Below are 56965 nucleotides of genomic sequence, written 5' to 3'. Positions count from 1 at the left end.
GATCTGGGGGCACGAGACCAACTATGGGCGGGTGATGGGCGGGTTCGATCTGCCACGGGCCTTGGCCAGTCTGGCCTATGAAGGGCGTCGCCGCGCCCTGTTCACCGAAGAGTTCATCGCCACGCTGAAGATGATGGACCGCGGTATACCGCGCGCCAAGCTGGTGGGCAGCTGGGCGGGTGCCTTTGGCGGCCCGCAATTCCTGCCCAGCGTGTATCTTCGTCTCGCTCGCGATGGCGATGGCGACGGCGTTGCCGATATCTGGTCCAGCGATGCCGATACGCTTGCCTCGATCGGCAACTACTTCGTCAATGCCGGCTGGCGAGCGGGCGTGCCGTGGGGATTCGCCGTCTCGGTACCGCCGGGGCTCGATCGCCGCATGCTTGCCAATCGCACGACCAGCCCAAGGTGCCCGCGCGTGCACGCGCGGCAAAGCGGCTGGAAAACGATCGCCGAATGGCGCGCCCTGGGGCTTGCGCCACAAACGCGCACCTGGCCCGCGGACAACGTATTGGCGACGCTGCTCGAGCCGGACGGCCCGGGTGCAACCGCCTATCTGCTCACCGGCAACTACCGGGTGATCCTCGATTACAACTGCTCCAATTTCTATGCCCTCTCCGTCGGCCTGCTCGCCGATGCCGTGGAACGTTGAGGTACCAAGTTCACTTTCTCCGCCATTCTGCGAGGAGATGCTTGCCCAGACGGTATCGGGATCCGTAAAGGCGGAGCATGGCTTGCTTTGCTTTCGATGCGTCGACCGGCGTGACGGAGCAGCAAAGGGGTCATTCGGGCTCTAGCGGGAGATGCGCGCCCGTTTCCGCCCGACTTGGGGTAATTTTTTGCGTTCTGGACCGACATCATGAAGAAGCTCGCTGCCATCTCGTTCCTGGCGCTCGCCATCGCCGCTCCTGTGCAGGCCGCCGGGCCGGATTTCCCGACGCCGGCACCGATCGCCTATATGGAGGACATGTCCTCTGGCGCGGTCCTGTTCGCCAAGGATGCCGACCGCCGCATGCCGCCCGCCTCGATGGCGAAAATGATGACGGTCTATGTCGCTTTCGACCTGATCAAGAAGGGCGAACTGAAGCTCGACCAGCCGATCGAAGTCCGCCCTGAGACCTGGAAGAAGTGGCATTCGCAGGGTTCGACGATGTTCCTTGCCGTCGGTGAGCGTCCGACCGTCGCCGATCTGCTGAAGGGCATCGTCACTTTGTCCGGTAACGATGCCTGCGTCGTATTGGCCGAAGGTGTGGCAGGCACCGAGGAAGGCTTCGTCAACCTGATGAACGATCGGGCTAAGAAGATCGGCCTCGCCAACAGCCATTTCGGCACCTCGAACGGCTGGCCGGATGAAGGCCGCACCTATGTGACCGCGCGAGATTTGGCGCATCTTGCCGCGGCGACGATCCGCGACTTCCCCGATCTGTACAAATCCTTCTATTCGCTGCCGACCTTCAGCTGGGGCAAGACGTTGGGTGCGGGTGCCGATATCACCCAGGCAAACCGCGATCCTCTGCTCGGCAAGGTGGCGGGCGCCGATGGCTTGAAGACCGGTCATACCGAAGAAGCGGGTTATGGCTTTACCGGCTCGGCCGAGCAGAATGGCCGACGGCTGGTGATGGTGATTGCCGGGCTCGACAGCTATAGCGGTCGCGCTGCCGAGGCCGTTCGCTTCATGAACTGGGGCTTTGCCGCCTGGAAGACCAAACCCGTGGTCAAGAAGGACCGCGCGGTCGGCGACGTATCCGTGCAGGGCGGCACGGCAAATCATGTCGCCGTGATCGCGCCGCGCGACCTCAACATCACGCTGCCCGCGGGCCTGAGCCCAAAGCTGACTGGTAAGATCGTCTATCAGGGGCCGGTCAAGGCCGGCTTCCACAAGGGCGACCATATCGCTGACCTGATCATCGAGGGCGAAGGCATGCCGCAGCAGGTGCTGCCGCTGGTCGCCGCCGAGGATGTCGGCCAGGCCGGGTTCTTCGGCCGCGCCTGGGCCGGGTTGATGTCGCTGCTCCACCTGGCCTGATCGACTTGGTCGACGCCCTGATCGGCAACCAGGATGCGCGCAACGCGCTCGCCGCCGCCATGGCGAGCGGCGCGCTGCACCATGCCTGGCTGATCGCCGGGCCGGAGGGCGTGGGGAAGGGGGCCTTTGCCCGGACCGCCGCCGCGCGGATGCTGGCGGAGGCGTTCGAGCCCGATCGGCTGTTGCCCGGCTGGGACGTGCCGGAGACCAGCCGCACCGCCGCGATGATCGCCGCGGGCAGCCATCCGGACCTCAAGATCCTCGCCCGGCTGCCCAAGGATGCGGACAAGCCGGACGAGGCGCTCGCCCGCTCGATCACGATCGCGCAGGTGCGCAGCCTGCAGCCGCTGTTCGCAACCAAGCCGTCGCTGGGGCCGCGTCGGGTGGTGATCATCGACGCGATCGACGATCTCGAGCGGGCCGGGGCCAATGCGCTGCTCAAGAACCTCGAGGAACCGCCGGCGGGGACGATCTTCCTGCTGGTGAGCCATGCGCCGGGCCGGCTGCTGCCGACGATCCGCTCGCGCTGCCGGCTGCTCCGCTTCGAGCCCTTGTCTGACGCTGAGACGACCACGGTGCTCCGCCGCCAGATCCCGGAGGCGAGCGAGATCGAGATTGCCGCGCTGGTCGAGGCGGCCGAGGGCTCGCCGGGCCGTGCGCTGCGTTTCGCGGGTCTGGACCTGTCGGCGCTGGAGGCGGACATGGTCCAGCTCGCCGACTATGGTGATCCGGACAATGCCGTGCGCACCCGGCTCGGCCGCCAGCTCGGTCTGAAGGCCGCGCAGCCGCGCTACGAGGCGTTCCTGGAGCGTTCCCCGAGCTTCATCGCCGCGCGGGCGAAGCGGCTGGAGGGGGAGGCGCTGCGGACCGCGCTGGATGCCTATGCCGCCGCGCGGGAGCTGGCCGGGGCGGCGCTGGGCCTGTCGCTCGATGCCACCGCGACCGTGTTCGAAATGAGCGGCATTCTCGCCCGGCTCGCGCGGCGCTGAGCGTACAGGTTGCCCGTTGCTGCGCCGCATCCTAAAGCGGCGGCATGGCTGACCCCTTCTACATCACCACCGCGATCCACTATCCCAACGGCAAGCCGCATATCGGCCATGCCTATGAGATGATCGCCGCCGACGCGATCGCGCGCTTCCAGCGCCAGCAGGGTCGCGACGTGTTCTTCCAGACCGGCACCGACGAGCATGGCCTCAAGATGGTGCAGACCGCCCGCGCCCGCGACCTGACCGCGCGCGAGCTTGCCGATGAAATGTCGGGCTATTTCCGCGTGATGGCGGAGAAACTCGATATTTCGTGCGATCGCTTCATCCGCACCTCCGAAGCCGATCACTACCGCGCCAGCCAGGCGATCTGGGAGAAGATGGCGGCCAAAGGCGACCTGTATCTCGACCGCTACGAGGGCTGGTACTCGGTCCGCGACGAGGCCTTCTACGAAGAGAAGGAACTGCAGGAAGGGGAAGGGGGGCAGAAGCTCTCGCCCCAGGGCACGCCGGTCGAGTGGACCAAGGAGGAGACGTGGTTCTTCCGCCTCTCGAAGTACCAGCAGCCGCTGCTCGACTTCTACGCCGCCAACCCGGATTTCATCCGTCCGGAATCGCGCCGCAACGAGGTGCTGCGCTTTGTTGAGGGCGGGCTGGTCGATCTCTCGGTCAGCCGCACCAGCTTCGACTGGGGCGTGCCGGTGCCGGGTTCGCCGGGGCACGTCATGTATGTCTGGGTCGACGCGCTGACCAACTATCTGACCGGTGCCGGCTTCCCCGACGACGCCGAGCGGCTCGCGCGCTACTGGCCGGCCGACCTGCACCTGATCGGCAAGGACATCGTCCGCTTCCACACCGTCTATTGGCCGGCCTTCCTGATGTCGGCCGACATCGCGCTGCCCAAACAGGTGTTCGGCCACGGCTTCCTGCTCAACCGCGGCGAGAAAATGTCCAAGTCGGTCGGCAATGTCGTCGACCCGATGGAACTGGCCGAGACCTATGGCGTCGACGCGCTGCGCTATTTCCTGCTGCGCGACGTCAGCTTCGGCCAGGACGGCACGTTCAGCGACGAGGCGATCGTCACCCGCGCCAATGCCGATCTCTCGAACAGCTTTGGCAATCTGGCGCAGCGTGTACTCTCGATGATCGCAAAGAACCTCGATGGCGCGCTGCCGTTCGGTGGAAAGGAGACGGAAGCCGACCTCGATTTGGCAGCGAAAGTTTCCTACGCAACAAGCGTGGAGGTTCCGCGAGCCTTTTTTGATCTAGCACTTAACCAAGGTATCGAAGACTGGATACGAGCAGTTTTCGCGTGCAACCAGTATGTGGATGCTCAAGAGCCTTGGAAACTCCGCAAGACCGACCCCGAGCGGATGAAGGTCGTGCTTGCGCGGCTGTTCATTTGCATTCGGGACCTTGCGATTGCGATCCTTCCAGTTGTACCTGCGTCTGCGACACGCCTCCTCGACGCGATGGGCATTCTCGCCGACGAACGCGATCAGCATGCGTACGCGGACTCTGGTTGGTATGAGAGACTGGCGACGTCCGACTTTAGAGTCGCCGCCCCAATCCCGATCTTCCCGCGACTTGAACTGAAAACCTCCGAGGACGCATGAAGCTCGCCGACAGTCATTGCCACCTGATCTATAAGGGTCTCGGCGAGCAGCAGCCCGAAGTGCTGGCGCGCGCGCGCGACGCGGGTGTGGTGGCGATGCTCAACATCTCGACGCGGGAGAACGAGTGGAACCAGGTGATCGCGGTTGCCGAGCGCGAGGCCGATGTGTGGGCGAGCGTCGGCATCCACCCGCACGAGGCGGATACGCACCCCCATGTCGATACCGCCAAGCTGGTCGAACGCGCCCGGCACCCGCGCGTGGTGGGTATCGGCGAAAGCGGTCTCGATTACTATTACGACCATAGCGACCGCGACCGCCAGCGGGCGAGCTTCCGCGCCCATCTCGCGGCCGCGCGCGAGACCCAACTGCCGATCATCGTCCACACCCGCGACGCCGAGGAGGACACGGCGGAAATCCTGCGCGAGGAAATGGGAAAGGGGGCCTTCCCCGGCGTCATCCATTGCTTCACCGCGAGCCGCGCCTTCGGCGAGATCGCGCTGGAACTCGGCTTCTACATATCGATTTCCGGTATCGTGACGTTCAAGAACGCCAGGGACCTGCAGGAAACCGCCGCCGCGCTGCCGCTCGATCGGCTGCTGATCGAAACCGATGCGCCCTTCCTCGCGCCCGTGCCGCACCGGGGTAAGACGGGCGAACCGGCCTTTGTGGCGGATACCTGCCGGTTCCTCGCGCAACTCCGTGGCGAGGATCCGGAAGCGCTGGCCGAGGCGACCCGGGTCAACTTCCACACGCTGTTCTCAAAGACGACAGCGTGACTCGGGCAGGAGGCTGCCTGTGCTGAGCGTCCGAATCCTCGGATCCGGCACGTCGTCCGGTGTTCCCCGGATCGGTCAGGATTGGGGCGCGTGCAATCCGGCCGATCCGCGCAACCGCAGAACGCGCGCATCGATCCTCGTTCGTAGTCAAACGACCACGATCCTGGTGGATACCAGCCCGGATCTGCGCGAGCAGCTGCTTGCTGCGGAGGTTTCGACCGTGGACGCCGTCCTGTGGACGCACGACCATGCCGATCATTGCCACGGCATCGACGATCTGCGCCAGATCATGCACGCTCGGGGGGGGCAGCCGGTGCCTGGATGGGCGCGCCCCTTCACCTTCGAACAAATTTGCAAACGATTTCCTTATATATTTGAGGGAAGGGGGAAATATTACCCTCCAGTGGTTGACATGGGCGCGATGGCGGATGTCTTTACGGTCGGTGATATCGTCGTTCGCGTGGTCGACCAGCCGCATGGCGGGATCACCTCCGCAGGGCTGCGGTTCGAACTGGCGAACTACTCGGTCGGCTATGCTACCGACTTTCACGCGATGACCGCGGAAATGCGCGAGCACTATCGCGGGTTGGATTTGTGGGTTGTGGATGCGCTGCGTCGTGCACCGCACCCGACGCATCCGCATCTGGAGTCCGTGCTGGGGTGGATCAAGGAACTTGAGCCACAGCGGGCGGTGCTCGTCCATATGGACCAGTCTATGGACTATGCGACGCTCGCTACGGAATTGCCCGCTGGAATCGAGCCTGGGTATGACGGATTGGAACTGCGCGCATGAATGGCAGCGACGGCGTGAATCTGGTTTGGCTGATCGGCTGCCTCGTGCTGGTGGTCAGTGCACTTTCGGTCCGCCGTATGAGCTTGAACATGCTGGTTCGGGCGACGCTTGGGTGGGCTGCCATCATCCTTGTGGTGCTGTTTGCCGTTGCGCATCGCTACGAACTGGCGGCGGCCTGGTCATCGCTGAGCAACAGGCTCGGCCTGGAAGAGCAGCAGGCGGAAGGCTCCACCGTCCGGATTCGGATGAGCGCGGACGGGCATTATTGGGCCCGCGTGAAGCTCAACGGGGTCGAACGTAACATGTTGGTCGACAGCGGCGCCACGGTGACCGCGGTTTCGCAGGATACCGCCAAGAGCGCCGGGATTCAGCCCGCCGACGGGCTTCCGGCCATCATCGCGACCGCAAACGGGAACGTCGCGGCGCAGCGCGGGCGGATCGCCGATCTGACGCTTGGACCGCTAAAGATGCACGATGTCGGCGTCGTGATGTCAGCGAGCTTTGGCGACACCGATGTGCTGGGCATGAACTTTCTCTCACGGCTTCATAGCTGGCGGGTGGAAGGCAATGTTCTGGTGCTGGAACCCGTCCGCCCGACGGCAGGCACCGAAACAAGCCAACGAAACTGATTGCGACGGCAAGAGCAGCTAGGAACGCTCGGTCTAGGCATGAAGTTTACATAATGTAGATTATCGGCTCAGGGTTGCGGGGTGGGCGGATTCCAAATCGAAGTGCGAACCTAGGCAATCTGCGGTGCTCAGCCGCTTGAGGGTTCTACAGACCGACTGTCTGTAACCTTGGTGGATTCGCTTCCGGCCGCCATTGGGCGGGCATTCCCAGCCATAGGGTGCTGGCCAATGCGCCAGCCGCCGGGCCGGGCTTACGTAGTTTTGCGACGTCTGCCGTTATTATATGCGAAACCGGATATATGCAGATGTCTGCAATACCTCCTTTGGGTGAACGGTCGCGTGGACATCTCGCTGCAGAACGACATCTTGGAACTCGTAGCCAAGGGTGCCGATCTCACGGCGGTTACCGACCGTCTTTGCCGTGAGGTTGAAATACGGATCCCCGACGTAATCTGCTCGCTGATGCGCGTCGATGTCGCTGGCAGGTTGCATCCCATTGCCGCTCCCAGGCTTCCGGAACATTATCTGCAGGCGATCGATGGCCTCATGATCGGCCCTAAGGTCGGTTCGTGCGGAACCGCTGCGTTCCAAGGAGAGCCCTTCGCCAGTATCGACATCGAACATGATCCAAACTGGGCGAAGTATCTCGACCTGGTTCTGCCACTCGGACTGCGGGCGTGCTGGTCCAGCCCCATCAAGAACGGCCGCGGCGAGGTGGTTGGGGTCTTCGCCTTCTACTACCGTACCCCGCGAGGCCCTACTCCGCTCGAGCGCCGCATGGTGCAGGTCTGCCTCCACCTGTGCGCGATCGCGATCGAACAGGATATCTGGCGCGCCAAGCAGGTTCGGCGGGCGTTGCAGGATGGCTTGACCGGGCTGCCCAATCGTTCGGCGTTCAACGCCTCTCTCAGCGACCTCGACTGCGATCCCGGCAGCTGGGGGTTGATCCTCGTGGACCTGGACAATCTGAAGATCGTCAACGATACCTTCGGCCATGTCGCCGGCGATGCGCTGATCGTCCACGCCGCGAAAAGCTTGGCTGAAGCCGCCGCTCCGGATCGTGCCTATCGCCTGGGTGGCGATGAGTTTGCAGTGCTGCTGCAAAGCCCCGCCGCCCTCGCCGATCCCGCGGAAACCGCACGCAGGCTGCTGGGCGCCCTTTCCCGCCCCACCGAGGAATGTGAACGCAACGTTGTTCCCCGCGGTACGGCAGGTGGCGCGGTCATCGGCGAAGGTGAGACGCCGGAGCAGGTGCGGATCAATGCCGATCTGGCGCTGTATCACGCAAAGGAAACCGCGCGGGGCAGCTTCGTCCGCTATTGGCCCGGAATCGCCACGCGGATGGCGCAGCGGTTGGAAGCGATCAATCTCGTCGAACGCGCTCTTGCGGAGGATCGTCTCGTCCCCTTCTATCAGCCGCTCTTCGATCTGGGCACCGGCGACGTTCTCGGCTTCGAAGCGCTCTGCCGGATCCGCGACGGCGATGAGATCGTTCCCGCCGCGGCCTTTTTCGAAGCAACCACCGATGGCAAGGTCGCCGGCGCGATTACCGAGCGGATGCTGGATCGTATCGCGCAGGATCTCCGGCAATGGTGCGATCATGGCATCGCACCATTGCATGTCGGAATGAATTTCTCCTCCGGGGACTTCCACGGCGGCCGACTGCGGGAGCTCATCCCCGCGACCTTCGGACACTATGGCGTACCCTTGCGTCACCTAACGCTGGAGATCACCGAAACCGTGTATCTCGGCCGCGGCGATACCGTGGTAGCCGATTGCCTGCGCTGGTTCCGAGCGCAGGGCCTGGCGGTGGCGATGGATGATTTCGGGACCGGCTATGCTTCTCTCACCCATCTGCTCACCATGCCCGTCGACTTCCTTAAGATCGACAAGACCTTCACGGATCAGCTCGTGCAGAGTAGCGCCAGCCGGGCGATCGTGGAGGGTGTGCTGCACATCGCCAACGAACTCGACATCAAGGTGATCGCCGAAGGGGTGGAGACCGAGCTGCAGGCCGAACGACTGCGCAGTATCGGTTGCGCCTTCGGTCAGGGGCATCTGTTCTCCCCAGCGGTGAATTTCGATCGGGCGACCAAGATGCTGCGGCATTCGCACGCGCTTGCCGTGCAACGGACCGGGTTGATGCCGGCAACCGAGCCGCAGATCCTCCACTGATCCGCTATGTCAGAGGTGTTTCTTGTCCAGCTTCCGGGCAAGCGTGCGGCGGTGCAGGCCTAGTCGTCGCGCCGCTTCGGAGACATTGTAATTTGTATCTGCCAGCGTCTGGTGGATGTGTTCCCATTCGAGCGTCTTGATCGAGGTCGGTCGGGCTTTCAGTTCGGTTTCGACATCCCCCTCCACCCGCTCGAACGCTGCTTCGATATCGTCGGTATTGGCGGGTTTCATCAGATAGTTGGTCGCACCTAGCTTGATCGCTTCCACTGCCGTTCCGATGCTGGCGAACCCGGTCAGGACGACGATGCGCATCTCTGGCGCCAACGCATGGAGTTGCTTGACGCAGGCAAGCCCGGAACTTCCGCCCAGACGCAGATCCACCACCGCGCGATCCGGCTGGAGGCGCAGGGCGACGGACTCCACGTCGTCCGGTCCGTTCAGCACCTCCACCATGTAGCCGCGCCGTTCGAACGATCGTGCCAGCGTTCGTGCGAAAACCGCGTCATCCTCGACAATCAACAGCCTGTGGTCGCTCATTCGCCTGTATCTGTATCCTCGAGTGCAAGCGCGCGAAGCGGTACGCGCAAGACAACCTCCGCGCCAGCGCCATCGAGATTGCACGCCTCGACCGCGCCCCCAAGCGTGCGGAGCACATTATGCGCCAGGAACAGCCCCAACCCTGCCCCCTGCCGTAGCTTGCTGCTGTTATAGGGCTGGCCGATCCGTTGTAGGATGGCATCGGGGAAACCGTTCCCATTGTCTCGTACCGAGAGTGCCAGCACATCTTCCGTCGTGCTTATTGCGAGGCGGATTCGCGAGGCGCCCGCCTCGATCGCGTTGTCCAGGAGATTGACGATCGCCTGACCGAGCGCGCGATCCGCGACGATCGGCAGATCGCTCGGCACGCGATAGTCCAACGTGACGCTGTCGTTCCGCGGCCAATGCTCGATCAGCCCGGTCACGAAGCGGCGCAAGGTGGTGCGTTCGGGTGCCTCTCCCGTCACTTCGCCCGCGGCAAAGAGGATACCGGCAACGATCGCCTTGCACCGTGCGACTTCCGTCTGCATATCCGTCACTTCGGCGCTCAGCTGCGGATCGCGGCGGATCTTCGCATCCGCGCGCCAGTCGCCAAGCGCGACGGAAAGCGATGCCAGCGGCGTGCCCAGTTCGTGCGCAGCCCCACTGGCAAGAAGGCCCATCCGCACGATGTGCTCCTCTTCCGCGGCGCGCTGCCGCAGTTCCGCCAGACGGGCGTCCCGATCGCGCAGGTTCCGCGCGATACGGGTTACGAACTGGACGACCAGCGTCGCGGTCAACGTGTAGTTGAACCACAGCGCGAACAGGAAGGGGCCGGAAAGAGTGCTCGCGAGCGGCACCGGCAGCGTGAGAGGACGGTGCACCAGCGCCAGCAAGGCGAAGGCAGCACTGGTCAGCAGCACGAGCGCCCAACTCGACCCGGTTTCGAGCAACACCGCGCCGAGAACGACTTGCAGCAGATATAGGGAAATGAACGGGTTGGTCGCCCCCCCGCTAAGGTACAACAGGACGGTGAGACACAGGACGTCGACCAGCAAACCGGCCAGAACCTGGGCGTTGCTGGCCGGGCGCAGCGCGCGCGCCGGGAACATTGCGAGATTGAGCACGACCAGCACGCCGATCGTCGCAAGCATCGGCACTAGCGGCAACCGCACACCGAAGGCGAGATGCACCCCCAGGATTGTCGTCAATTGGCCCAGTACGGCCAGCCAGCGAAGCTGAACCAGAAGCAGAAGATTGCGGCGTGCCGCGTCTTCCGGCGCCGATGGATTCATGCGGTATCCCGGCCATGCCAGGCTCGCCACGCGAACCAAGCGGTAAGAACCGCGAGGCCGAACCAGGTGAGCGCATAGACCAGATGGCTGTTGCTGAAGCGAAGGACGGTCATGCCGCCGCGCGGCCAGCCGTCTCCGCTACGATCGGCGTCGATGAAATAGGGAGCGAGCCTGGTAAGCCCCTGCCCCATCGCCTGAACATCGCGCGCGTACCAGCGATCCGCGGCGGGATCGTTGGCACGTAGGAAACCTCCCTTGGGTTCGCTCAGGCGCAGCAGACCGGTAACGACCACCGTTCTGTTGGCGACCGTCTTGCACGGCGGCAAGGTCTGCCCATCGGGCAGGAACCCGCGATTGATGAAAACGGTGAAACCGCGATCGGACAGCAGCGGGGTCATCACCCATTTGCCGGCGCCGAGATCGGTGACGGCCTGAGCCAGTTTGGTGCGGCAGGGAATATAGCGGCCGGTAACGCGTAGCTTGCGATAGGCTGCGTTCGCATCGATGGCGGCCCATTCGGTAGGGCCGGGTGCGGGAGCCGGCGCCTTGGCCAGCCCCTGCTCCACCCGGTCGATCAATGCCAGCTTCCAGCTGCGTCGCTCGACCTGCCAGATCCCGAGGCCGAGCAGGATGGCGATCAGCGGCAGGAGCGCGATCGCCATCCAGTTGCGGGAAGCTGGCCGGCTCACATGCCGGCGCCGGAAGCCATCCCGGGCATCATGTTGAGGTTCATGTTGTACATGACCCACAGCGAGCCGGTGAGCGCGATCACGACGATGATCGCCGTGAAGATCAGCGCCATCAGCGTCCAGCCCTGCTCGGACTTGCTGTTCATGTGGAGGAAGTAGATCATGTGGACGACGATCTGCACCATCGCCAGGCCTGCGCAGATCGCGACCGCGACGCGGGTGTCGGCGATCCAGCCGCCCATCACGATCCCGAACGGGATAGCAGTGAGGACGACCGAGAGCAGGAAGCCGGTGATGTAGCCGCCGCGGGTTGAATGCGGCGCGTCATGGCCGTGATCATGGCCGTGGTGATGGCCGTGGGTGTCCGCGCTCATCGCATGGCTCCAAACAGATAGACGAAGGTGAAGACGCCGATCCAGACTACGTCGAGAAAGTGCCAGAACAGCGACAGGCACTGGAGGCGACGGACATTGGCCGGGATCAGGCCCTTGCGCGCCACCTGCACCATCAGCGTGAACAGCCAGATCAGGCCGAAGGTGACGTGCAGGCCGTGCGTGCCCACCAGGGTGAAGAAGGACGAGAGGAACGCCGAGCGCCACGGCCCCGCACCTTCATGGATCAGCTCCGAGAACTCGTAGAGCTCGATGCAGAGGAAGGCCGCGCCGAACACCGCGGTCAGCGCCAGCCAGGCCTGCACGGCACCCTGGCGCTTCTCCTGCATCGCGATCATCGCGAAACCGTAGGTAATGGAGGAGAACAGCAGCATCGCCGTGTTCACCGCGACCAGCGGCAGCTTGAACAGTTCGTGGGAGGTCGGACCTCCCGCGAAGCTGGTGCCATAGACGCCCCAGGCCGCGAACAGCATCGCGAAGATGAGGCAGTCGCTCATCAGGTACATCCAGAAGCCGAGCAGCGTGCTGCCGCCGGGTTCGTGATGCTCCTCCTCGAGCTGGTAGAAGACGGGCGTGTCACCCGTTTGTACAGTCGTGGCGCTCATCGCCTCAAGCTCCCAGCCGCGCCAGCACCTGGGTGCGCGCATTCTCGGTTTCGGTCACTTCTTCCACGGGGATGTAGAAGTCGCGATCATAGTTGAAGGTATGGGCGATCGCGGTGACGACCAGACCCAGGAACGATGCGGCGGCAAGCCACCAGACATACCAGATCATCGCGAAGCCGAAGACCAGCGAGAACCCGGCGAGAATGATGCCGGCGCCGGTGTTCTTCGGCATGTGGATCGGCAGGAAGCCAGCCACCGGCCGCTTCGCGTTGTTCGCCTTCATGTCATACCAGGCATCCAGGTCGCGGATGATCGGCGTGAACGCGAAGTTGTACGCCGGCGGCGGCGACGACGTCGCCCATTCCAGCGTGCGTGCGTTCCACGGATCGCCGCTCTCGTCCTTCAGCGCCTCGCGGTTGCGGATGCTGACGAAGATCTGGAGCAGGAAGGCGGCGATGCCGACCGCAATGATCGCGGCACCGATCGCGGCGACGACGAACCAGATCTGCAGGCTCGGATCCTCGAAGTGGCGCAGACGGCGGGTCACGCCCATCAGGCCGAGGACGTAGAGCGGCGTGAACGCCACCCAGAAGCCCACCACCCAGCACCAGAAGGAGACCAGGCCCCACTTCTTGTCCAGCTTGAAGCCGAACGCCTTGGGCCACCAGTAGTTGATGCCGGCGAACAGGCCGAACAGCACGCCGCCGATGATCACGTTGTGGAAGTGCGCGACCAGGAACAGCGAGTTGTGCAGCACGAAGTCCGCGGGCGGAACCGCCAGCAGCACGCCGGTCATGCCGCCGATCACGAAGGTCAGCATGAAGGCGATCGTCCACATCATCGGCAGTTCGAAGCGGATGCGGCCCTTGTACATGGTGAACAGCCAGTTGAAGATCTTCGCACCCGTCGGGATCGAGATGATCATCGTGGTGATGCCGAAGAAGCTGTTCACGCTCGCGCCCGAGCCCATCGTGAAGAAGTGATGGAGCCAGACGAGGTAGGACAGGATGGTGATGACCAGCACGGCGTAGACCATCGAGGTATAGCCGAACAGGCGCTTGCCCGAGAAGGTGGAGGTGACTTCGGAGAAGATGCCGAACGCGGGCAGGATCAGGATGTACACTTCCGGGTGACCCCAGATCCAGATCATGTTCACGTACATCATCGGGTTGCCGCCGCCGGTGTTCGTGAAGAACTGGGTGCCGACATAGCGATCGAGGCTGAGCATCGCGAGCACGGCGGTGAGCACCGGGAAGGCCGCGACGATCAGGATGTTGGTGGCGAGCGCGGTCCAGGTGAAGACCGGCATCTTCATCAGGCCCATGCCCGGCGCGCGCATCTTGACGATGGTGGCGACCAGGTTGACGCCCGACAGCAAGGTACCCACGCCCGCGATCTGCAAGGCCCAGATATAATAGTCCACGCCGACATCCGGCGAATAGTCGAGGCCCGAGAGCGGCGCCATCGCCAGCCAGCCGGTCCGCGCGAACTCACCGATGAACAGGCTGGCCATCACCAGCGCCGCACCCGCCGCCGTCATCCAGAAGCTGAAATTGTTCAGGAACGGGAAGCTGACGTCGCGCGCGCCGATCTGCAGCGGCACCACGAAGTTCATGAGGCCGGTGACGAAGGGCATGGCGACGAAGAAGATCATGATCACGCCGTGCGCGGTGAAGATCTGATCGTAATGGTGCGCGTTCAGATAGCCTTCGTTGGCGCCGAACGCCATCGCCTGCTGGGCACGCATCATGATCGCATCGGCAAAGCCGCGCAGCAGCATCACCAAGCCCAGCACCATGTACATGATGCCGATGCGCTTGTGATCGACGGTGGTGAACCACTCTTTCCAGAGATAGCCCCACAGGCGGAAATAGGTCAGCGCGCCGAGAAGCGCGATGCCGCCGATCGCAACGCCGCAAAAGGTCGCGACGACGATCGGCTCGTGCAACGGCAGACTCTCGAGCGAGAGCCGACCGAAGATCATCTTGGTCAAAGTCTCAGACATGGCAGTGCTCAAGCCTCGCCCGCCGCCGCGCGGCCGGGATAGGCCGGCGCGTCCATGCGGGTCATGTTACGGTTCGATTCCGCGCCGGGTTCGCTCTTGCCGGCGGGAGCGCCGTGCGGGTGCATCAGGTGCGGACTGGTCTTCATCTCATCCGGGGACTTCATCAGGGCGCCATCCGCGCCCTCGCCCGGCTTGTCGTTTACCGGAGGTGCGACCTGCTGGGCACCCGAACCATGGTGCATCATGTGCGACGTGCAGGTGCTGCCCGGCTTCACGCACATCTGAACGATGCGATCGAACAGCCCGGCCTCGATCGTGCCGAAATGCATCGCCGGCACCTTCTCGCTCGGCTTTTCGAGCGTGAGATATTCGCTGGCATCGAGAGCGGTATCGCTCGCCTTGGTCTTCGCAACCCACTGCTCGAAACCGGCAGGATCGACCGAAAGCGTCGGGAAGCGCATGTCGGAGAAGCCGGCGCCGCTATAGTTGGCGCTCACGCCTTCGAAGCTGCCGACCTTGTTCATCACCGCATGGAGTTTCGTCTCCATGCCCGGCATGGTGTAGATCATGCCTGCCAGCGCCGGAACGTAGAAGGTGTTCATCACGCTCGACGAGGTCAGGCGGAATCGGACCTGCCGGTCCGCCGGCAGCACCAGCTCGTTCACCGTGGCGATGCCCTGCTCGGGATAGATGAACAGCCACTTCCAATCCAGCGACACCACCTGGATTTCCAATGGCTTGTCATTCGCCGTGATCGGCTTGCCCGGCGCAATACGGTCGAGCGGCCGGTATGGATCCAACTTGTGCGTTGCAAGCCAGGTGAGCGCGCCAAGCGCGATGATGATCAGCAGCGGCGCCGACCAGATCACCAGCTCGATACGAGTCGAGTGATCCCAGTCGGGCTGATACTCGGCATCGCGGTTGCTGGCGCGATATTTGAACGCGAACAGCACCGTGAGCGCCATCACCGGAACAATGATGAGCAGCATCAGGAAGGTCGACCAGAGAATCAGGTCAGCCTGCTGACGCGCAACGTCGCCGGAGGGGTTCATCACCACAAGGTCGCACCCGCCTAGAACCAGCGGGGCGGCGAGCGTAGCGATCAAGGCCGTCGGCCGAAGGGCGCGACGGAAGGGGGGCATGGATCGAAACATAGCGGCCGCGAGTTAGGGATTGTTGTGCAGGTGCGAAATAGGACAATTTGTCCTATGGCTGCAACCCGCGACATTCCCTAGGTGCTTTCCCAAAGGCTTTGCGGTACACATAACCTATGGCCAATGCTCAGCTTGGTTCGACTCGGATCGAACATGACGCCCGCCTGATCAACACCTCGCACGGTGACGATCACCTCCGCCCCGGCGATATCGCGATCGGCGTGATCATAGGACGAACGTCCGAATTTTTCGACTTCTTCGTCTATGCGATCGCGTCGGTTCTGGTGTTTCCCGCGCTGGTCTTTCCCTATCTGGACCGGGTGTCGGGTACGCTCTGGTCGTTTGCGCTCTTCCCCCTCGCCTTTATCGCCCGGCCGATCGGGACGCAGATTTTCATGCGCGTCGACCGCAGACATGGCCGCGGCGCCAAGCTGACGCTCGCGTTGTTCCTGCTGGGTACCGCCACGGTGTCCATGGCCTTTCTGCCCGGCTATGCCGCGATCGGAACATGGTCGGCGGTGATGCTCGCGGCGCTGCGTATTGCGCAGGGCATCGCTTTGGGGGGGGCCTGGGATGGGCTTGCCTCGCTGCTGGCGCTCAACGCGCCTGCCGATCGCCGCGGCTGGTATGCGATGGTGCCGCAGCTCGGTGCCCCGCTCGGGCTGATCGTGGCGAGCGGCCTGTTCGCCTATTTCCTGGGCGCGCTTGATTCCGCCGATTTCATGAGCTGGGGCTGGCGCTATCCGTTCTTCGTCGCCTTTGCACTGAACGTCGTCGCATTGTTCGCGCGTCTTCGCATGGTGGTCGCGCCCGAATATGTGAAACTGTTCGAAAGCCGCGAACTTACGCCTTCGCGTGTTACCGCGACGATCAAGGCGCAGTGGCGCAACATCATCATCGGCGCCTTCGCGCCGCTGGCCAGCTTCGCGCTGTTCCACATGGTGACCGTGTTCCCGCTTTCGTGGATCGCCCTCTACACCACCGAAGATCTGACCCGTTTTCTGTGGATTGAAGTCGGTGCGGCGGCGTGCGGCGTGGTCGCGATCGTGATCTCGGGCCTGCTGGCCGATCGCATCGGTCGCCGGTCGCTGCTCGCCTATACCGCCGCCGCGATCGCCGCCTATTCCGGCTTTGCACCGCAGCTGCTGGAACTGGGCAATGCCGGCGAAGTCGTGTTCATGGTCCTCGGCTTCATCCTGCTCGGCCTGGCGTTCGGCCAGTCCTCAGGCGCAGTCGCCAGCAACTTCCCGAAGCGGGCACGCTATACCGGTGCGGCACTCACCTCCGATCTTGCCTGGCTGTTCGGTGCCGGCTTCGCACCGCTGGCGGCACTGCTGCTGGCGGCCAATTGGGGGGTGATCGCTTCGGGCCTGTACCTGCTCTCGGGCGCTGCCGGCACGCTGATCGCGCTCTATTTCAACAAGGAACTGGGGCGCCGCCTCGATTGATAGCCTCGCGCGGCTTGCCTAAGCCGCGCGCGACCTTCATGGGCCTCCTGTCCGCGTACACCGCGCGCAGGAGGCCTTTTTCATGACGTCCCCCACCGGCATCGATCGTCTTGTGGCGATAATGGCGCGTCTGCGCGATCCAGAGCATGGTTGCGAATGGGACGTTGCGCAGACGTTCGAAACCATTGCCCCCTACACGATCGAGGAAGCCTATGAGGTGGCGGACGCGATCGAGCGCGCCGACATCGCCGACCTTAAGGACGAATTGGGCGACCTGCTGCTCCAAGTCGTTTTCCACAGCCGAATCGCCGAGGAGGCCAAAGAATTCGCGTTGGCGGATGTGGTAACGTCGATCAGCGACAAGATGGAACGCCGCCACCCGCATATCTTCGGCGACGTCGCCGAGGGCGGGCACCACCTTTGGGAAACGATCAAGGCCGAAGAGCGCGGCGCCAAGGGAGCAAGCAGCGCGCTCGATGGGGTTGCGATCGGCCTGCCGGCGCTGCTGCGTGCCGAAAAGCTCCAGAAGCGCGCGGCGCGCACCGGTTTCGACTGGCCGGATGCTTCGGGTGCGCTGGAGAAAATCTTCGAGGAACTGGCGGAGATCGATGCCGCCGAGAACGACGAAGATCGCGCCGAGGAAGTGGGCGACCTGCTGTTTGCGGTGGTCAACTATGCCCGCAAGCTGGGCGTCGATCCCGAAGCGGCGCTACGGGCGGCGAACGGCAAGTTCGAACGAGGGTTCAAGGCGATGGAGATGCGCGCAGGGGAGGCTTTTGTCGGCCTGGATCTCGACGGCAAGGAAGCGCTCTGGCAGGCGGTGAAGCGCGGCTGAGACGAGATGGCCGGCGATGGGCGTCGCGATCGGCACGACACCCGCCCCTACCCTCGCGTGACGAACCGCTCGTAATCACGCGGCGCCATCCGTACCTCATACACCGCCTGCTCATCCTCGATGTGCTGGTCGATCACTTCGCCGTGCTGGTGCAGCCATGCCGCTGCCGCACCGTCCGCAGGATCGAGCCGCAGCGTGTAGCGTCGATGCCCCTCGGTTAGCCGGGCCGCGACGCCTTCCACCAGCGCGTCCACGCCCTCCCCGGTCAGCGCCGACAACACGCGCACATCCTCGCGCCGCGCCGCATCGGCCAGCGCATCCTCCCGCCGCTCGTCATCGAGCAGGTCGAGCTTGTTCCACGCTTCGAAACGCGGCGTCTGCTCGGAAACACCGATCTCCTGGAGCACCTTCTCGACATCGACGCGCTGCGCCTCACTGTCGGGATGGGCGATGTCGCGGACGTGGATCAGCAGGTCGGCCGACACCACCTCTTCCAGCGTTGCCTTGAACGCAGCGACCAATTGGGTCGGCAGCTCGGAAACGAAGCCCACCGTGTCCGACAGGATCGCCTTGTCGATCCCGGGTAGCGAGACCTGCCGCAGCGTCGGGTCGAGCGTGGCGAAGAGCAGGTTCTCCGCCATAACTTCGGCCCCGGTCAGCCGGTTGAACAGCGTCGACTTGCCGGCATTGGTATAGCCGACCAGCGCTACTACCGGCCAGGGCGCCCGCTGGCGCCGATCGCGATGGAGCGTGCGGGTGCGGCTGACCTGATCGAGCTCGCGCCGCAGCCGCGCCATGCGGTCGCGGATCAGCCGGCGGTCGGCTTCGATCTGGGTCTCGCCCGGGCCGCCAAGGAAGCCGAAGCCGCCGCGCTGGCGCTCAAGATGGGTCCAGCTGCGCACCAGCCGGCCCGCCTGATAGTCGAGATGGGCGAGCTCGACCTGCAACCGGCCTTCCGCCGTGCGGGCGCGCTCGCCGAAAATCTCCAGGATCAGGCCGGTGCGGTCGATCACCTTGCAGCCGAGCGCGGTCTCGAGGTTGCGCTGCTGCACCGGCGTCAGCGCCGCGTCGAACACCGCGAGTTGCAGCTCGCCGTCGCGCACCGTCTCGGCCAGGGCTTCCACCTGACCCGAGCCGATCAGCGTGCCCGGCTTGGGCTGGCGCAGCCGAACGGCAGCCCGTTCGACCACGTCGATGCCGATCGCGGCGGCGAGGCCGGCGGTTTCCTCCAGCCGCGCCTCGGAGTCGCGCGAGCTCCCCCCCATATCCGGATAGACGACGAGCGCCCTTGCGCCCCGCGCGAATTCGTCGGGGTCGCGCTCGAAACCAGTGCTCATGCGGGGATCAATCGCCGTCGCCGCCGGCGGTTTCCTCGGCGAGGTTCAGCGGGTGCGCGGGCTGGATGGTGGAGACGGCGTGCTTGTACACCAGCTGGGCCATGCCTTCGCGCTGGAGCAGCATGCAGAACAGGTCGAACGCCGCAATCTGCCCCTGAAGCATCACGCCGTTCACGAGGAACATGGTAACATTTTCCTGCGCCTTGCGCACGGCGTTGAGGAAGATTTCCTGCAACACAGGGTTCTTGTGCTGATATTCGCCGGCCGCGTCGAGCAGCGCGGCCAGATCCATCGGGCCCGATGGCATGATCGTCGAAATGGCATGCTTGTAGATCAGCTGCGACTGGCCGTCGCGGCGGAGCAGCACCGAAAAATTATCGAACCAAGTGACGATGCCCTGGAGCTTGACGCCCTTCACAAGGAACATCGTGACCGGCGTCTTCGACCGGCGCAACGAGTTTAGGAACAGGTCCTGAAGCGAAGTCTGCTTCTCTGCCATATGGTTGGCTCCTTTTATTCTTGGCGGGATTTGTCCCGCGATGCGCCGTTCCCGGCGTCAGGGTCGGCGCCACCCCGGCGCCGGGACACAATCTAGGACGTTTACCGCGCTGCGTCCATAGCGGCGCTTCATGTCTCGCCCTACCAATCCGACTACGGACATCATGCCGTCCTGCAGGTGCCGATATTTGGACAATATTCGATGTTGCACTCACCGGACAGTCCAGGAGAGATTGGAATGTTCGAAATACTATCGCTAGTACTCGCGCCCGTTCTTCCGATCGAAGCGGGCAACCAGCAAAACGATAGGAACGCCGAAAACGACATCGTCGTTACCGCTTCAAGCCGTGACTATCCGCTCAACGGCAAGCAATTTGAGGCAGCACTCAAGGCCTTCCGCAAGCATAGGCCTTTTTTTGCGCCCCAAAGTCGCCTGTGGTTCGAAGTGTCCGCGCGTCAGGGCGATCCTTCCCTGGCGGGCGTGTCGCTCGCACTTTCCGATGGTCACACCCGCATCCCGCTAACGATAGGGGAGGATCACCGGATCGCCATCCCGGAGGTCGCCGGCAATAGCTGGCACCTGGTCCATGTCGGTCGCCCAAAGGCGCTGCGTATCCGCCCTTGGGTGCTATCGCCAAACACAAGCGGTAGTGACCTGCGGCTCGGCGACCTGCAGGTCCAGTGCCGTGTCGGCTGGGCGATCGCCCGGCAATCGGAATCGATCTTCGTTACCGGCATGTTCGATGTGATCGGCGGGTGCGCGAGTTCGAAAATCGGCCTCTATCAGGAGTTGGGGCGCCCGATCGCATCCGCCATCCTGATCGAAGGCAGCAAGCAGGCCGCCATCCCCGTGTGGCACGATACCGCGATGCGCATGCCGACCTATATCAAGGGCTACACCGTCGAAGCGCGCGTGCGCATCGTCTATCGGTAAGGTCAATCGTCGCGGGCATCGGTGATGCCAAGCAGCTTGAGTTTCCGGTGCAGCGCCGATCGCTCCATGCCGATGAAGCTCGCGGTGCGTGAAATGTTGCCGGAGAAGCGCCGGATCTGCACGCGCAGATACTCGCGCTCGAAGCTCTCGCGGGCCTCCTTGAGCGGCGCCCCCATGATTGCGTTGGATGCCATGCTGTTCGTGCCCTCGCCCTGGCGGCCCAACACCTCCGGCGGCAGCAGATCCACGTCGATGCGGCCGATCCTGTCCCCGGGAGCAAGGATTACGGTTCGTTCCACGACGTTGCGAAGCTGCCGCACATTGCCCGGCCAGTCATAGCTTTGCAGCGCCACCATCGCATCCGCGGCGATCTCCGGCGTCGGCACGCGCCGCTCGGCGGCGTAATGTGCGACATAATGCTCGACGAGCGCGGGAATGTCTTCCCGACGATCGCTCAGCGGCGGGATCGGTACCGGTACGACGTTCAACCGATAATACAGGTCTTCACGGAACCGCCCGGCGCCAATTTCCGCCATCAGGTCGCGTGCCGTGGCGGAAACCACGCGGACATCCACCTTCACGATCCGGGTGCCGCCCACGCGGCTGAAGCTCTGCTCGGTCAGCACGCGCAGGATACGCGCCTGCGTGGCGACCGGCATGTCGGCGATCTCGTCAAGGAACAATGTGCCGCCATGGGCTTGTTCGAGCAGGCCGGGACGAACGAGGTCACCGCCTTCTTCCACCCCGAACAGTTCCTCGTCGACGCGATCGGGCGTCATGCGCGCCGCACTGACGATCACGAAGGGGGCATCGGCACGCTGGCTCCAGCCGTGAAGCAGCCGGGCGGCGATCTCCTTGCCCACCCCGGCCCCGCCGGTAATCAGCACGCGGCTACCCGTGGAAGCGACGCGCTTCAGCGTCGCGCGAACGGAGTTGATCGCGCTGGACGCCCCGTGGAGATCGGTACCCCGCCCCGCCACCGCGCGCAGCGATGCAACCTCGCGCTTGAGCCGTTCCGTTTCGGTCGCACGCGCAACCATCAACAACAGCCTCTCGGCTTCGAACGGCTTTTCGATAAAGTCGGCGGCGCCACGCCGAATCGCCGCGACCGCGGTGTCGAGATTGCCATGGCCGGAAATCACCAGGACCGGGATCGAGGGATCGCGGCGCTTGATCTCATCCAGCAGTTCAAGCCCGTCGAGCCTGGAACCTTGCAGCCACACGTCGAGAAGCACCAGGCTCGGCCGCCGTTCGGCAATCGCTTCCAGTGCAGAATCGCTATCGGCGGCATTGCGGGTATCATAGCCTTCGTCCTCGAGGACGCCGGCTACCAGTTCGCGGATGTCGCGTTCGTCATCGACGACGAGAATGTCCAGGCTCATATTCTGCTTCCGGTTCGGGTGAGCATCGCCGGCCGCGAATCCTTCGCATCGTCCGGCGTATCGGTGAGGGCGACGCTGGCGAGCATCGCAGTATCGAAGCAAAGCGTCACGAGCGTGCCGCCGCCGGGGCGGTCGGCAAAGGCGATCGTGCCGCAATGTTCCTCGACGATCTTCTTGACGATCGCAAGCCCGAGACCCGTGCCGCGGCTGCGCGTCGTCATATAGGGTTCGACGATCCGGTCGCGTTCTACCGGGAGGCCCACGCCATTGTCGGCGAGGGTCAGCACCAGCTTGTCGTCTGCGCCCGCCTGTATCGAGAGGTGCACCTCTCCTTGTACCGAACTGCCGTCGCCGCCGGCCGCATCGGTGCGCGCCTCAATCGCTTCAACGGCGTTCTTGACGATGTTGGTCAGCGCCTGGCCGATCTGCCGACGGTCACATATCAACGTCGGTGCCGGATCCGGTGCGTCGAGCGTGAAGCGTAGCGCAGGATGCGCGACCTCGTGCAGGAACATCGATTGTCGTGCGATATCGAGCAGCGACTCACGACGGAATACCGGCTTCGGCATCCGCGCGAAGGAAGAGAATTCATCGACCATCCGCCGCAGATCGCCGACCTGGCGTATGATCGTGTCGGTGAGACGGGCAAATACGCCGTCGCTCTGATCCACCTGCTTGCCATAGCGCCGCTGGAGACGTTCCGCGGCGAGCTGGATCGGCGTCAGCGGGTTCTTGATCTCATGCGCGATACGGCGGGCCACGTCCGCCCAGGCCGCACGTCGCTGGTCGTTCAACTGCTGGGTGATGTCGTCGAAGGTGAGAACCTGCCCCCCCTCGTCCGAGGTGATCTTGACGGCCAGGGTGCGGGCATCCCCGTCGCTGGCGATCTGGACAATTCCCTCGCGACTACCGCTGGCAAGCAACGCATCCAGTTCCGGCGCGAGCGCATGGAGCGGCTTTCCTACCGCGTCCTCAGCCTTGTGGCGCAGCAGGGCGTTAGCAGAGGCGTTGATCAGTCGAACGTGATGGTCCGCCCCGATTGCGATCACCCCCGCAGACACCCCGGACATCACCGCTTCGATCAGTGCACGGCGGCTGTCGAGCTGGGCATTCGCGGTTACCAGCGCGTTGGTCTGCGCGCTCAGGCGTTCGGTCATGCTGTTGAACGCAATGCCGAGGGTGGCGATTTCGTCGATCCGTTCCGGTGTCGGCACACGGGCTGAGAGATCGCCGTCCGCCACCTGCCCGGCAGCCTTGACGAGCTGGTCCACGGGCCGGACGAGGCGATCGGCCACCGCCAGCGCAATCCAGGTCGCAATGCCGACGATCAACAGCGCGACACCGAAAAGCACTGCGTTGAACTGGAGCTGCAGCGCGCGGGATCGCGCAATCAGCGCGCTGAATTCATGTCCGATCAGATCCGCCGCCACATTCTGGCGATTGAGGAAGTCCACGTTGGTAGGTGTGGCGACGTACAGGAACAGATTGGTGGAGCGATCGATTGGCGTGACGACCCAGAGCATCTCGGAGTCGAAGTTCGTCGCACTTTCGCCGTCCTTCATGACCTTCAGCACGCTGGACGAAACCCTTCGCGCGAAAACCGATGCCGAGGGCGCCTGAAGTGAATAGATGACATCCACCTTGTTGCCATCGACAACGCGAAACAGAACCGACTGCGATAGCCCGCGATATACGACCTGCCGCAGGTACCAATCTTGGAACACCGGGGATTGCGGCGTTATCTCCGGCCAGCTTTCGACAAGATCATGCACCATCGTTCGCGCTTCGAGCGTCCAGCGGCTGGCAACGAGTGTCTTGCCTTCCTTCGATATCGCCGAGGCGGTATCCAGCGCCGCCCTGGCCCGCTGCGATCCCCACAGCTGGATGCCGGACTGGAACATGATCGATGCCGCGATCACCGTCAGCACGATCGGCACGCTCGCCATCAGCGTGAACACCGCCACCAGGCGAACATGCAGCCTGCCGCCGCCGGCCAGCGCCGAGCGCGCCGTGCGGTTCAGCGCGATGCGCCTTCCGATCAACACGATCAGCGCGACATAGGGCAGCAGGTTGATCAGCAGCAGCGTTGCCGCAATGCCAGGGCTGAACAGCTGCTGGTTCGATTGATGCCCGATGAACCAATAGGTGATGACGGGTGTCGCTAGCGCGAGGGACAGCACGAGGAGTTCGACCAGCCGAACCACCCTGCCAGAGCGTGACCAATCCTGTGCAGGATCAAGACTCGTTGGATCTGCGCCGTCCATTGCGACCTTGATACACGCCGATTGTGGCCGAAAGAACACATAAATTGGTGTAAACGTGTCTCGGCGGCATCAATCGTGGGAAAGGCCGGACGGGACGCAGCATCGCCGCCGGTCTTTCCCCGCGAAAGGGATGGCACTCGCCCTGGATATGCCTGAACGGCCCGGCCGCCTGCTCAATCCTCGACGCGAATCCCCGATCCAATGCCCAATGTATCCAATCGCTTGCGAAGCGTATTTCGATTGATGCCCAGCGCCCTTGCAGTGCGCAGCTGATTATTCTGGTGGCGCGCCATCATCATTTCGATCAGCGGACGTTCCACCTCGCCGATAATGCGATCGTACAGCGTGCCATCATCCAGCGCCGTCGGCTCCTCGAGCGCAATGCGTTCCAGTCGGGTTCGGATGGCCGTTTCAATGCCTGCATCACGCGCGGTCGGTGCCGCATTCGCTCCTTCGCCCAGGGCACGGCGGAGTGCGGCGGCGTCAATCCACTCATCGCGCGACAATGCCGCCAGCCGGCGCATCAGGTTTTCGAGCTCGCGCACATTCCCCGGCCAGTCGAGCGTCTCGAGCAAGACAACCGCATCCTTATCGAGTTGCTTGCGCGGCAAACCATCTTCGGCGGCACGATCGAGGAAGTGGCGGGCGAGCAGCGGAATATCCTGGCGGCGCTCGCGCAGCGCCGGCAGGCTGATCGGCACGACATTGAGGCGGTAGAACAGGTCCTCTCGGAACTGGCCGACCTGGACCAGTTGGCCCAGATCCTTGTTCGTCGCCGCCACGATCCGTACGTCGGCGCGAATCGTGCGCGCACCGCCCACGGTGGTGAACTCGCCCGACTGGAGCACGCGTAGCAGCCGCGTCTGCGCATCCATCGGCATGTCGCCGATCTCGTCGAGAAACAGCGTACCGCCGGCGGCCTGCTCGAACTTGCCGGCGACGCGCGCCTGCGCGCCGGTGAAGGCACCGCGCTCATGGCCGAACAACTCCGCCTCGATCAGTTCGCGGGGAATTGCCGCCATGTTGAGCGCCACGAACGGCGCACGACGGCGCGGGCCCAGATCATGAATGGCCTTGGCCACCAGTTCCTTGCCAGTACCGGATTCGCCGCTGATCAGCACCGTCAGGTCGTTGGAAACGACGCGGGCGATGACCCGATAGACCTCCTGCATCGCCGGCGAACGGCCGATCAACGAAGGGCCGCCATCTTGTTCGGCATCCGGCTGGTCCGCGGGGCGCCGGCGGCCGCGCGCGATCGCACTCTGTACCGCCTGCGTCAGAACGTCGAGGTCGAACGGCTTCGGCAGATAATCGAACGCGCCGACTTCGGTCGCCCGTACCGCCGTTGCCAGCGTGTTCTGCGCGGAGAAGACGATAACGGGCAATGTCGGATGGGCTGCCATCAGGCCGGAAACAACGTCCAGTCCATTGCCGTCGGGCAACACCACGTCCGTTACCAGCACATCGGGCATCCCCGTCGTCAGCGCACGCCGCAACTCCGCGACGCTTGCGGCGGTGGCAACACGATGCCCCTCCCGTTTCAGCGCGGCGGCAACGACGGTGCGGATCGCCGCATCGTCATCGACGACAAGAACCGAGCCTGGCGTCATGCGCTGGCCCTCGGCAAAAGAATGCGGAACACCGTCACCTCCGGTTCGCGTTCGCGGGCATATTGGACGATGCCGCCCATATCCCGCACCAGTTTCTCGACGAGCGGCAACCCAAGCCCCTTGCCCTCCGGCTTGCCCGACACGAACGGCTCGAACAAATGCTCGGCGATGTCCGCCGGGGCGCCGGGGCCGTTGTCCATCACGCAGATCTCGATGGGCAGCGGCCGACGCGGCTGGCCGGCGCCGACGCTTACCGACATGCCATGGCGAAAGGCGGTCGAAAGAATGATGCGGGGGTGGGCATGATCCTTGAGTGCCTCGGCGGCGTTTTTCAGCAGATTGAGCAGGACCTGCAAGAACGCATCGCGATCGACCAGCACCGGTGGCAGCGAGGGATCGAACCATTCCTCGATCGCGATCGACCGCGCGAAACCTGCCAGCGCGACGCGGCGGGCATGATCGAGCAACGGGTAGATATTGGTTGGTGCCAGGTCGAGCGGCCTCGTATCGGTGAAATCCTGCATCCGATCGATCAACGCGGCGATGCGGTCGACTTCGGTCGTGATAAGGCGGGTGAGTTCTTCGTTGCTTTCGGGATCACCGCCGCTTTGAAGCAACTGCGCCGCGCCGCGGATTCCGGAGAGCGGATTCTTTATCTCGTGCCCCAGCATTGCCGCCGCGCCGATCGCGGCGCGCGCGCCGGCGGTGCGATCCAGCCCGTGCGCCAGTCTGCGCGCCTGGGGGGCGTGGTGCAGCGTTACGATCCGCCAGCCAGGATGATCCGGCACCTGCGTCTCGAGGAAGTCCACGCGCAGCCGCGTGCCTCGCACCGCCTCGATCTCTGCGTCGAACGCCGCAAAGCCGCGCCCCTCCTGGCGCCCGGCATAGTCCTCGGGAGGCAGCAGGACGGCGTCGTAGGGCTGGCCGACCATGCTGGTCTCGCTATGGTTGAGCAGCACCTCGCAGGCAGGGTTGGCATGGGCGATGCGCCCATCGGGATCCAGGACAAGCACCGCCACTGGCAGCGCGCCAAACAGTTCGGCGAAGCTCGGTCCTTCTACGGCCTGGGGGCGAAACCGCCTCAGGCCGCCGCGCGGGAAAGCCACGGCTCGTAGAACTCCGCCAGCATGTCGAGCACCTTCACCGGATCGACGACCTGGTTCACCTTGTTGCGGAACTCGGCCGAGCCGTGCAGCCCCTTGGTGTACCAGCCGAGATGCTTGCGCATCATGTTGACGCCCACCTCGTTCCCATAATGGGCAAGCGTCTCGATGTAATGCTCGGTAATGACGCGATATTGTTCTTCGATCGACGGCTCGGGCTTGTCGCCCTTGCCCGTCAGCGCGTCCATCACCTGGCGGAGGATCCACGGCTTGCCATAGGCGCCGCGGCCGATCATCACGCCGTCCGCGCCCGACTGGGCCAGCGCCTCACGCGCATCGGCCACCGAGCAGATGTCGCCATTGACGATCACCGGGATCGAGACGGCATCCTTCACCCGGCGCACGAAGCTCCAGTCGGCCGAGCCGCGATACATCTGGTTGCGGGTGCGGCCATGGACCGTCACCAGCTTGGCGCCGAGGTCCTGCGCGATCTTCGCGAGGTCGGGGGCGTTGAGGCTGTCATGGTCCCAGCCCATCCGCATCTTGACGGTCACCGGCGCCTGAACCGCGTCGACACAGGCGCGGATGATCGCACCGGCATGGTCGAGATCGCGCATCAGTGCGGAGCCGGCATCGCCGTTGGTCACCTTGCGGACTGGGCAGCCCATGTTGATGTCGATGATCGCGGCACCGCGATCCTCGTTGAGCTTGGCCGCCTCGGCCATCTCGTGCGGGGTGCAGCCGACCAGCTGCATCGACACCGGTTCCTCGATCGGATCCCAGGCCGCCTTCTGCACCGATTGCCGCGTCTCACGGATCGCGGCGGCGCTGGCGATCATCTCCGTGACGTTGAGGCCCGAGCCGAAGCGCCGCACCGCCCGCCGGAACGGCAGGTCGGTCACGCCTGTCATCGGCGCAAGCAGCACCGGGGCTTCGACCCGCACGGGGCCGATCTGGATGGGGGCGAGTTCGCGCATCAATTCTGCCTGAAAATCAGGCAGGCGATGTAGCGATACCGTGCGGCAAGAGCAAGGTCGCAGAAATCCGCGCCCCGCCCAGCCGCTATGACATAGCGTTGCCGGGGGACCGCGGCCCTACCCCTGCCCCGCAAACTTCGCTAGGCGCTCCGCCATGACCGCGTTCAGGACCGCCGCCATCCTCGTCGCCGCCGGCAGCGGCACCCGCGCCGGGGGCAGCGTGCCCAAGCAATATGCGTTGCTCGGCGGAAAGCCGCTGCTCGCCTACGCCCATCAGGCGCTCGCCAGTCATCCGAAGATCGACGTGGTGCTGACCGTGATCGGCGCCGGTCAGGAGGCGCTGCTTGAAGCGGCGCTCGGCACCACGCCCTTCGTCACCGGCGGCGCCACCCGGCGCGAGTCTGTGCGCAACGGTCTGGAGGCGCTGCTCGCCGGAGGGTTCAGCCATGTCCTGATCCACGACGCCGCACGCCCCTTCCTGCCGGCCCGCGTGATCGACGATCTGCTGACCATTCTGGATGCGGAAGGCGGCGCGATCCCGGCCCTTCCCGTTGCCGACACACTGGTGCGCGGGGCAGGCGACGTGATCGGCGACACCGTCCCGCGCGACCGGCTCTACCGCGTGCAGACGCCGCAGGCCTTCGCCTTCGACGCCATTCTCGACGCCCATCGCCGCTGGCCCGCCGAGCAGGAGGCGACAGACGACGCCCAGATGCTGCGGGCAGTCGGCGGCCAGGTCGCCCTTGTCCCCGGAGACCCCATGCTCGAAAAGATCACCCATCCCGCCGACTTCGCCGCCGCGGAGGCGCGGCTGGCCTCGGCGATGCGCGTCCGCACCGCCACCGGCTATGACGTCCACCGATTTGCCGAGGGCGAGGCGCTGTGGCTGGGTGGCGTCCGCATTCCGCACAGCAAGGGCCTGTCAGGGCATAGCGACGCCGATGTAGCGCTCCACGCGATCACCGACGCGCTGCTCGGCACGATCGGCGCGGGCGATATCGGCATGCACTTTCCCCCCAGCGACCCGCAGTGGCGCGGCGCGGCCTCGGCCCGCTTCCTCGAACATGCCGCCACGCTGGTGGCGGCCGAGGGCGGCATCCTCGACTTCATCGACCTGACGCTGATCTGCGAGGCGCCCAAGATCGGCCCGCACCGTGAGGCGATCCGCGCCTCGATCGCGGCGATCCTTGGTCTCGATCCGGGACAGGTGAGCGTGAAGGCGACGACCACCGAACGCCTCGGCTTCACCGGCCGCGGCGAGGGCATGGCGGCGCAGGCTGTCGCAACCGTACGCGTACCTGCAAGGAACTGACTCGTAACACCCGTCATCCAATGGCAAGGGGGCTGCCGTTATGGACACGATTCTTCCCAAAGAGCTCGTAGAAGCCGCGCGCAACGTAATCGACGCAAACCGGATTGCCGGTCGCCGTGTCGCCGTTGCCGAAAGCTGCACCGGCGGTCTTGTATCCGCCGCGCTCACCGAGTTGCCGGGTTCGTCCGACGTCTTCGACGCCGGGTTCGTCACCTATTCCAACGACGCCAAGATGGACGTGCTGAAGGTGAGCCTCGACGTGCTCGAAACCTTCGGCGCGGTGTCGATCGCGGTCGCCTGGAGCATGGCGCAGGGCATGCTGGAGCGGACCAAGGCCGACGTCGCGGTGGCGATCACCGGCATCGCCGGCCCTGGCGGGGCGACCGAGAACAAGCCGGTCGGCACCGTCGTCTTCGCCCAGGCGATCCGCGGTGCCGATCCCAAGCACGTCGTCGCCGACGCGCGGCATTTCGAGGATAATGGCCGTGGCGGCATCCGCCTTCAGGCGGCGTTGTGCGCGCTCGACCTGTTGATGCCGTCGCCCGAGGTTCCGGCAGAGGAACCCGAATCCGCATAAAGCTTGGCCGCGCGCTCCTCGAACGCACCGATCATCTTGCGGAGCGCGCGATCGAACACCTGGCCGGCCAGCATCTCGAACACCCGGTTTTTGAACGCGAAATCGACGCAGAAATCGACATAGCAGCCGCCCTGCCCGTCCGGCCGGAACTTCCAATCGTTGGACAGGTGCTTGAGCGGCCCGTCGACATATTCGACATGGATGCTCTCCGGCCGCACCTTGGCGACGCGGGAGGTGAAGGTCTCGCGCAGCCCCTTGAAGCCGACGATCATGTCCGCAACGACCTGGGTGTCGCTCGACGAGCGGACGCGCATCGCGCTCACCCAGGGCAGGAACTCGGGGTAGCGCGCCACGTCCGCCACCAGATCGAACATCTGTTCCGGCGTATAGGGGAGATGCCGGGTTTCGCTGTGCTTGGGCATCAGGCCTTGGCGCTCGCCTTTGCCAGCTTGGCCTCGCGGGCCGCGCGCATCTCGGCGAAATCCTCACCGGCGTGATAGCTGGAGCGCGTGAGCGGGGACGAGGCGACCTGCAGGAAGCCCTTCGCTCGAGCGATCGCGCCGTACGCCTGGAACGCCTGCGGGGTCACGAACTCCTCGACCTTGGCGTGCTTCGGCGTCGGCTGGAGATACTGGCCCATGGTCAGGAAATCGATGTCGGCCGAGCGCATGTCGTCCATCACCTGATGGACCTCGAGGCGCTGCTCGCCGAGACCCAGCATGATGCCGGACTTGGTGAAGATCGACGGATCGAGCCGTTTCACCGTCTCCAGCAGCCGAAGCGACGCATAATAGCGCGCGCCCGGACGGATCATCGGATAGAGCCTGGGGACGGTTTCCAGATTGTGGTTGTACACGTCCGGTCGCGCGGCGACGATCGCCTCGACGGCGGCCTCGTGCTTGTTGCGGAAATCCGGCGTCAGGATCTCGATCGTGGTGGTCGGGCTGGCCTTGCGGATCGCCTCGATCACCTTGACGAACTGGCTGGCGCCGCCATCGGGCAGGTCGTCGCGGTCGACCGAGGTGATGACGATATGCTCCAGGCCCATCTGCTCCGCCGCCTCGGCGACGTGCTGGGGCTCCAGCGGATCGACCTTGCGCGGCATGCCGGTCTTGACGTTGCAGAAGCGGCAGGCACGCGTGCAGACGTCGCCCAGGATCATCACCGTCGCGTGTTTCTTGGTCCAGCACTCGCCGATGTTCGGACAGGCGGCTTCCTCGCACACGGTGACGAGGTTCTTGGAGCGCATCAGCGCGCGGGTCTTGGCGAACCCTTCCGAGGTGGGGGCCTTGACGCGGATCCAGTCGGGCTTGCGGACGCGCTCGGGGCGCGGCAGCGGAGTCTGCTCGTTCATGGGGGGCAGATAGAGCGCCCGAACGCGTTTCGCCAGTCCCGGAAATTGCGCATGGCGTTGCAGGGAGCGCATGCGGAGTCTGGGCGTTGTCTCCGTCGACAAGTTGCAAAAGGATGGATAGGCGAAACGAATGGCAGATTTTCAGGAACTGATCGGCGGCTATCACCGCTTCCGCAACGAAGGCTGGAGCCAGCAGCGTGCGCGCTGGGCCGAGCTTTCTGAGGGGCAGAGCCCGAGGGTGATGGTGATCGCCTGCTCCGACAGCCGGGTAGACCCGGCACAGATTTTCGATACGTCGCCCGGCGAAATTTTCGTCGTGCGCAACGTCGCCAACCTCGTGCCGCCGTACGAGACGGATGGCGGTCGCCACGGCGTTTCGGCCGCGCTGGAGTTCGCCGTGACGCAACTCAAGGTGGAGGAGATCGTCGTCATGGGCCATGGGGCCTGCGGCGGTGCGCATGCGGCGCTCACCCAGCGCTTCGCCGATGCCGAGCAGGGCGAAGGCGGATTCATCGCGCACTGGGTCGATATGCTGGACGAGGCCCGGGACAAGGTTCGTGCCGAATATGGCGAAGGGCCGGAAGCCGTGCGCGCGATGGAGCACGAAACGATCCGTGTATCGATGCGAAACCTGCGGACCTTCCCCTTCGTCTCGGAGCGGGAGGCGGCAGGCAATCTCACCATCCACGGCGCCTATTTCGCAATCGCCGACGGTATGCTGCATGTGATGGACGAAAACGGCGCGTTTGCCGCGGCGTAGCTCGACCTTCTAAGGCTGCGCTCCCCTCCCGCTTGCGGGAGGGGGCGTGGGGGACGACTTGGCCCGCGCCGGCACTCCCAAACTCCCCGTTCCCCCCACCCCCCGCAAGCGGGAGGGAAACGAAGGTAGGGGAAACTCAGAACTTCCCCAGCGCTTCCGTCGCCACCTTCACGACTTCCGGGTCGAGCTCTGGCGGGACCATCGGCACGTGCTTTTCCAGCTGTTCGGCGATAGCCGTCAGCGCGGCAATGCGGGCTGCCTTCTTGTGATTGCCATCGATCACCGTCCAGCGTGCGTGCGGCGTGTTCGTTTCGTGGAACATCTCGTGCATCGCATCGAGATAGTCGGCGCGACGCGCGCGGTTGCGGAAATCCTCGGCGCCGGTCTTCCACCGCTTCCACGGATGCGTCAGCCGGTCGCGCAGGCGCTTGTCCTGGGTCTTCTGCGTGACGTGCAGGAAAATCTTCACCAGCGTCGCGCCGTTATCGACCTGCTGCGCCTCGAAATCGTTGATCTCGGCATAGCCTCGCCGCCAGTCGCGTTCGCTGGCAAAGCCCTCGACGCGCTCGACCAGCACCCGGCCGTACCAGGTGCGGTCGAATACCGCGATGTTGTGCTGGGCGGGCAGCCGCTGCCAGAAACGCCAGAGGAAGTGGTGGGACAGTTCCTCCTGTGTAGGCGCGGAAATCGGCCAGACCTCGTAATAGCGAGGATCCCATTCGGCGGTCAGGCGCTTGATCACACCGCCCTTCCCCGCCGCATCCCAGCCTTCGAATGCCACGATCGCGCGTCGCTTGTGGATGATGTGCGCGGTCTGGATATGGCTCAGCCGCTTCTGCAACTTGGCAAGCTCGGTTTCATAGTCCCCGTCGAGCGAGAGACCGGCTTCATAGTCCGAAAGGTCGATCGTCATAGGGCGCCTCAACGCGCCGGCGCGATCAAGGCTGCATCGACGCGGTTAGCGAGCGGCTTGCCGTTCGCGAAATCGGCGATGCTGGCGAGCGTCGTCTCGGCGATGGCCGACAGCGCCTCCTCGGTGAGGAAGGCCTGGTGGCCGGTGACGAGCACGTTGGGAAAGGTGAGCAAGCGCTGGAACTGGTCGTCGGCGATGATCTCGTTCGACAGATCCTCGAAGAACAGATCGGCCTCCTGCTCGTACACGTCCAGGGCAACCGCGCGAATCTTGCGTGCCTTGAGCCCGTCGATCAGCGCAGCGGTGTCGATCAGCGCGCCTCGGCTGGTGTTGACGATGGTGAGGCCGTCGCGCGCCTCGGCGATCACCTGCGCGTTGATCAGCCGGTAGGTGTCGGGCGTGAGCGGGCAATGCAGCGTGACGATCTCGGCGGTGCGCAGCAGCTCGTCGCGCGGCACATAGCGGACGCCGATCGCCTCCAGCTCGGGATCGGCATGGAGATCGCTCGCCAGCACGGTGCAGCCGAAGCCGGCACATAGTGCCTGGGCGACCAGCGCGCCGATCTTGCCGGTGCCAACCACGCCGACGGTACGGCCGTGCAAGTTGCGGCCGATCAGCCCGTCGAGCGCGAAGTTGTTCTCGCGCACCCGCGACCAAGCGCGCGGAATCTGGCGGTCTACCGCGAGCAGCAGCCCGATGGTGAATTCCGCCACCGCATGTGGCGAATAGGCGGGCACGCGCACCACGGCGATGCCCAGCCGCTCCGCCGCGACAAGATCGACATTGTTGAACCCGGCACAGCGCAGCGCCACCAGCCGGACGCCCGCCTTGGCCAGTGCTTCCAGCACCTTCCCGTCGACCCCGTCGTTCACGAACACGCACACCGCCTCGTGCCCCGCCGCCAGCGTGGCGGTCAGCGCATCGAGGCGGGGTTCGAGGAAGGTCAGGTCATGCCCGAAGCGCGCATTTGCCTCGGTCAGGAAGCGGCGGTCATAGGCCTTGGTGTTGAACACCGCGACGCGCATGACCGCCGACATCGGCTCAACTAGCCTTGGGGCCGTCGACGCCCGGCGCCAGGCGGATGTGCAGTTCCTTCAGCTGCTTGTCGCTGACGGCCGAGGGCGCGTGCATCATCAGGTCCTCGGCCTTCTGCGTCATCGGGAAGGCGATCACTTCGCGGATGTTCGGCTCGTCGGCGAGGAGCATCACGATGCGGTCGACACCCGGGGCCGAACCGCCGTGCGGCGGCGCGCCGAACTTGAAGGCGTTGATCATGCCCGAGAAGTTGGTGTCGACATCGGCCTGCGTATAGCCGGCGATCTCGAACGCCTTGTACATGATCTCCGGCTTGTGGTTCCGGATCGCGCCCGAGGACAGCTCGATGCCGTTGCAGACGATGTCGTACTGATAGGCGAGGATGTCGAGCGGATCCTTGGTCTCCAGCGCCTCCAGCTCGCCCTGCGGCATCGAGAAGGGGTTGTGGCTGAAATCGACCTTCTTCGCGTCCTCGTCATATTCGAACATCGGGAAGTCGACGATCCAGCAGAACTCGAAGCGCTTCTTGTCGATCAGCTCCAGCTGCTCGGCAGCGCGGGTGCGCGCCAGGCCGGCGAGCTTGCCGGCCTGGGCTTCCTTGCCGGCGGCGAAGAAGATGCCGTCGTTCGGGCCCAGGCCCATCGCCTCGGCAATCGCCTTCATGCCGTCCTGGCCATGGTTGTTGGCGATCGGGCCGCCGAACACGCCGTCCTTCTGCGTCGCATAGCCGAGGCCCGGGAAGCCTTCCGACTGCGCCCAGCTGTTCATGTCGTCGAAGAATTTCCGTGACTTCTCGTGCGTGCCCGGCGCCGGGATCGCGCGGACGACGTCGCCGCCCTCGACGATCGAGGCGAAGCGGCCGAAGCCCGAGGCCTTGAAGAAGTCCGACACGTCGGTGATCACCAGCGGGTTGCGCAGGTCCGGCTTGTCGTTGCCGTACTTCAGCATCGATTCGCGGTACGGGATGCGCTTGAACGGCAGCGCGCTGACGCTGCGGCCCATGCCTTCCCAGTCGGCGAACTCCTCGAAAACGCCGTGCAGCACCGGCTCGATCGCGGCGAACACATCGTCCTGCGTCACGAAGCTCATCTCGAAGTCGAGCTGGTAGAATTCACCTGGGCTGCGATCGGCGCGGGCGTCCTCGTCGCGGAAGCAGGGCGCAATCTGGAAATAGCGGTCGAAGCCGGCGACCATCAGCAGCTGCTTGAACATCTGCGGCGCCTGCGGCAGCGCGTAGAACTTGCCCGGGTGGACGCGGCTGGGGACGAGATAGTCGCGCGCGCCCTCGGGGCTCGACGCGGTGAGGATCGGCGTCTGGAACTCGGTGAAGCCCTGGTCGATCATCCGGCGGCGGAGCGACGCGATCACGTTCGAGCGCAGAAGGATGTTCTTGTGGACCTTCTCGCGGCGCAGATCGAGATAGCGGTTCCGCAGGCGGATCTCTTCGGGATATTCCTGCTCGCCGAACACCGGCATCGGCAGGTCGGCAGCGGCGGACTGGACGGTGACCTCGGCGGCGCGGACCTCGATCTCACCGGTCGGCAGGTTCGGGTTCACCACGCTGGCGTCGCGCGCGACGACTGTGCCGGTGACGGTGATCACCGATTCGGAGCGCAGCGACTCGATCGCCTCGAAGGCCGGGCCGCTGGCGTCGGTGACGATCTGGGTGATGCCGTAATGGTCGCGCAGGTCGACGAACACCAGGTCGCCATGGTCGCGCTTGCGGTGCACCCAGCCCGACAGGCGGACGGTCTGCCCGACATCCGTAGAACGGAGCTGGGCGCAGGTGTGCGTGCGATAGGCGTGCATGATGCGGTTCTTCTCACCTTGGCGTCTTCCCGCCACGCTTGGCGGTGCCGGTCCGGGCCGGCGCGACGATATTGAAACACTATGACCGCGCGCATTCCGGTCACACCCCACTTTTGTCAACCCGAAGACCGGTATATGGGCATCCGATGCACATTCATGGTCTGATCGAAGACAGCGTCACCCTCGCCGATCTCTGCAAACGCCTCGCGCAGTCCGACTTCATCACGGTCGACACCGAGTTCATGCGCGAAAACAGCTACTGGCCCGAGCTCTGCCTGATCCAGGTGGCGAACGACAAGGAGGCAGCGGCGATCGATCCCAAGTCCCCCGATCTCGACATGGGACCCCTGCTCGACCTGCTGACCGACAATGAGGACGTGCTGAAGGTCTTCCACGCCGGCGGCCAGGATATCGAGATCGTCTACAACCTCACCGGCAAGACCCCGCACCCGATGTTCGACACCCAGGTTGCCGCGATGGCGCTCGGCCAGGGCGAGCAGATCGGCTATTCGAACCTCGTCGACACCTATCTCGGCATCGTCGTCGACAAGGGCGCCCGCTTCACCGACTGGGCACGCCGTCCGCTCGACAAGCGCCAGATCGACTATGCCATCGCCGACGTCACGCATCTCTCAAAAATCTTCCCGAAGATGCTGGAAAAGCTCCGCAAGACCGGCCGTGGCGTATGGCTAGACCAGGAAATGGAGCGGATCAGCGATCCGGAGCATTATCGCAATGATCCCGATCAGGTGTGGCAGCGCGTTCGCATCAACAGCCGCAAGCCCGAGGTACTCGGTCGCCTCAAGGCCCTGGCCCGCTGGCGCGAACTGGAGGCGCAGGGCAAGGACCTGCCGCGCGGCCGCATCGTCAAGGACGAGACGCTGGCCGACATCGCCGCTAACCCGCCGCGCAAGCAGGCCGACCTCGCCAAGGTGCGCGGGCTCTCCGCCGCCTGGGCCGGCAACGACATTGGCGGCCGGATGATGGCGGCGATCGCCGATTCCAAGCCGATGCCGGCGGACGAAATGCCCGGGCGCGAGGAACGCAAGCCGGCGCTGGGCAAGGACGGCGCACTGGTCGCCGACCTGCTGAAGCTGCTGCTCAAGATCCGCGCCAAGGAAGTCAACGTCGCCCCGCGCCTGCTCGCTCGTTCGGAGGATCTGGAGGCGCTCGCCGCCGGAGTGCGCAAGGACCTACCGATCCTCGAGGGCTGGCGCTACGAGCAGTTCGGCCGCGACGCGCTGGCGCTGGTCGAGGGCCAGCTCGGCTTCGCGGTGCGCAACGGCAAGCTCAAGATGACCCGGACGGAGGAGCCGTCATGATCGGGCGCGTCGCCCTGATCGCCTTGCTCGTCGGCACTGCCGGCTGCGCCCAGCAGAAAAAGGCCGAACCGCTGCCCCCTGGCGTCGAGTGCGATGCGAATCGCGTGCTGGGCCTCAAGGGGAAACCCCGTTCCCAGGCCATCGAAGCGGACGCCCTTGCGCGTTCCGGCGCCAAGCGCCTGCGCTGGATCGAGCCAGGATCGGCGGTGACCATGGACTTCCGTGTCGACCGGCTGAACCTCCATGTCGACAAAGCCGGCACGATCACGGACGCGCGCTGCGGCTGAGCGGAGTCAGGTCCGCTTCACCAACGTCATCTGGATTACGTCAATCCCGCCACCGCGGAACCCGCCCTCGCAATACATCAGATAGTAGCGCCAAAGCCGTACGAAGCGATCGTCGAACTGCCGAGGCAACAAGCCCGAGGCAGCGGCTGCGTCGAAGCTCGCGCGCCAGCGCCGCAGCGTCTCGGCATAATCGAGCCCGAAGGCATGGCGATCACACCATTCCAGCCCCTCGGCCTCGGCCAGGGCGCGGAACTCGCTTTCCTTGAGCAACAGACCGCCTGGGAAAATATAGGTCTGGATAAAGTCGACGTTGCGGGCATAGCCTTCGAACATCGCATCGTCGAAGGTGATGATCTGCAAGGCCGCCCGGCCGCCGGGCTTCAGCGCCCGCGCGATGGCCGATACATAGGCTGGCCAATATTCGCGACCCACCGCCTCCGCCATTTCGATGCTGGCAACGGCATCATATTGCCCGGTCACGTCGCGATAGTCGGTCAGGCTGAACCCCGCGCCTTCCATTCCGGCAGTACGTGCCTCGGCCCAGGCCTTCTGCTCGGTGGAGAGGGTGATGCCGTGGAGCCTGCGTCCCTGCCGCAGCGCCAGTTCGGCAAAGGAACCCCAGCCGCAGCCGATCTCGAGAATCGTGTCGCCGGGGCCGGTCGCCGTACGATCCAGGATGGCCTGCAGCTTCCGGTCCTGCGCTACCGTCAGCGCCTCGCCCGTATCGGCGAAGATCGCGCTGGAATAGCTCATGCCGGGGTCGAGCCAGCGCGTGTAGAAATCATTGCCAAGATCGTAGTGAAACGCGATGTTCTTGCGCGATCCGCCGCGGTGGTTGCGTCGCATCCAGTGCATCAGCCGCCGCGGCAGCAGCGATAGCCCCCGCGAGCGCGCCTGCGCCGCAAGCCCCGCGCGATTGCGGCTGAACAGCGCGAACAGCTGCACGGGATCCGGGCTCGACCATTCGCCCTTCTCCCACGCCTCGTACCAGCCGGCCGAGCCACCGGTCGCCAGCCGGACCAGCGCCCGCCAGCTGTGCAGCGTGACCACCGCCATCGGACCCGCCGCAGCACCGCCGAGCAGCCGCGCCTGGCCGTCCGGCGTGAAGACTTCGAGGCTACCTTCGCCGATGCCGCGATCGAGACGATCGAGCTGTCGGTGGAAAAAATGGCCGAAGAGAGCCAGCGGCCCCGAGCCGCGGACGGCGACTCGTGCGGTATCGTGCCCCGGAGCATTCATGCCCCGATTCATGCACGCCTGACCGCACGGGGCAAGCCCTTCAGCGAACCGCGCGTCCCGCCGCCAGCGCCCGTTCGCGGGCTTCGCGGTGGTTAATGCGCTTGGCGGGATAGTCGCGCGGTCGGCACCCCGCTTCTTCCGGATCATGGATCGCCGCATCGGAAAGCTTCGCCAATTCGGGCACCCATGCGCGGATATAGCCCGCGGCGTCGAATTTCTCGGACTGCGACAGCGGCGCCATCACCCGGCTCCACTGGCTGGAGTCGACGCCCGAGCCGGATACCCATTGCCAGTTCACCGCGTTGCTGCCGTAATCGGCATCGACCAGCGTGTCCCAGAACCAGCGCTCCCCTTCGCGCCAGTCGATCAGCAAATGCTTGATCAGGAAGCTCGCCGCGATCATCCGCACCCGATTGTGCATCCAGCCGGTCGCCCAGAGCTGACGCATGCCCGCATCGACGATCGGATAGCCGGTACGGCCCTGTTGCCAGGCGCGCAGATCGTCCTTGGCGTCCTGGCCGCTGCGCCATTCCATGGCATCGAAGGCCGGGCGGCCGTTCCTGGCGGCATAGTCGGGGTACTGGCAGATCAGGTTCTGGGCGAAGTCGCGCCAGCCCAGTTCGCGCAGATACGCCTCCACCTGGCCGCCCGCGTCCGCCACCGCGTGCCAGACCTGCGCAGGCGATACCTCGCCGAAATGAAGATGGGGCGAGAGGCGCGAACTACCCTCGATCGAGGGCAGGTTGCGGGTGTCGTCATAGCGCGCAGCATGGTCCCTGAACCGGCGCAGCCGCTTATGCGCGCCCGCCTCGCCCGGCGTCCATTCCGCGCAGAATCCAGCTGCCCAGTCGGGCGCCGTGGGCAGCAATGCCCAATCCTCCAGTCGATCGCTGGCCGGCCAGTGCGCGGGCGCGGCAATGCGAGACGGTGTCGGCCGCGGTGGGGCCGGCGGTAGACAATCTCGCAGCGACCGCCAGAAGGGCGTGAAGATCTTGTACGGGCTGCCCGCCCCGCTCGTCACCGCGCCGGGGGGCAGCAGGTAATTGCCGTCATGGCAGCAGAGCGTCAGCCGCTTCGATACCGCGCGCTCCGCATTGCGCCACCAAGGCTCATAATGGCGGATGCAGTGGACCGTGTCCGCGCCCGTTTCATCCGCCAGACGTGCGAGCGCTTCCTCGCTTCGACCACGGCGCAGGATCAGGCGCGAGCCCTTCTCACGCAACGCGGCATCCAGCGACGCAAGGCTGTGGTGCAACCACCAGCGCGATGCGCCGCCCATGGCGCGGTGTTTCGCGGTCTCGTCGTCGAGCACATAGACCGGGAGGACGGTGCCGGCCTTCAGGGCGGCGGCGAGAGCGGGCTGATCGGCGAGCCGGAGATCGCGGCGAAACCAGAGGAGAACGGGGACAGGCATGTCGCCAAAAACGCACAAGGTCTGTCGCTGGCAACTGTCCACTGGAACAGGGGCTACGGACCCGATCGGCAAAACCGTGCGTTACGGACCCGTCATCATTCAAGGGGTCCCCATGTCATTCCGTTCGGCGGCGATGATCGTCAATACCAAGTCCCGCCATGGCCAGGATTTCTTCGACCGCGCCTGTGCCCGCTTCCACGGGCAGGAGATGGCGGTGGATGCGCATGCCGTGGAGCAGCCGGACGAGCTTGAAGCAACGCTAGCCAAGGCACTGGCAAAGAGCCCGGAACTGGTGATCCTGGGCGGCGGCGACGGCACGATCAGCGGGCTGGTCGACAAGCTGGTCGGCGCGGGCGTGACGCTGGGCGTGCTGCCGCTGGGGACCGCCAACAGCTTCGCCCGCTCGCTCGGCATCCCGCTGGACGTGGACGGCGCGGTGGACACGATCCTGCACGGGCGCCCGAAACGCATCGACCTGGGCATGATCAACGACGATTATTATGCCAGCACCGCAGCGATCGGCCTGTCGCCGCAGATCGCCCAGACCGTGCCGCACAACGCCAAGCGCTGGTTCGGACGGATGGGCTATCTCAGCTGGGCGGCGATCCAGTTTCTGAAGTTCAAGCCGTTCACGGTGATCGTCGGCGAGGGCCCGAATGCGCAGCGACTACGCGCGGTGGAGGTTCGGATCTCCAACGGCCCCTTCCATGGCGGCACCGAGCTGGTCGATGAGGCCGACGTGAGTTCGGGCGAGATCGTCGTCCAGGTGGTGAAGGGCCATGTGAAGTCGCGGCTGGTGCGCAACTGGGCGGCCTCGGTCCTGCGGCTGGAGGCGCGCAAGGAGGATGTGGAGAGCTTCCGCGGCCAATCGTTGCGGGTGGCGACCGAGCCGCCGTTGCCGATCTCGATCGACGGCGAGGTGCTGGCCAAGACGCCGGTGACGGCGAAGGTGGCGCCGGCGGTGATCGAGGTGATGGTGCCGGGCGGCAGTTCGACCTGAACCACAGTCCCCCTCACCCTTCCCACTGCCTTCGGCAGTGGCCCCTTCCCTCTCCCACAAGGGGAGAGGGAGCTGGACGCCACCGATCCCTCTCCCCTTGTGGGAGAGGGAGGGAGCGCCGAAGGCGCGGAAGGGTGAGGGGGGACTTAGATGTAGGGATTACCCCAACCGCGCCAGCGCCGCCGAAAGCCGCTCGGCCTCCGCCGCCTTCTCGGCATGATCCGCGCGCGCCTTCTCGACCGCCTCGGGCTTGGCCCGCTCGACGAAGCTCGGATTGCCGAGCCGTCCGGCAAGCCCGTCGCGCTCCTTCTCGGCCGCCGCGATCGCCTTGGTGAGGCGCGCGCGCTCGGCTTCGAGGTCGATGATGCCTTCGAGTGGCAACACGAACGTAGAACCGTCCAATACCAGCTGAGCAGCGGCCCCAGTCACGCCGATGTTAGTTGCCTTGATTTCCCGAATTCGTCCCAGGCGAATTAGTGCTGGTTCGTTCAGGATCAGCCTCTCGATAACCTCCGGTTCTGTGTCCGCCCAAGCAACCAAATCAACTTTGGCAGATACCGGAACATTAAGATCCGTACGAGTGGAGCGGATCTCGCTCACCAGCCGGATCAGCCAGTCGATCTCCTGCGCCGCCGTCGGATCGAGCGCACGCGCATCGGCCATCGGCCACTTCGCGACGATCAGGTCATGGTCGCGCGGGCCCATCTTCGACCACAGCTCTTCGGTGATGAAGGGCATGAACGGATGGAGCATGACCAGGATCTGGTCGAGCGCCCAGCCTGCGACGGCGCGGGTTTCCTCTGCCTGCGCAGCGTCGACGCCCTCGCCCTGCAGCACCGGCTTGATCAGCTCCAGATACCAGTCGCAGAAGCGGCTCCAGACGAACTGGTAGATGCTGTTCGCCGCCTCGTCGAAGCGCAGATCGGCGAGCGCGAGGTCCAGCGCCTGCACCGTCGCGATGGTTTCCGCGATGATCCAGCGGTTTACCGCGAGTTCCGCAGTCGGCGCCTCAAGCTGCTTGCTGGCGGCAATGCCGTTGGCCTGGCAGAAGCGCGCGGCGTTCCACAGCTTGGTCGCGAAGTTGCGATAGCCCTCTAGCCGCTTCTCATCCATCTTGATGTCGCGGCCCTGGCTCTCCATCGCCGCCATGAAGAAGCGCAGCGCATCGGCGCCGTATTTGTCGATCATGCCCAGCGGATCGACCGTATTGCCCTTGGACTTGGACATCTTCTGGCCGTCCGCCGCGCGGACAAGACCGTGCAGATACAAGGTCTTGAACGGCACTTGCCGCATGAAGTGCAAACCCTGCATCATCATCCGCGCATCCCAGAAGAACAGGATGTCGAAGCCGGAAATGAGCACGTCGTTCGAATAGCGCCCGCCCAGCGTGGGATCGCTATTCTCGGGCCAGCCGAGCGTCGCGAACGGCCACAGCGCCGAGGAGAACCAGGTATCGAGCACATCGGGATCGCGGGTGAGCGCAACACCCTCGCCCGCCTGTGCCTGGGCCTCTTCCTCGGTCTCGGCAACGTACGGCTTGCCATCGGCGTCGAACCAGGCGGGGATGCGGTGGCCCCACCAGAGCTGGCGGCTGACGCACCAGGGCTGGATGTTCTCCATCCAGTTGAAATAGGTCTTTTCCCAGCTCTTCGGCACGATCTTGGTCGCGCCCGAGCGGACCGCCTCGATCGCCGGCTTGGCGAGCGTCGCCGCGTCGACATACCATTGGTCGGTCAGCCACGGCTCGATCACCTGGCCCGAGCGGTCGCCATAGGGGGTCTGGATCGTGCGCGGCTCGGCGTCGTGCTCGGCGCCTTCCTTGTCGACGAACGGCACGAGGAAGCCCTCGTCCTTCAGCCGCGCGACGATCGCCTTGCGCGCCTCGAACCGGTCGAGCCCGATCAGCTCGGCGGGCACCAGCCCGTCCTGCGTCTGGCAGATCGCCGCCTTGGCATCGAGCATGTTGAGCATCTCGCCGGCTTTAATACCGGCGCGAACACCCACCTCGAAGTCGTTGAAATCATGCCCCGGCGTGATCTTCACCGCACCCGAGCCGAGTTCCGGATCGGCATGTTCGTCGCCGACGATCGGGATCAGGCGGCCGGTGATGGGCAGCTTCACTTGGCGGCCGATCAGCGCCTTGTAGCGTTCGTCCTCGGGATGCACGGCGACCGCCATGTCGGCCAGCATCGTCTCGGGCCGCGTCGTCGCGACCTGGATGAAGCCCGAGCCGTCCGCCAGCGGATAGCGCAGGTGCCAGAAGTTGCCGCGGACTTCCTTGGTCTCGACCTCGAGGTCCGAGATGGCGGTGCCGAGGCCCGGATCCCAGTTCACCAGCCTTTTGTCGCGGTAGAGCAGGCCCTGGCGGTAGAGCTCGACAAACACCTTGAGGACGGCCTTGGAAAAGCCCTCGTCCATGGTGAAGCGCTCGTTCGCCCAGTCCATCGAGCAGCCGAGCCGGCGCAGCTGGCGGGTGATCGCGCCGCCGCTCTCCGCCTTCCATTCCCACACCTTATCGACGAACGCCTCGCGGGTGAAGTCGGTGCGCTTGCTACCGGCGGCATTGAGCTGGCGCTCGACCACCATCTGCGTTGCGATGCCGGCATGATCGGTGCCGACCACCCAGCGCGCGTCCTTGCCCTTGAGCCGCGCGTGGCGGACGAGGATGTCCTGCAGCGTGTTGTCGAGCGCGTGGCCGATGTGGAGGCTGCCGGTCACGTTGGGCGGCGGGTTGACGATCGTCCAGGGCTCGGCGCCGGTGCGCTCGGGGCGGAACAGGCCTTCGTCTTCCCAATGGGCGTACCAGCGGGATTCGATGTCGGCGGGGTCGAAGGTCTTGGGGAGTTCGGTCATGGTGCAGGGGCTTTAGCGTCGCCCCTGCCCTGCGCACAACCCTTGCCGACAGGCTCAGCTGAGCGTGCTGAGCACCTTGTCGACACGGTCGAGCGTGAACGGCTTGGAGAGCACCGGACGATCGCGGTGGCTCGGCGCGATGCTGTCGTCCGTGCCGCCGGTTGCGAGCACGAAAGGAATACCCAACTCTGCCAGCCGATCGGCCACCGGCCAGCTTTGTTCGCCACCGCGCAAATTGACGTCGAGGATGGCGGCATCGATGCCCCCCGCCCCGATCCGCTCCAGTGCCTCGGCCACGCTGTCCGCGGTGCCGGCGGCCACCCGGTCCAATGCATCGAGGAAGTCCTCCAGCATCATGGCGATCAGCGGCTCGTCTTCGACGATCAGAATGTTACGCGGTCCCTGCATATTTCCCCCTTCGCAGGAAAGTCATTGCGTGCCAAGCACTTATTCAGATGCCACGATATCCCGCACCGCTTCGGCAAGTTGTTGTACGGAAAAGGGTTTCGGGAGGAAGGCAACGTTCTCGAGATCGATCGAACGCCGCAATTGTTCCTCGGCATATCCGGACATGAACAAGATGGGCAGGTCCGGCCATCGCTCGCGCACCTTGCGGGCCATGCTGGGCCCGTCCATCACCGGCATCACGACGTCGGACAGCAACAGATCCGGCTTTTCCATCGACTCGATCGTTTCGAGCGCCACTTCGCCATTTTCGGCAGTGACGACCGTATACCCCTGGCGGCTGAGCGCCCGTTCGGCGATCGCGCGGACCATATCCTCATCCTCCACCACCAGGATCGTGCCCGATCCCCATAGGTCGGCGGGCTTTTCCTTCACCACCGGCAGCTTTGCCACCGCAGCCTCCGGCGCGGCATGGACCGGCAGGTAGATAGTGAACTGCGCGCCGCCCGATGGCCTGTTCTCCGCGAAGATATAGCCGCCCGACTGTTTGATGATGCCGTACACGGTTGAGAGGCCCAGACCGGTACCCTTGCCGACCTCCTTGGTCGTGAAGAACGGCTCCCAGATCTTGGACAGGATCTCGGGCGGGATGCCGGTGCCGGTATCGGAGATGCGAAGCGCGGTATAATCGCCCACCGGCAGCACGTCATCGTCCATGCGCCGCACATCGGCAGCCGAGACTGCCAGCGTTTCGATCGTCAGCGATCCGCCGCCGCTGGGATTCCTGCTGAGCATCGAATCGCGCGCGTTGACCGCAAGGTTCACCACCACCTGTTCCAACTGCCCCGGATCGGCCCGCACCGGCCCCAGGTTGCGGCCGTGCTTGACGTCCAGCGTCACCGTCTCGCCGAGCAATCGCTTCAGCAGGTTCGACACCTCCGAAATGATGTCGGGCAGTTGCAGGACCTGCGGGCGCAGCGTCTGCTGGCGTGAAAAGGCCAATAACTGTCGCGTCAGGCTGGCGGCACGGTTCGAATTGGCCCGGATCTGCTGAATATCGTCATAGTCGCTGTCGCCGGGGGAGTGGCGCATCAGCATCAGATCGCAATGGCCGATGATCGCCGTGAGGATATTGTTGAAATCGTGCGCCACGCCACCGGCAAGCTGGCCCACCGCCTGCATCTTGGTCGCCTGCGCCACCTGCCGCTTCAGCTTCCCCTCTTCGCCCATGTCGCGCAGGCTGAGCAACACCGCCGCATCCCCCAGGCCCCTGGCACCGGCAATGGTGATGGCAACCGGATCCTCCGCGGTATCCTTCAGCCGCACCGTGATCTCGAGCGATTTGGGCGCGCCGCCCGCGAACCGCCGTACGGCATCCGCCAGCGCGGCCTTGTCCTCGCGGATCACCAGATCGCCGGGATAGAGCGGTGGGGTCGCGCCCTGCACCCTCGCCGAGCGCATGAACGCTTCGTTCATCGTCACGAACCGGCCGTCCCGATCGACCAGCGCAAGCCCGGTCGGCAGCAGCGCGATCAGCGAGCGGACATCGGTGGAGCTGCTGCCGCCCAGGCTCATCGCCAGGGGTTCCTCGTCGAGAAGCGCCACGAGCAGCGGGGCATCCTCCCCATCGAGAAACGGTATCTGGAGCAGGCGCAGCGGCGTCGCTTCCCGCCCTTCCCGCTCGAACCAGATCTGGCCGCGCGCATCGGTGCTGAGCAGACGCGCGAAATCCAGCCCCTCCGCTCCGCCATCGGCGTCTCCCAGCGCGCGCTGCTTGAAGACACGGTTGGCGGATCGAATGCGGCCATCGGGTGCGACCAGCACGACCATGACGCCCGCCCCGCCCAGCCGATCTCCCGTGGGGCCAGCGATCAGTCCCTGGATCTGTACGGCAAGATCCAGCGCGTTCACCCCGATGAAGCGCCAAACCAGCGAATCGTCGCCTACCCGCGCGACCCGTACGGCCACCTTGGCGCCAAAGATATGGACATCGCCGCACCGCGCTTCGCCATCGCGCCATGCCGCGCGCGCGCAGGCCCCCAGCGCCTGCGCACCCGCCTCTCCGATCGGCAGGCTTGGCGGGGTCGGCCAGCCGCCGAACAGCGCCTCATAGCGCGGATTGGCGCAGACCAGGCGCCCGCTGCGATCCGTCACCGCCAAGGCGTCGTCGCTGGCGGAGGCGAGCGCGTGGGCGATCGCCCAATCGGTGTAGCGCTCCACATGCAAGGGGGAACGAAAAAGGCGGGCGGCGCCGATCATGATCCCCGCCGCCAGCAGGGCTGCGGCCAGAAAGCCGATCGCGACCATGCGGTCGCCGATCGTGAACAGGATGAGCGCAGCCGTGGCAATGCCGGTGCACACCGCAACCGCCAGCGGCAGCAGGAGCGAAGGTTTCGGAAGATCCGCAGCTGGCAAACCGGCCATCCATCACCGATGTGCGGTTGCAGCCGCACCGTCAAGCATCCAAACGATCTCCTGCGGGACCGAGCCCGCAGGAGATCGGCTGGCTCACCAGATGCGAACCCGCTTCGCCGGTGCGAGGAACAGCTTGTCGGTCGCCCCGGGCTTGAAGGCACCGTACCAGGGATCGAGATTGCGAACGACCCAGGCGCGCTGTTCCGACGGCGAGTGCGGATCGGTCAGCAACCGCTGCCGCAGATTGGCTTCGCGATAGTTGCGGCGCCAGACCTGTGCCCAGCCGAGATAAAAGCGCTGATCGCCCGTCGTGCCGCCGATCACCGGCGCCGGCTTGCCGCCCAGCGACTTCACATAGGCGTCATGGGCCACCGACAGGCCGGCCAGGTCCGCGGTGTTCTCGCCGAGCGTCAGGCGGCCGTTCACATGCATCCCGGGCAGCGGCGTATAAGCATCATATTGTGCCGCCAGCGCATCGGTACGCGCCTTGAACGCAGCAACATCGGCGGGCGTCCACCAATCGGTCAGCCTGCCTTCCTTGTTGTACTTCGCACCCTGGTCGTCGAAATGGTGGCTCAGCTCATGGCCGATCACCGCGCCGATCCCGCCATAGTTCACCGCCGGATCGGCATTGGGATCGAAGAAGGGCGGCTGGAGGATCGCGGCCGGGAACACGATTTCGACCATGCCGAAATTGGCATAGGCGTTCACTTCCATGGGCGTCATGCCCCATTCCCAGCGCTGGAGCGGCTTGCCGAGATGGCCGACATTCTCGTCATGCTGCCACTGGTTGGAACGCAGCGCGTTGCCAAAGGCATCGCCGGCAACGATCCGCAGCGAGGAATAGTCGCGCCAGCGATCGGGATAGCCGATCTTGGGGGTGAAGGCGGCGAGCTTCTCATGTGCCTTCACCTTGGTTTCGGGCGACATCCAGTCGAGCTTGTCGATCCGCGCGTCCATCGCGGCGATGACGTTCTTCACCAGCGTGTCGGCCGCCGCTTTGGTCGCCGGCGGGAAATAGCGGGCGACATAGATCTTGCTCACTTCGTCCGAGAGCGCGCCGGTGGTAAAATCGACTGCCCGCTTCCAGCGCGCTTCCTGCTCCGGCGTACCGGACAGGACGGTTCCGTCAAAGGCGAAGACTTCCTTGTCGATCGCGCTCGGCAGCACGTCCGAGAAGGTAGAGAGCGAGCGCACGATCAACTGATCGCGCAGCACGCCGATCGGCGTCGACTGAACCAGCTTGGCGATACCGGCGACCGCGCTCGGCTGCGCAACGATCACGCTGTCGACTGGTGCGCCGATGCCCTTGAAGAAGGTCGCGAAATCGAATCCCGGCGCTTCCTGGGCGAGCTGCGCCAGCGTGCGCTTGTTATACGTCTTGTTGGCGTCACGACTGTCGGCGCGCGTCCAACTGACCCGTGCCACTTCTGTTTCGAATGCGACGATCGCCGCCGCGCGGGCTGCCGCGTCCGGCTCGCCGGCCAGCGTGAGCAGGTTGGTCAAGTGCTTGACATAGGCTGCCCGCGTTTCCGCCAGCTTGGCATCGGTGGACAGATAATAGTCGCGGTCCGGCATCCCCAGCCCGCTCTGGTACATGCTCAGCGCATAGACTTCGGGTTCCTTGTCGTCCTGGCCGACATAGGCACCGAACGGCACCTGCACGCCGTTGCGCGATGCCTGCGCATAGAGCGCTGGAAGCCCCGACGCTGCCTGCACCGCCTTGATCTGATCGATCCAGGGCTTGATCGGTGTCAGCCCCTTGGCCTCGATCGCCGCGGTGTCGAGATAGGTACCATAGGCTAGACCGATCTTGGAAGCGGGATCGCCCTTGGCTTCATCGAGGATCGCCTGGGTGCGCTGACGCGACAGGTCGGCGAGCACGTTGAACGCGCCATAGTTGGATTTGTCCGCCGGGATCGGCGTGTTCTTCGCCCATGTGCCATTGGCATAGGCGTAGAAATCTTCGCCCGGCTTGACGGAGCGATCCATGCCGGCGGTGTCGAAGCCATAGGTGCCGATTTCCGGCTTGTTCGCCTTCGCCGGTGCAGCCGGTTGCGGCGCGCTGTTCTGCCCTTGTGCGGCAGCCGCCAGCAGGACCGGCGCGGCAAGGATCGTGGTGGCGAGCAGAGAGAGACGCATTGTGAGACCTCATGCGAAAGATTATTTCACCGTATTAGGCGATCAATACGCATCGTCAATGCCACCGCGGCGGGGTTATCGGGTTGCCGATGCTTCCGCCCGCGCCGCCTTACGGCGGCGCCATTTCCCGGCGATCCATAGTCGCCATAACAACGCGCTGCCGAAATAACCCAGCACCGCCAGCGCGACCGTGATCGTCACCAACCCGGTGGCGGTCGCTGGGCCTGCGTCGTGCAGCAGCCAGTCGACCCAACCGGGCGTTGCCTCCACCACCTCTTTCGCGCCGCCCGGCCCCAACATCCAGCTGCCGAGCCAGTATGCAGCGATCCAGAGCGGTGGCGTAGTGAACGGGTTGGTGAAGAAGGTCGTCGCGGCGGCGGCCGGGATATTGGCACGCAGCGGCAGCGCGAGCACCGCCGAGGCCGGAATCTGCCCCATCGGCACCAGGATACCGGTCACCATCCCCAGTGCCACGCCGCGCGGGACCGATCGCCGGGTAAACCGCCACAGCGACGAATGCATCACCCGGCTCGCCACAGGGCGCAACCAGCGGTTGTTCTCGATCGAATCGCGGCTCGGCATCGCCTTGTTCACCATGCGACGCACACGATGACGCGGCATCTCAGCCCCGGTCCCTGAGGATGCGCGACTGTTCGCGCTTCCAATCCCGCTCCTTGATGGTCTCGCGCTTGTCATGCGTCTTCTTGCCCTTCGCCAGCGCCAGCTCCACCTTCGCGCGACCCTTGCCGTTGAAGTACACGGATAGCGGCACAAGCGTCATGCCTTCGCGTGCAACCGCTCCGTGCAGCTTGTTTATCTCACGCTCGTTGAGAAGCAATTTACGCGGGCGCTTGGGCTCATGGTTGAAGCGGTTGCCGTGGCTGAATTCGGGGATGTTGGCATTGACCAGCCACACCGCCTCATCCTTGATCTCGGCATAGGCCTCGGCAATCGAACCCTCGCCGAACCGTAGCGATTTTACCTCCGTGCCGGTGAGCACGAGACCGGCTTCATAGGTCTGTTCGATGAAGTAATCGAAGCGCGCGCGCCGGTTCTCGGCAACGGTCTTCACTTTCTCAAAGGGGGTAGGACGCGGACGGGCCATAAGGCCGTGGGATGTAGGGATGCAGAGCCCGGAGCGCCAGCCGTTTGTTGGCGCTCCGGCGCAAACCTCAAAGCAAGCCGGCGACCGCCAGCGCCTCGTCCACGGCCTTGCGGCTCGCCTCGCCGGCCTCGGTCATCGGCAGGCGCAATTCCTGCGGGAAGCCGGGACGAACGCGACCCACCGCGTATTTCACCGGCCCCGGCGACGCATCGGTGAACATCGCGATATGGAGCGGATAGAGCTTGTCGTGCAGGGCCAGCGCCATTGCGGTGTCGCCGGCTGCCCAGGCCGCCTGAAACGCCGCGCAAAGCTTCGGTGCGACGTTCGCCGTCACCGAGATGCAGCCCACCCCGCCCATCGCGTTGAAGGCGAGCGCCGTCTCGTCATTGCCGGACAGCTGAACGAAACCAGCGCCGCAGCCGGCGCGCTGTTCGGAAACGCGGCTCAGGTTGCCGGTCGCGTCCTTCACGCCGACGAAGGTCTCGGGAAACGCCTTCACGATCCGCGCCATGGTCGCGGGCTGGATATCGGTCACCGTGCGGCCGGGCACATTGTACAGCACGATCGGCAGGTCGCTGGCTTCCGCCACCGCCGCGAAGTGGCGGAAAATGCCTTCCTGGCTCGGACGGTTGTAATAAGGCGGCACCATCAGCGCGGCGTCGGCGCCTGCGTCCTTGGCTGCCTGGACATTGTCGATCGCCACCTTGGTGTCGTTCGAGCCCGCCCCGGCGAGGATCTTCACCCGGCCTTTCGCCTGATCGGCACATACCCGCACGATGTGGAAATGCTCGTCCTTGGGCATGGTCGCGGCCTCGCCGGTGGTGCCGCAGGGCACCAGCGCGGCGGAGCCTTCGCCGATCTGCCATTCCACGAGCGCGCGGAAATCCTCCTCCGCGAACGCGCCGTTGCGGAACGGCGTCACCAGCGCGGGGATCGATCCTGAAAACATCGCGCGGAATCATCCTCTTTTTCGGTAGAAACGGGGTGGCAGATACGGCGCGATGTCCTATCATGTCCAGCATGGTCGGTACGGTAATCAAAGGCGCGTTGTTGTTCGCCGGGATTTCGGGACTGGTCGCCTCCTCGCAGGTGCCGCCTGCGACGCTGGCGGCGCTGACAGGCGGGCTCATGCCCCAGGCGCAGGCCCAATATGATCCGGTGGGAACGGCGCTCGTCGAATGGAAGCGGCTCCAGCAATCCGACAACTATCCGTTTTCGGATTATGCCAACTTCCTTCTCGCCCATCCCGGCTGGCCCGGCGAGAAGAGCCGGCGCGCTGCTGCGGAGACCATTCTGGATAGCGGCGCCAGCTATCCCGACCTCGCCATCCGGTTCTTCACGCGCTTTCCCCCGATCACTCCTGCGGGCCGGCTTCGTTATGCCGAAGCGCTCGCCGCCAGCGGCCGTCGCGCCGAGGCGGAGGATCAGGCCCGCCGCGCCTGGCGCGCCGGCATCCTGCGGGTCGGCGACGAAAGCCGCCTGCTCGCCGGCTTCGGTTCGGCCTTGCTGCCCGCCGATCATGACGCGCGCGAGGACATGCTGCTCTGGCAAGGCGCAACGAGCATCGCGATACGGCAACTGCCCTACACCTCCCCTGCCCGCCGCCCGTTGTTCGAGGCGCGGATCGCCTTTCGAACCAACAGCGCCGATGTCACGGCAAAGGCGGCGTTGGCCGGCACGCTGGGGCAAAGCGATCCCGGCTACATCGCTGATCGCGCGCGCTGGCTGCGGGAAACGGGCCAGTCTCCGGCGATGCGCGCCTATCTCGCCCAGCCGCGGCGGCTTTCCGGCTATCCGGGCGATGCCGAAAAATTCTACGAAGTCCTGCTGTCCGCCGCGCGCGGGGCGGCGACGGACGGCCAGTACGACCTGGCGTTCCGCATCGCCTCCCAGGTCGATGATGCCCTGCCCGCAGGCATCGATATCAGCGACCTCTCGCTTGGCGTTCGCGACGATTACACCAGCCTAACCTGGCTGGCGGGCACGGTCGCGCTCTACAATCTCGGTCGGCCGAGCGATGCGATCGGCATGTTCGATCGCTATGGTCGCGGGTCGAAGACGCCGCAGACGCAGTCCAAGGGCTTGTACTGGGCGGGCCGCGCCGCAGAGGCCGCGGGCAATCAGGCGCTGGCCCGAAGCTATTACGCGCGTGCCGGCGGTTTCCCCGATCTATTCTATGGCCAGCTTGCCGTCGAGCGGATGGGGCAGCCCTTGCGCGGGCCCCGCGACCTGAGCGGCAAGACCGCCACGCCCACCGCCCGCGACGCCTTTTACCGGCTCGAGATCGTCCGTGCGGCGCAATTGCTCGGTTCGATGGGCAATCGCGGCGACCAGAGCGTGTTCCTGCGCCAGATCGCGGAGGCAGCGACCACCGACGACGACCACTTGCTCGCAGCGGAGCTGAGCCGTACGCTTGGCCGCCCGGACCTGGGCGTGATGGTCGGGCGCAGCGCGCTCCAGAACGGGCTGTCGGACTATAGCGCGGCGGGCTATCCTTCGGTGAAGGTGCCCGAGGGGCAGCGCGACTATTGGACGATCATCCACGCCATCGCCCGGCAGGAAAGCCAGTTCAACAAGGACGCAGTGAGCCGCGCCGGCGCGCGTGGGCTGATGCAGTTGATGCCGGGCACGGCACGCGAAACCGCTGGCAAGCTCGGCATGGGATATGATGCCGGCGCGCTCAACGCCGATACCGATTACAACATCCAGCTCGGCTCCAGCTATTTCCAGCGGATGCTATCCTATTATGGCGGCAGCTATCCGCTCGCCGTGGCGGCGTATAATGCAGGTCCCGGCAATGTGAACAAATGGATTGCGGCCTATGGCGATCCCCGCCTGCCGGGCGGCGATGTCGTGCGCTGGATCGAGCAGATTCCGATCTTCGAGACCAAGAACTATGTCCAGCGCGTGCTGGAGAATGCGGTGGTCTATGATCTGATGAACCGGTCCTATGCGCGCAGCCCCGGGCCGGCGAACCTCAGCTGGTATCTGGGCAAGAACCGGCCGGGCTGATAGCGCACGGCCTGATGAACGATCGCCCGAACTATATCACGCCCGCAGGCTATGCTGCGCTCAAGGCCGAATATGACCAGCTGTTCGCCGAGGAACGGCCCAAGCTGGTCGATACCATCGCCTGGGCGGCGGGCAATGGCGACCGCTCGGAGAATGGCGACTATATCTATGGCCGCAAGCGATTGCGCGAGATCGATCGCCGGCTGGGCTTCCTCGCCAAGCGGATGAAGGCGGCCAAAGTGATCGATCCCACTCGTCAGGAAGATCGCAGCGGCGTTTTCTTCGGCGCGACAGTGACGATCGCCGATGAAGACGACCATCAGCGCGTCCTCACCCTGGTCGGCGACGACGAGGCCGATGCCGGCAAGGGCCTGGTCGGCTGGAATGCGCCGCTGGCCCGCGCGCTGCGCGGTGCGCGGATCGGCGATCTGCGCCGCGTGACCCTACCCGCCGGCGAGCGCGAATATGAAGTGGTCGCGATCACCTATCCCTGACGCGCCGGGAACTGCCGAAGTTGCGGCGGGCCGTTCCCTTGCACCGGTGCCCATCCGTCCCATACTGCTACAGATGGGAAGCGCCCGGATCATCGGGCAAGGGTGAAGGGAGCCTATGGCGCAGCAGCGAATTCTTGTTTCGGGACGGGTGCAGGGTGTCGGCTATCGCGACTGGGTCGTGCGGACCGCACAGCGGAGCGGGCTGACCGGCTGGGTACGCAATCTGAAGGACGGTCGCGTCGAAATCGTCGCATCCGGGGACGAAGCAGCACTTGGTCATCTGGTAGAAGCGTGCCGTGAAGGCCCGCCCCTCGCCCGGGTGGAACATGTCGATAGTGACGCCGTGCCAGAAGATCGATCGCACAAAGGCTTTACGAAGCGGTTCACCGCCTGAATCTCTGGCTTTTTTTACTGCAGGCGATGCTGCGCTGGAACGCAGTTCGACCAATCTCGCCTTTTTGCGCTATAGGATAAGCGGGGCGATCAACGCCAGCCAGGCAAGCATCGCATTCGCGTTCGGCGCGGGCCGCCACCTGCAACTCGATACCGGCGTCGTCGCCGCCCTGAACGCGCGCAGCGACATGCAGGTCTAGCTCGGCTTCGCGCCGGCGTTGTGGACCGCATTCCCCCGCCTGCTCCCTTAGCGGTGCAGGCAGGGGAGATTCCGGTCAGCGCGTCAGCTTCTTATAGGCCAGCGCGGTGGGACGATCGGCGGCATCACCCAGGCGACGGCGCTTGTCTTCCTCATAGGCTTCGAAATTGCCTTCGAACCATTCGACATGGCTGTTGCCTTCGAAGGCGAGGATGTGGGTGGCCAGACGATCGAGGAAGAAGCGATCGTGGCTGATCACCACGGCGCAGCCCGCGAAATTCTCGATCGCCTCTTCCAGCGCGCCCAGCGTTTCCACGTCGAGGTCGTTGGTCGGTTCGTCGAGCAGCAGCACGTTGCCGCCGCGCTTCAGCATCTTGGCGATGTTGACGCGGTTGCGTTCACCGCCCGAAAGCTTGCCGACGATCTTCTGCTGATCCGCGCCCTTGAAGTTGAACGCGCCGACATAGGCGCGCGTCGACATGTCGTGGCCGTTGACCTTCATATAGTCGAGGCCGTCCGAGATTTCCTGCCAGACATTCTTGCTGTCGTCGAGGTGGTCGCGGCTCTGGTCGACATAGCCGAGGCGCACGGTCGCGCCGATGTCGATCTCGCCCGTATCCGGGGTTTCCTGGCCGGTGATGATCTTGAACAGCGTCGACTTGCCGGCGCCGTTCGGCCCGATCACACCGACGATGCCGCCCGGCGGCAGCATGAACGAGAGATTCTCGAACAGCAGCTTGTCGCCGTACGCCTTGGAGATGTTCTTTGCCTCGATCACCTTGCCGCCCAGGCGCTCGGGCACCTGGATGACGATCTGGGCCTTGCCCGGCGTGCGGTTTTCCTGGCTGGCGACCAGTTCCTCGAACTTCTTGATACGCGCCTTGGACTTGGTCTGGCGGGCCTTCGCGCCCTGCCGGATCCACTCCAGCTCGTCCTTGATCGCCTTCTGGCGGCCGGTCGCCTCGCGGTCTTCCTGCTCGAGGCGCTTGGCCTTCTTTTCGAGATAGGTCGAGTAGTTGCCCTCGTACGGGAAATACTTGCCGCGGTCGATCTCGAGGATCCAGCCCACCACATTGTCGAGGAAATAGCGGTCGTGGGTGATCATCAGCACCGCGCCGGCATATTCCTTCAGGTGGTTTTCCAGCCAGTTGACGCTTTCGGCATCGAGGTGGTTGGTCGGTTCGTCGAGCAGCAGGATCGACGGTTTCTGGATCAGCAGGCGGGTGAGCGCGATGCGGCGCTTCTCACCGCCCGACAGGTTTTCGACCGACCAGTCGGACGGCGGGCAGCGCAGTGCCTCCATCGCGATTTCGAGCTGGTTGTCGAGGCTCCAGCCGTCGACCGCGTCGATCTTGGCCTGAAGGTCGCCCATCTCCTCCATCAGCGCGTCGAAATCGGTGTCGTCCTTGGGATCGCCCATCTCGGCCGAAATGGCGTTGAAGCGATCGACCATGTCCGCGACTTCGCGCGCGCCGTCCTTGACGTTTTCGAGCACGGTCTTGGTCGGATCGAGCTGCGGTTCCTGCGGCAGATAGCCGACGGTGATGTTCTCGCCCGGCCACGCCTCGCCCGAGAAATCCTTGTCGATGCCGGCCATGATCTTCATCAGCGTCGACTTGCCGGCGCCGTTCGGGCCGACGATGCCGATCTTCGCGCCCTGATAGAATTGCAGGTTGATGTTGCTCAGCACCGGCTTGGGGGCGCCGGGGAAGGTCTTGGTCATGTCCTTCATGACGAAGGCGTATTGCGCAGCCACGGTGGCGGATCTCCGTTGCGAAATTCTGGATGCTGGAAAGTCCTGGGGCATGTAGCGATGCCGCCGCCGCTTGGCAACGCGGGGCGCACGCAACAACGAAGACGCCCCCGCCGGATCGATCCGGCGGGGGCGTCCCCGGGGTGCTCTTTGTGAAGGGTGTCAGAAGTTGAAGCGCACCGCCGCGGCAACCGTACGCCCGTTCATCACGCGGGCGCTGACGATGCCGTCCGCAGGGATGCTACCCTGCGTAACTTCGGTCACGCCCAGCGCGTTGAACAGGTTGCTGCCGTTGACCGACAGGGTAATCCGGTCGACCGGACGATATTCAACAAATGCGTTGACCGTGGTGAATGCCGGCATCTTCAGCTTGTTGACGTCCTGCGCATAGCTGGAGGCGGTATAGACCACCGACGAACCGAAGCTGACCGGACCGAGATCCACGACCGGCATCGCCTGCACGATCAGCTTCGGCTGGTGGCGCGGCGCGTTGCCGGCCAGTGCCGCATTGGTGCTGTCGCTCTTGATTTCGGCATGGGTGTAGGTCGCACCCACGTTCAGGCTGAAGGGGCCGTGCTGATAGCTGCCCTCGAACTCCGCACCATAGGCACGATAGCTGCGGTTGAACGGCACGAGCGTGAGGACGCCGTTGGCATCGGCGTTGACCTGATAATTCTGTTCCGCCGTGTTGGCGACGAAGCCGGTCAGGTTCAACGTCAGCGCGTCCGTACGATATTTCACGCCCGCTTCCGCCTGGCGGACCGGGTTATAGGTATCGCGGCTGTTCGCCGGCTTGCCGGTTACCGCATTGATCGTCGGCGTGAAGTAGATCGAGTCGGCCAGGGCGCGGGCACCCTTGCTGTAGCGGGCGAACGCCGCGAAACTCTGCGAGATGCGGAAATTCACGCCGAACGAATAGCTGAAAAAATGGTAGGCGTAATCCACCGGGCCGGGCTGGTCGCCCTGGATACCGTCGGCCACCTGTTCCGGCGGCGTGATCACGCCGTCGCCATTAACGTCGAACGGGCGCCAGCGCGTCCGGTTGCCACCGAGTTCGATGCCGTAGCGCTGCCCCTTCACCTTGCCGCTGTCGTAGCGCAGGCTGCCGCCGATCGACAGCCGCCCCGTGT

51 protein-coding genes (2 of these 51 only partly in view) are annotated in these 56965 nt (G+C 64.8%); 21 read left to right on the top strand and 30 right to left on the bottom strand.

Annotated features, from left to right (window positions below; translation table 11 throughout):
• The 8 genes from DD559_RS07990 to DD559_RS07955 all read left to right on the top strand — a co-directional run.
• On the top strand, positions 1-652 hold the 3' portion of the coding sequence (locus DD559_RS07990) for a lytic murein transglycosylase (protein WP_116468715.1). It extends 386 nt beyond the left edge of the window; 652 of the gene's 1038 nt are visible here — the last part of the coding sequence; its start codon lies off the left edge, out of view; it ends in the stop codon at positions 650-652.
• A gap of 207 nt (positions 653-859) precedes the next feature.
• A complete protein-coding gene (locus DD559_RS07985; RefSeq protein WP_116468714.1) occupies positions 860-2026 on the top strand; it encodes a D-alanyl-D-alanine carboxypeptidase family protein in 1167 nt (388 codons plus the stop codon).
• Positions 2027-2031: 5 nt separating this feature from the next.
• A complete protein-coding gene (locus tag DD559_RS07980; RefSeq protein ID WP_116468713.1) occupies positions 2032-3015 on the top strand; it encodes a DNA polymerase III delta subunit-related protein in 984 nt (327 codons plus the stop codon).
• Positions 3016-3059: 44 nt separating this feature from the next.
• The gene (gene metG, locus DD559_RS07975) at positions 3060-4625 is read left to right on the top strand and encodes a methionine--tRNA ligase (protein WP_116468712.1); all 1566 of its coding nucleotides are present in this window, start codon (positions 3060-3062) and stop codon (positions 4623-4625) included.
• Positions 4622-5401: a TatD family hydrolase gene (locus DD559_RS07970; RefSeq protein WP_116468711.1), complete on the top strand. Its 780-nt coding sequence runs from the start codon at positions 4622-4624 to the stop codon at positions 5399-5401. Before metG ends, DD559_RS07970 begins: the two co-directional genes overlap by 4 nt.
• Positions 5402-5423: 22 nt before the next feature.
• Positions 5424-6194 (top strand): MBL fold metallo-hydrolase, encoded by a 771-nt coding sequence (locus DD559_RS07965; RefSeq protein ID WP_116470791.1) that lies wholly within the window; start codon positions 5424-5426, stop codon positions 6192-6194.
• Positions 6191-6823 carry a retropepsin-like aspartic protease family protein gene (locus tag DD559_RS07960; RefSeq protein ID WP_116468710.1) on the top strand — a complete coding sequence of 211 codons (633 nt, stop codon included), beginning with the start codon at positions 6191-6193 and terminating at the stop codon, positions 6821-6823. Before DD559_RS07965 ends, DD559_RS07960 begins: the two co-directional genes overlap by 4 nt.
• Positions 6824-7150: 327 nt before the next feature.
• The gene (locus DD559_RS07955) at positions 7151-8998 is read left to right on the top strand and encodes a putative bifunctional diguanylate cyclase/phosphodiesterase (RefSeq protein ID WP_368389680.1); all 1848 of its coding nucleotides are present in this window, start codon (positions 7151-7153) and stop codon (positions 8996-8998) included.
• A 9-nt stretch (positions 8999-9007) separates the two neighbouring features.
• On the opposite strand, the gene DD559_RS07950 is transcribed toward DD559_RS07955, so the two are convergent.
• Genes DD559_RS07950 through cyoA form a run of 7 tightly spaced genes read right to left on the bottom strand, consistent with a single transcriptional unit; the run spans position 9008 to position 15642 of the window.
• Complete coding sequence (locus tag DD559_RS07950) at positions 9008-9535, bottom strand: response regulator transcription factor (RefSeq protein ID WP_116468709.1); 528 nt, start codon at positions 9533-9535, stop codon at positions 9008-9010.
• A complete protein-coding gene (locus tag DD559_RS07945; RefSeq protein ID WP_116468708.1) occupies positions 9532-10809 on the bottom strand; it encodes an ATP-binding protein in 1278 nt (425 codons plus the stop codon). Before DD559_RS07945 ends, DD559_RS07950 begins: the two co-directional genes overlap by 4 nt.
• Positions 10806-11471: an SURF1 family protein gene (locus DD559_RS07940; protein ID WP_116468707.1), complete on the bottom strand. Its 666-nt coding sequence runs from the start codon at positions 11469-11471 to the stop codon at positions 10806-10808. The genes DD559_RS07945 and DD559_RS07940 overlap by 4 nt, the downstream gene beginning before the upstream one ends.
• A gap of 23 nt (positions 11472-11494) precedes the next feature.
• Positions 11495-11872 (bottom strand): cytochrome o ubiquinol oxidase subunit IV, encoded by a 378-nt coding sequence (gene cyoD, locus DD559_RS07935; RefSeq protein WP_116468706.1) that lies wholly within the window; start codon positions 11870-11872, stop codon positions 11495-11497.
• Positions 11869-12495, bottom strand: a complete 627-nt coding sequence (gene cyoC / locus DD559_RS07930; RefSeq protein WP_116470789.1) for a cytochrome o ubiquinol oxidase subunit III — start codon at positions 12493-12495, stop codon at positions 11869-11871. Before cyoC ends, cyoD begins: the two co-directional genes overlap by 4 nt.
• Before the next feature lie 4 nt (positions 12496-12499).
• Positions 12500-14500, bottom strand: a complete 2001-nt coding sequence (cyoB, locus tag DD559_RS07925) for a cytochrome o ubiquinol oxidase subunit I (protein WP_116468705.1) — start codon at positions 14498-14500, stop codon at positions 12500-12502.
• 8 nt (positions 14501-14508) lie between these two features.
• On the bottom strand, positions 14509-15642 hold the full coding sequence (gene cyoA / locus DD559_RS07920) for a ubiquinol oxidase subunit II (protein ID WP_116468704.1): 1134 nt from the start codon (positions 15640-15642) through the stop codon (positions 14509-14511).
• Between the two features lie 128 nt (positions 15643-15770).
• Here cyoA and DD559_RS07915 point away from each other — a divergent pair, with 128 nt between their 5' ends.
• Together DD559_RS07915 and mazG are read left to right on the top strand one after the other, a co-directional pair.
• Positions 15771-17102 carry an MFS transporter gene (locus tag DD559_RS07915; protein ID WP_116468703.1) on the top strand — a complete coding sequence of 444 codons (1332 nt, stop codon included), beginning with the start codon at positions 15771-15773 and terminating at the stop codon, positions 17100-17102.
• An 82-nt stretch (positions 17103-17184) separates the two neighbouring features.
• Positions 17185-17937: a nucleoside triphosphate pyrophosphohydrolase gene (gene mazG / locus DD559_RS07910; protein WP_116468702.1), complete on the top strand. Its 753-nt coding sequence runs from the start codon at positions 17185-17187 to the stop codon at positions 17935-17937.
• A 47-nt stretch (positions 17938-17984) separates the two neighbouring features.
• On the opposite strand, the gene hflX is transcribed toward mazG, so the two are convergent.
• Together hflX and hfq are read right to left on the bottom strand one after the other, a co-directional pair.
• Positions 17985-19274 (bottom strand): GTPase HflX, encoded by a 1290-nt coding sequence (hflX, locus tag DD559_RS07905; RefSeq protein WP_116468701.1) that lies wholly within the window; start codon positions 19272-19274, stop codon positions 17985-17987.
• 7 nt (positions 19275-19281) lie between these two features.
• Positions 19282-19773, bottom strand: coding sequence for an RNA chaperone Hfq (gene hfq / locus DD559_RS07900; protein ID WP_116468700.1), 492 nt, complete (start codon positions 19771-19773; stop codon positions 19282-19284).
• A gap of 237 nt (positions 19774-20010) precedes the next feature.
• On the opposite strand from hfq, the gene DD559_RS07895 reads away from it, so the two are divergent.
• Complete coding sequence (locus tag DD559_RS07895; protein ID WP_116468699.1) at positions 20011-20706, top strand: hypothetical protein; 696 nt, start codon at positions 20011-20013, stop codon at positions 20704-20706.
• Between the two features lie 2 nt (positions 20707-20708).
• On the opposite strand, the gene ntrX is transcribed toward DD559_RS07895, so the two are convergent.
• The 5 genes from ntrX to dusB form a co-directional block, all read right to left on the bottom strand.
• Positions 20709-22088 (bottom strand): nitrogen assimilation response regulator NtrX, encoded by a 1380-nt coding sequence (gene ntrX, locus DD559_RS07890; RefSeq protein ID WP_116468698.1) that lies wholly within the window; start codon positions 22086-22088, stop codon positions 20709-20711.
• The gene (locus DD559_RS07885; protein ID WP_116468697.1) at positions 22085-24352 is read right to left on the bottom strand and encodes a sensor histidine kinase NtrY-like; all 2268 of its coding nucleotides are present in this window, start codon (positions 24350-24352) and stop codon (positions 22085-22087) included. The genes ntrX and DD559_RS07885 overlap by 4 nt, the downstream gene beginning before the upstream one ends.
• Before the next feature lie 173 nt (positions 24353-24525).
• The gene (gene ntrC / locus DD559_RS07880; RefSeq protein ID WP_116468696.1) at positions 24526-25962 is read right to left on the bottom strand and encodes a nitrogen regulation protein NR(I); all 1437 of its coding nucleotides are present in this window, start codon (positions 25960-25962) and stop codon (positions 24526-24528) included.
• Entirely contained in the window at positions 25959-27068 is a 1110-nt protein-coding gene (locus DD559_RS07875) for a two-component system sensor histidine kinase NtrB (protein ID WP_116468695.1), read from the bottom strand. Before DD559_RS07875 ends, ntrC begins: the two co-directional genes overlap by 4 nt.
• The gene (gene dusB, locus DD559_RS07870) at positions 27044-28042 is read right to left on the bottom strand and encodes a tRNA dihydrouridine synthase DusB (protein ID WP_116468694.1); all 999 of its coding nucleotides are present in this window, start codon (positions 28040-28042) and stop codon (positions 27044-27046) included. Before dusB ends, DD559_RS07875 begins: the two co-directional genes overlap by 25 nt.
• A 154-nt stretch (positions 28043-28196) precedes the next feature.
• On the opposite strand from dusB, the gene DD559_RS07865 reads away from it, so the two are divergent.
• Entirely contained in the window at positions 28197-29354 is a 1158-nt protein-coding gene (locus DD559_RS07865; RefSeq protein ID WP_116468693.1) for a bifunctional 2-C-methyl-D-erythritol 4-phosphate cytidylyltransferase/2-C-methyl-D-erythritol 2,4-cyclodiphosphate synthase, read from the top strand.
• A gap of 40 nt (positions 29355-29394) precedes the next feature.
• Positions 29395-29931 carry a CinA family protein gene (locus tag DD559_RS07860; protein ID WP_116468692.1) on the top strand — a complete coding sequence of 179 codons (537 nt, stop codon included), beginning with the start codon at positions 29395-29397 and terminating at the stop codon, positions 29929-29931.
• On the opposite strand, the gene DD559_RS07855 is transcribed toward DD559_RS07860, so the two are convergent.
• Positions 29856-30353, bottom strand: a complete 498-nt coding sequence (locus tag DD559_RS07855; protein WP_116468691.1) for a type II toxin-antitoxin system RatA family toxin — start codon at positions 30351-30353, stop codon at positions 29856-29858. The two genes, DD559_RS07860 and DD559_RS07855, sit on opposite strands and share 76 nt — an antisense overlap.
• The gene (lipA, locus tag DD559_RS07850) at positions 30353-31285 is read right to left on the bottom strand and encodes a lipoyl synthase (RefSeq protein ID WP_116470788.1); all 933 of its coding nucleotides are present in this window, start codon (positions 31283-31285) and stop codon (positions 30353-30355) included. Before lipA ends, DD559_RS07855 begins: the two co-directional genes overlap by 1 nt.
• A 130-nt stretch (positions 31286-31415) precedes the next feature.
• Between lipA and DD559_RS07845 the strand changes: the two genes are divergently transcribed.
• Positions 31416-32045, top strand: coding sequence for a carbonic anhydrase (locus tag DD559_RS07845; RefSeq protein WP_116468690.1), 630 nt, complete (start codon positions 31416-31418; stop codon positions 32043-32045).
• 136 nt (positions 32046-32181) lie between these two features.
• Here the strand turns inward: DD559_RS07845 and DD559_RS07840 are convergent, their stop codons facing one another.
• From DD559_RS07840 to aspS, 3 genes are read right to left on the bottom strand one after another with little or no spacing between them, the layout of a single operon-like run.
• Positions 32182-32958: a polyphosphate kinase 2 family protein gene (locus DD559_RS07840; RefSeq protein WP_116468689.1), complete on the bottom strand. Its 777-nt coding sequence runs from the start codon at positions 32956-32958 to the stop codon at positions 32182-32184.
• A gap of 8 nt (positions 32959-32966) precedes the next feature.
• Complete coding sequence (locus tag DD559_RS07835) at positions 32967-33983, bottom strand: 2-hydroxyacid dehydrogenase (protein ID WP_116468688.1); 1017 nt, start codon at positions 33981-33983, stop codon at positions 32967-32969.
• A gap of 16 nt (positions 33984-33999) precedes the next feature.
• Positions 34000-35802, bottom strand: a complete 1803-nt coding sequence (gene aspS, locus DD559_RS07830; protein ID WP_116468687.1) for an aspartate--tRNA ligase — start codon at positions 35800-35802, stop codon at positions 34000-34002.
• Between the two features lie 146 nt (positions 35803-35948).
• On the opposite strand from aspS, the gene rnd reads away from it, so the two are divergent.
• Together rnd and DD559_RS07820 are read left to right on the top strand one after the other, a co-directional pair.
• Entirely contained in the window at positions 35949-37124 is a 1176-nt protein-coding gene (gene rnd / locus DD559_RS07825; protein ID WP_116468686.1) for a ribonuclease D, read from the top strand.
• Entirely contained in the window at positions 37121-37411 is a 291-nt protein-coding gene (locus tag DD559_RS07820; RefSeq protein ID WP_116468685.1) for an I78 family peptidase inhibitor, read from the top strand. The genes rnd and DD559_RS07820 overlap by 4 nt, the downstream gene beginning before the upstream one ends.
• A 6-nt stretch (positions 37412-37417) precedes the next feature.
• Here the strand turns inward: DD559_RS07820 and DD559_RS07815 are convergent, their stop codons facing one another.
• Together DD559_RS07815 and DD559_RS07810 are read right to left on the bottom strand one after the other, a co-directional pair.
• Complete coding sequence (locus tag DD559_RS07815) at positions 37418-38650, bottom strand: SAM-dependent methyltransferase (protein ID WP_116470787.1); 1233 nt, start codon at positions 38648-38650, stop codon at positions 37418-37420.
• 40 nt (positions 38651-38690) lie between these two features.
• Entirely contained in the window at positions 38691-40064 is a 1374-nt protein-coding gene (locus DD559_RS07810; RefSeq protein ID WP_116468684.1) for a cryptochrome/photolyase family protein, read from the bottom strand.
• Positions 40065-40176: 112 nt separating this feature from the next.
• Between DD559_RS07810 and DD559_RS07805 the strand changes: the two genes are divergently transcribed.
• On the top strand, positions 40177-41064 hold the full coding sequence (locus DD559_RS07805; protein WP_116468683.1) for a diacylglycerol/lipid kinase family protein: 888 nt from the start codon (positions 40177-40179) through the stop codon (positions 41062-41064).
• A gap of 159 nt (positions 41065-41223) precedes the next feature.
• On the opposite strand, the gene DD559_RS07800 is transcribed toward DD559_RS07805, so the two are convergent.
• The 7 genes from DD559_RS07800 to dapA all read right to left on the bottom strand — a co-directional run bounded on the left by DD559_RS07800 (position 41224) and on the right by dapA (position 50933).
• A complete protein-coding gene (locus DD559_RS07800; protein WP_116468682.1) occupies positions 41224-43917 on the bottom strand; it encodes a valine--tRNA ligase in 2694 nt (897 codons plus the stop codon).
• A 54-nt stretch (positions 43918-43971) separates the two neighbouring features.
• On the bottom strand, positions 43972-44325 hold the full coding sequence (locus DD559_RS07795) for a response regulator (protein WP_116468681.1): 354 nt from the start codon (positions 44323-44325) through the stop codon (positions 43972-43974).
• A 39-nt stretch (positions 44326-44364) separates the two neighbouring features.
• On the bottom strand, positions 44365-46746 hold the full coding sequence (locus tag DD559_RS07790; RefSeq protein WP_116468680.1) for a hybrid sensor histidine kinase/response regulator: 2382 nt from the start codon (positions 46744-46746) through the stop codon (positions 44365-44367).
• Positions 46747-46830: 84 nt separating this feature from the next.
• Complete coding sequence (locus tag DD559_RS07785; RefSeq protein WP_165831053.1) at positions 46831-48879, bottom strand: M13 family metallopeptidase; 2049 nt, start codon at positions 48877-48879, stop codon at positions 46831-46833.
• Positions 48880-48954: 75 nt separating this feature from the next.
• The gene (locus DD559_RS07780) at positions 48955-49500 is read right to left on the bottom strand and encodes a DUF2062 domain-containing protein (RefSeq protein WP_116468679.1); all 546 of its coding nucleotides are present in this window, start codon (positions 49498-49500) and stop codon (positions 48955-48957) included.
• A gap of 1 nt (position 49501) precedes the next feature.
• Positions 49502-49984, bottom strand: coding sequence for an SsrA-binding protein SmpB (gene smpB / locus DD559_RS07775; protein ID WP_116468678.1), 483 nt, complete (start codon positions 49982-49984; stop codon positions 49502-49504).
• A 67-nt stretch (positions 49985-50051) separates the two neighbouring features.
• Positions 50052-50933: a 4-hydroxy-tetrahydrodipicolinate synthase gene (gene dapA / locus DD559_RS07770; protein WP_116468677.1), complete on the bottom strand. Its 882-nt coding sequence runs from the start codon at positions 50931-50933 to the stop codon at positions 50052-50054.
• A 71-nt stretch (positions 50934-51004) separates the two neighbouring features.
• Between dapA and DD559_RS07765 the strand changes: the two genes are divergently transcribed.
• From DD559_RS07765 to DD559_RS20270, 4 genes are all read left to right on the top strand, one after another.
• On the top strand, positions 51005-52996 hold the full coding sequence (locus DD559_RS07765) for a lytic transglycosylase domain-containing protein (RefSeq protein WP_116468676.1): 1992 nt from the start codon (positions 51005-51007) through the stop codon (positions 52994-52996).
• Positions 52997-53010: 14 nt separating this feature from the next.
• Positions 53011-53490: a transcription elongation factor GreB gene (gene greB, locus DD559_RS07760; RefSeq protein WP_116468675.1), complete on the top strand. Its 480-nt coding sequence runs from the start codon at positions 53011-53013 to the stop codon at positions 53488-53490.
• A 115-nt stretch (positions 53491-53605) separates the two neighbouring features.
• Positions 53606-53884 (top strand): acylphosphatase, encoded by a 279-nt coding sequence (locus DD559_RS07755; RefSeq protein ID WP_116468674.1) that lies wholly within the window; start codon positions 53606-53608, stop codon positions 53882-53884.
• Positions 53885-53948: 64 nt separating this feature from the next.
• Positions 53949-54083 (top strand): hypothetical protein, encoded by a 135-nt coding sequence (locus tag DD559_RS20270; RefSeq protein WP_276308176.1) that lies wholly within the window; start codon positions 53949-53951, stop codon positions 54081-54083.
• 75 nt (positions 54084-54158) lie between these two features.
• Here the strand turns inward: DD559_RS20270 and ettA are convergent, their stop codons facing one another.
• Positions 54159-55838: an energy-dependent translational throttle protein EttA gene (gene ettA / locus DD559_RS07750; protein ID WP_116468673.1), complete on the bottom strand. Its 1680-nt coding sequence runs from the start codon at positions 55836-55838 to the stop codon at positions 54159-54161.
• A gap of 159 nt (positions 55839-55997) precedes the next feature.
• Positions 55998-56965 carry the 3' portion of a TonB-dependent receptor gene (locus DD559_RS07745; protein ID WP_165831051.1) on the bottom strand. 1561 nt of this gene lie beyond the right edge of the window, so 968 of the gene's 2529 nt are visible here — the last part of the coding sequence; the start codon falls outside the window, past its right edge; the stop codon is at positions 55998-56000.

The sequence above is a fragment of the Sphingomonas pokkalii genome, assembly GCF_003096275.1.
Classification (GTDB): Bacteria; Pseudomonadota; Alphaproteobacteria; order Sphingomonadales; family Sphingomonadaceae; genus Sphingomonas; species Sphingomonas pokkalii.
This window is presented reverse-complemented; position numbering and strand designations above follow the sequence as displayed.

What these genes read in the sequence shown, in the direction of transcription:
- DD559_RS07985 (WP_116468714.1), top strand. Translation starts at nt 860, where the DNA reads ATGAAGAAGCTCGCTGCCATCTCGTTCCTGGCGCTCGCCATCGCCGCT.
- metG (WP_116468712.1), top strand. Translation starts at nt 3,060, where the DNA reads ATGGCTGACCCCTTCTACATCACCACCGCGATCCACTATCCCAACGGC.
- DD559_RS07970 (WP_116468711.1), top strand. Translation starts at nt 4,622, where the DNA reads ATGAAGCTCGCCGACAGTCATTGCCACCTGATCTATAAGGGTCTCGGC.
- DD559_RS07960 (WP_116468710.1), top strand. Translation starts at nt 6,191, where the DNA reads ATGAATGGCAGCGACGGCGTGAATCTGGTTTGGCTGATCGGCTGCCTC.
- DD559_RS07950 (WP_116468709.1), bottom strand. Translation starts at nt 9,535, where the DNA reads ATGAGCGACCACAGGCTGTTGATTGTCGAGGATGACGCGGTTTTCGCA.
- DD559_RS07945 (WP_116468708.1), bottom strand. Translation starts at nt 10,809, where the DNA reads ATGAATCCATCGGCGCCGGAAGACGCGGCACGCCGCAATCTTCTGCTT.
- DD559_RS07940 (WP_116468707.1), bottom strand. Translation starts at nt 11,471, where the DNA reads ATGGCGATCGCGCTCCTGCCGCTGATCGCCATCCTGCTCGGCCTCGGG.
- cyoD (WP_116468706.1), bottom strand. Translation starts at nt 11,872, where the DNA reads ATGAGCGCGGACACCCACGGCCATCACCACGGCCATGATCACGGCCAT.
- cyoC (WP_116470789.1), bottom strand. Translation starts at nt 12,495, where the DNA reads ATGAGCGCCACGACTGTACAAACGGGTGACACGCCCGTCTTCTACCAG.
- cyoB (WP_116468705.1), bottom strand. Translation starts at nt 14,500, where the DNA reads ATGTCTGAGACTTTGACCAAGATGATCTTCGGTCGGCTCTCGCTCGAG.
- cyoA (WP_116468704.1), bottom strand. Translation starts at nt 15,642, where the DNA reads ATGCCCCCCTTCCGTCGCGCCCTTCGGCCGACGGCCTTGATCGCTACG.
- DD559_RS07915 (WP_116468703.1), top strand. Translation starts at nt 15,771, where the DNA reads ATGGCCAATGCTCAGCTTGGTTCGACTCGGATCGAACATGACGCCCGC.
- mazG (WP_116468702.1), top strand. Translation starts at nt 17,185, where the DNA reads ATGACGTCCCCCACCGGCATCGATCGTCTTGTGGCGATAATGGCGCGT.
- hflX (WP_116468701.1), bottom strand. Translation starts at nt 19,274, where the DNA reads ATGAGCACTGGTTTCGAGCGCGACCCCGACGAATTCGCGCGGGGCGCA.
- hfq (WP_116468700.1), bottom strand. Translation starts at nt 19,773, where the DNA reads ATGGCAGAGAAGCAGACTTCGCTTCAGGACCTGTTCCTAAACTCGTTG.
- DD559_RS07895 (WP_116468699.1), top strand. Translation starts at nt 20,011, where the DNA reads ATGTTCGAAATACTATCGCTAGTACTCGCGCCCGTTCTTCCGATCGAA.
- ntrX (WP_116468698.1), bottom strand. Translation starts at nt 22,088, where the DNA reads ATGAGCCTGGACATTCTCGTCGTCGATGACGAACGCGACATCCGCGAA.
- DD559_RS07885 (WP_116468697.1), bottom strand. Translation starts at nt 24,352, where the DNA reads ATGGACGGCGCAGATCCAACGAGTCTTGATCCTGCACAGGATTGGTCA.
- ntrC (WP_116468696.1), bottom strand. Translation starts at nt 25,962, where the DNA reads ATGACGCCAGGCTCGGTTCTTGTCGTCGATGACGATGCGGCGATCCGC.
- dusB (WP_116468694.1), bottom strand. Translation starts at nt 28,042, where the DNA reads ATGCGCGAACTCGCCCCCATCCAGATCGGCCCCGTGCGGGTCGAAGCC.
- DD559_RS07865 (WP_116468693.1), top strand. Translation starts at nt 28,197, where the DNA reads ATGACCGCGTTCAGGACCGCCGCCATCCTCGTCGCCGCCGGCAGCGGC.
- DD559_RS07860 (WP_116468692.1), top strand. Translation starts at nt 29,395, where the DNA reads ATGGACACGATTCTTCCCAAAGAGCTCGTAGAAGCCGCGCGCAACGTA.
- DD559_RS07855 (WP_116468691.1), bottom strand. Translation starts at nt 30,353, where the DNA reads ATGCCCAAGCACAGCGAAACCCGGCATCTCCCCTATACGCCGGAACAG.
- lipA (WP_116470788.1), bottom strand. Translation starts at nt 31,285, where the DNA reads ATGAACGAGCAGACTCCGCTGCCGCGCCCCGAGCGCGTCCGCAAGCCC.
- DD559_RS07845 (WP_116468690.1), top strand. Translation starts at nt 31,416, where the DNA reads ATGGCAGATTTTCAGGAACTGATCGGCGGCTATCACCGCTTCCGCAAC.
- DD559_RS07840 (WP_116468689.1), bottom strand. Translation starts at nt 32,958, where the DNA reads ATGACGATCGACCTTTCGGACTATGAAGCCGGTCTCTCGCTCGACGGG.
- DD559_RS07835 (WP_116468688.1), bottom strand. Translation starts at nt 33,983, where the DNA reads ATGCGCGTCGCGGTGTTCAACACCAAGGCCTATGACCGCCGCTTCCTG.
- aspS (WP_116468687.1), bottom strand. Translation starts at nt 35,802, where the DNA reads ATGCACGCCTATCGCACGCACACCTGCGCCCAGCTCCGTTCTACGGAT.
- rnd (WP_116468686.1), top strand. Translation starts at nt 35,949, where the DNA reads ATGCACATTCATGGTCTGATCGAAGACAGCGTCACCCTCGCCGATCTC.
- DD559_RS07820 (WP_116468685.1), top strand. Translation starts at nt 37,121, where the DNA reads ATGATCGGGCGCGTCGCCCTGATCGCCTTGCTCGTCGGCACTGCCGGC.
- DD559_RS07815 (WP_116470787.1), bottom strand. Translation starts at nt 38,650, where the DNA reads ATGAATGCTCCGGGGCACGATACCGCACGAGTCGCCGTCCGCGGCTCG.
- DD559_RS07810 (WP_116468684.1), bottom strand. Translation starts at nt 40,064, where the DNA reads ATGCCTGTCCCCGTTCTCCTCTGGTTTCGCCGCGATCTCCGGCTCGCC.
- DD559_RS07805 (WP_116468683.1), top strand. Translation starts at nt 40,177, where the DNA reads ATGTCATTCCGTTCGGCGGCGATGATCGTCAATACCAAGTCCCGCCAT.
- DD559_RS07800 (WP_116468682.1), bottom strand. Translation starts at nt 43,917, where the DNA reads ATGACCGAACTCCCCAAGACCTTCGACCCCGCCGACATCGAATCCCGC.
- DD559_RS07795 (WP_116468681.1), bottom strand. Translation starts at nt 44,325, where the DNA reads ATGCAGGGACCGCGTAACATTCTGATCGTCGAAGACGAGCCGCTGATC.
- DD559_RS07790 (WP_116468680.1), bottom strand. Translation starts at nt 46,746, where the DNA reads ATGGCCGGTTTGCCAGCTGCGGATCTTCCGAAACCTTCGCTCCTGCTG.
- DD559_RS07785 (WP_165831053.1), bottom strand. Translation starts at nt 48,879, where the DNA reads ATGCGTCTCTCTCTGCTCGCCACCACGATCCTTGCCGCGCCGGTCCTG.
- DD559_RS07780 (WP_116468679.1), bottom strand. Translation starts at nt 49,500, where the DNA reads ATGCCGCGTCATCGTGTGCGTCGCATGGTGAACAAGGCGATGCCGAGC.
- smpB (WP_116468678.1), bottom strand. Translation starts at nt 49,984, where the DNA reads ATGGCCCGTCCGCGTCCTACCCCCTTTGAGAAAGTGAAGACCGTTGCC.
- dapA (WP_116468677.1), bottom strand. Translation starts at nt 50,933, where the DNA reads ATGTTTTCAGGATCGATCCCCGCGCTGGTGACGCCGTTCCGCAACGGC.
- DD559_RS07765 (WP_116468676.1), top strand. Translation starts at nt 51,005, where the DNA reads ATGGTCGGTACGGTAATCAAAGGCGCGTTGTTGTTCGCCGGGATTTCG.
- greB (WP_116468675.1), top strand. Translation starts at nt 53,011, where the DNA reads ATGAACGATCGCCCGAACTATATCACGCCCGCAGGCTATGCTGCGCTC.
- DD559_RS07755 (WP_116468674.1), top strand. Translation starts at nt 53,606, where the DNA reads ATGGCGCAGCAGCGAATTCTTGTTTCGGGACGGGTGCAGGGTGTCGGC.